Annotated in this window: 56 protein-coding genes and 2 tRNA genes (1 of these 58 only partly in view); 21 read left to right on the forward strand and 37 right to left on the reverse strand. The window is 50.0% G+C overall.

What is annotated here, in order from left to right:
• Positions 1-158 precede the first annotated feature (158 nt).
• From K384_RS09875 to K384_RS09915, 10 genes are all read right to left on the reverse strand, one after another.
• Complete coding sequence (locus K384_RS09875; RefSeq protein WP_038031906.1) at positions 159-1,487, reverse strand: NAD(P)/FAD-dependent oxidoreductase; 1,329 nt, start codon at positions 1,485-1,487, stop codon at positions 159-161.
• Positions 1,488-1,498: 11 nt separating this feature from the next.
• Complete coding sequence (locus K384_RS09880) at positions 1,499-1,960, reverse strand: heme-binding domain-containing protein (protein WP_038031907.1); 462 nt, start codon at positions 1,958-1,960, stop codon at positions 1,499-1,501.
• Positions 1,957-2,535 (reverse strand): DUF3347 domain-containing protein, encoded by a 579-nt coding sequence (locus K384_RS09885; protein WP_051633309.1) that lies wholly within the window; start codon positions 2,533-2,535, stop codon positions 1,957-1,959. Before K384_RS09885 ends, K384_RS09880 begins: the two co-directional genes overlap by 4 nt.
• Positions 2,536-2,624: 89 nt before the next feature.
• Complete coding sequence (locus K384_RS09890) at positions 2,625-2,963, reverse strand: hypothetical protein (protein ID WP_157630127.1); 339 nt, start codon at positions 2,961-2,963, stop codon at positions 2,625-2,627.
• A 13-nt stretch (positions 2,964-2,976) separates the two neighbouring features.
• Positions 2,977-3,114 carry a hypothetical protein gene (locus tag K384_RS13760; protein ID WP_157630128.1) on the reverse strand — a complete coding sequence of 46 codons (138 nt, stop codon included), beginning with the start codon at positions 3,112-3,114 and terminating at the stop codon, positions 2,977-2,979.
• 21 nt (positions 3,115-3,135) lie between these two features.
• A complete protein-coding gene (locus K384_RS09895; protein WP_038031910.1) occupies positions 3,136-4,926 on the reverse strand; it encodes an efflux RND transporter periplasmic adaptor subunit in 1,791 nt (596 codons plus the stop codon).
• Positions 4,923-6,968 carry a copper-translocating P-type ATPase gene (locus K384_RS09900; RefSeq protein WP_038031911.1) on the reverse strand — a complete coding sequence of 682 codons (2,046 nt, stop codon included), beginning with the start codon at positions 6,966-6,968 and terminating at the stop codon, positions 4,923-4,925. The genes K384_RS09895 and K384_RS09900 overlap by 4 nt, the downstream gene beginning before the upstream one ends.
• Positions 6,969-6,972: 4 nt before the next feature.
• On the reverse strand, positions 6,973-8,217 hold the full coding sequence (locus K384_RS09905) for a TolC family protein (protein ID WP_084147198.1): 1,245 nt from the start codon (positions 8,215-8,217) through the stop codon (positions 6,973-6,975).
• Positions 8,195-12,028, reverse strand: a complete 3,834-nt coding sequence (locus K384_RS09910; RefSeq protein ID WP_038031913.1) for an efflux RND transporter permease subunit — start codon at positions 12,026-12,028, stop codon at positions 8,195-8,197. The genes K384_RS09905 and K384_RS09910 overlap by 23 nt, the downstream gene beginning before the upstream one ends.
• Before the next feature lie 89 nt (positions 12,029-12,117).
• Positions 12,118-12,540 (reverse strand): HYC_CC_PP family protein, encoded by a 423-nt coding sequence (locus tag K384_RS09915; protein ID WP_038031914.1) that lies wholly within the window; start codon positions 12,538-12,540, stop codon positions 12,118-12,120.
• 211 nt (positions 12,541-12,751) lie between these two features.
• Here K384_RS09915 and K384_RS09920 point away from each other — a divergent pair, with 211 nt between their 5' ends.
• Together K384_RS09920 and K384_RS09925 are read left to right on the forward strand one after the other, a co-directional pair.
• Entirely contained in the window at positions 12,752-13,618 is an 867-nt protein-coding gene (locus tag K384_RS09920) for a substrate-binding periplasmic protein (RefSeq protein WP_038031916.1), read from the forward strand.
• 14 nt (positions 13,619-13,632) lie between these two features.
• Positions 13,633-14,145 carry an NUDIX domain-containing protein gene (locus tag K384_RS09925; RefSeq protein ID WP_071837489.1) on the forward strand — a complete coding sequence of 171 codons (513 nt, stop codon included), beginning with the start codon at positions 13,633-13,635 and terminating at the stop codon, positions 14,143-14,145.
• 46 nt (positions 14,146-14,191) lie between these two features.
• On the opposite strand, the gene K384_RS09930 is transcribed toward K384_RS09925, so the two are convergent.
• Positions 14,192-14,264 (reverse strand) — tRNA-Phe (locus K384_RS09930).
• 100 nt (positions 14,265-14,364) lie between these two features.
• On the opposite strand from K384_RS09930, the gene K384_RS09935 reads away from it, so the two are divergent.
• Positions 14,365-15,687 carry a (Fe-S)-binding protein gene (locus K384_RS09935; RefSeq protein ID WP_038031918.1) on the forward strand — a complete coding sequence of 441 codons (1,323 nt, stop codon included), beginning with the start codon at positions 14,365-14,367 and terminating at the stop codon, positions 15,685-15,687.
• Between the two features lie 70 nt (positions 15,688-15,757).
• Positions 15,758-16,549: a (Fe-S)-binding protein gene (locus K384_RS09940; protein ID WP_038031920.1), complete on the forward strand. Its 792-nt coding sequence runs from the start codon at positions 15,758-15,760 to the stop codon at positions 16,547-16,549.
• Between the two features lie 67 nt (positions 16,550-16,616).
• Here K384_RS09940 and K384_RS09945 read toward each other — a convergent pair whose 3' ends face one another.
• Positions 16,617-17,420 carry a cysteine hydrolase family protein gene (locus K384_RS09945; RefSeq protein ID WP_038031922.1) on the reverse strand — a complete coding sequence of 268 codons (804 nt, stop codon included), beginning with the start codon at positions 17,418-17,420 and terminating at the stop codon, positions 16,617-16,619.
• Positions 17,421-17,453: 33 nt separating this feature from the next.
• Entirely contained in the window at positions 17,454-18,818 is a 1,365-nt protein-coding gene (locus tag K384_RS09950) for a DUF4403 family protein (protein ID WP_169737644.1), read from the reverse strand.
• 113 nt (positions 18,819-18,931) lie between these two features.
• Here K384_RS09950 and K384_RS09955 point away from each other — a divergent pair, with 113 nt between their 5' ends.
• The gene (locus K384_RS09955) at positions 18,932-21,481 is read left to right on the forward strand and encodes a DUF5686 and carboxypeptidase-like regulatory domain-containing protein (RefSeq protein ID WP_169737645.1); all 2,550 of its coding nucleotides are present in this window, start codon (positions 18,932-18,934) and stop codon (positions 21,479-21,481) included.
• A gap of 62 nt (positions 21,482-21,543) precedes the next feature.
• Entirely contained in the window at positions 21,544-22,137 is a 594-nt protein-coding gene (hisH, locus tag K384_RS09960) for an imidazole glycerol phosphate synthase subunit HisH (protein ID WP_038031929.1), read from the forward strand.
• A 9-nt stretch (positions 22,138-22,146) separates the two neighbouring features.
• On the opposite strand, the gene K384_RS09965 is transcribed toward hisH, so the two are convergent.
• Complete coding sequence (locus K384_RS09965) at positions 22,147-22,764, reverse strand: RNA polymerase sigma factor (RefSeq protein WP_038031931.1); 618 nt, start codon at positions 22,762-22,764, stop codon at positions 22,147-22,149.
• A complete protein-coding gene (locus K384_RS09970; RefSeq protein ID WP_051633310.1) occupies positions 22,755-23,888 on the reverse strand; it encodes a glycosyltransferase in 1,134 nt (377 codons plus the stop codon). The genes K384_RS09965 and K384_RS09970 overlap by 10 nt, the downstream gene beginning before the upstream one ends.
• Before the next feature lie 167 nt (positions 23,889-24,055).
• Here K384_RS09970 and tgt point away from each other — a divergent pair, with 167 nt between their 5' ends.
• From tgt to K384_RS09985, 3 genes are read left to right on the forward strand one after another with little or no spacing between them, the layout of a single operon-like run.
• Positions 24,056-25,186 carry a tRNA guanosine(34) transglycosylase Tgt gene (gene tgt, locus K384_RS09975; RefSeq protein WP_038031935.1) on the forward strand — a complete coding sequence of 377 codons (1,131 nt, stop codon included), beginning with the start codon at positions 24,056-24,058 and terminating at the stop codon, positions 25,184-25,186.
• A 21-nt stretch (positions 25,187-25,207) separates the two neighbouring features.
• Complete coding sequence (gene rsmG, locus K384_RS09980; protein ID WP_038031936.1) at positions 25,208-25,834, forward strand: 16S rRNA (guanine(527)-N(7))-methyltransferase RsmG; 627 nt, start codon at positions 25,208-25,210, stop codon at positions 25,832-25,834.
• A 1-nt stretch (position 25,835) separates the two neighbouring features.
• Positions 25,836-26,972 carry a lycopene cyclase family protein gene (locus tag K384_RS09985; RefSeq protein WP_038031939.1) on the forward strand — a complete coding sequence of 379 codons (1,137 nt, stop codon included), beginning with the start codon at positions 25,836-25,838 and terminating at the stop codon, positions 26,970-26,972.
• Between the two features lie 485 nt (positions 26,973-27,457).
• On the opposite strand, the gene K384_RS13980 is transcribed toward K384_RS09985, so the two are convergent.
• Together K384_RS13980 and K384_RS13985 are read right to left on the reverse strand one after the other, a co-directional pair.
• On the reverse strand, positions 27,458-27,841 hold the full coding sequence (locus K384_RS13980) for a DNA/RNA non-specific endonuclease (RefSeq protein WP_262509244.1): 384 nt from the start codon (positions 27,839-27,841) through the stop codon (positions 27,458-27,460).
• Positions 27,842-27,857: 16 nt separating this feature from the next.
• Positions 27,858-28,343 (reverse strand): DNA/RNA non-specific endonuclease, encoded by a 486-nt coding sequence (locus K384_RS13985; protein WP_262509245.1) that lies wholly within the window; start codon positions 28,341-28,343, stop codon positions 27,858-27,860.
• 202 nt (positions 28,344-28,545) lie between these two features.
• Here K384_RS13985 and K384_RS09995 point away from each other — a divergent pair, with 202 nt between their 5' ends.
• Positions 28,546-28,989, forward strand: a complete 444-nt coding sequence (locus K384_RS09995; RefSeq protein ID WP_038032027.1) for an FKBP-type peptidyl-prolyl cis-trans isomerase — start codon at positions 28,546-28,548, stop codon at positions 28,987-28,989.
• Between the two features lie 105 nt (positions 28,990-29,094).
• The gene (locus tag K384_RS10000) at positions 29,095-29,721 is read left to right on the forward strand and encodes a DUF4230 domain-containing protein (RefSeq protein WP_051633311.1); all 627 of its coding nucleotides are present in this window, start codon (positions 29,095-29,097) and stop codon (positions 29,719-29,721) included.
• Between the two features lie 6 nt (positions 29,722-29,727).
• On the opposite strand, the gene cdaA is transcribed toward K384_RS10000, so the two are convergent.
• Positions 29,728-30,573, reverse strand: coding sequence for a diadenylate cyclase CdaA (cdaA, locus tag K384_RS10005; protein WP_038031941.1), 846 nt, complete (start codon positions 30,571-30,573; stop codon positions 29,728-29,730).
• 24 nt (positions 30,574-30,597) lie between these two features.
• On the reverse strand, positions 30,598-31,446 hold the full coding sequence (gene folP, locus K384_RS10010) for a dihydropteroate synthase (RefSeq protein WP_038031944.1): 849 nt from the start codon (positions 31,444-31,446) through the stop codon (positions 30,598-30,600).
• A 57-nt stretch (positions 31,447-31,503) separates the two neighbouring features.
• Here folP and K384_RS10015 point away from each other — a divergent pair, with 57 nt between their 5' ends.
• Genes K384_RS10015 through K384_RS10025 form a run of 3 tightly spaced genes read left to right on the forward strand, consistent with a single transcriptional unit; the run spans position 31,504 to position 34,340 of the window.
• A complete protein-coding gene (locus tag K384_RS10015) occupies positions 31,504-32,076 on the forward strand; it encodes a DUF1599 domain-containing protein (protein WP_038031947.1) in 573 nt (190 codons plus the stop codon).
• Entirely contained in the window at positions 32,063-33,190 is a 1,128-nt protein-coding gene (locus K384_RS10020) for a BT_3928 family protein (RefSeq protein ID WP_038031949.1), read from the forward strand. The genes K384_RS10015 and K384_RS10020 overlap by 14 nt, the downstream gene beginning before the upstream one ends.
• A 28-nt stretch (positions 33,191-33,218) precedes the next feature.
• Complete coding sequence (locus K384_RS10025; RefSeq protein ID WP_084147199.1) at positions 33,219-34,340, forward strand: ABC transporter permease; 1,122 nt, start codon at positions 33,219-33,221, stop codon at positions 34,338-34,340.
• Positions 34,341-34,446: 106 nt separating this feature from the next.
• Here K384_RS10025 and floA read toward each other — a convergent pair whose 3' ends face one another.
• The 8 genes from floA to K384_RS10065 all read right to left on the reverse strand — a co-directional run bounded on the left by floA (position 34,447) and on the right by K384_RS10065 (position 42,266).
• Positions 34,447-35,433, reverse strand: a complete 987-nt coding sequence (gene floA, locus K384_RS10030; RefSeq protein ID WP_038031951.1) for a flotillin-like protein FloA — start codon at positions 35,431-35,433, stop codon at positions 34,447-34,449.
• 31 nt (positions 35,434-35,464) lie between these two features.
• Complete coding sequence (locus K384_RS10035) at positions 35,465-35,944, reverse strand: NfeD family protein (protein WP_038031953.1); 480 nt, start codon at positions 35,942-35,944, stop codon at positions 35,465-35,467.
• Between the two features lie 89 nt (positions 35,945-36,033).
• Entirely contained in the window at positions 36,034-36,561 is a 528-nt protein-coding gene (locus tag K384_RS10040) for an OmpH family outer membrane protein (protein WP_051633312.1), read from the reverse strand.
• A gap of 61 nt (positions 36,562-36,622) precedes the next feature.
• Positions 36,623-37,168, reverse strand: coding sequence for an OmpH family outer membrane protein (locus K384_RS10045; RefSeq protein ID WP_038031955.1), 546 nt, complete (start codon positions 37,166-37,168; stop codon positions 36,623-36,625).
• A gap of 3 nt (positions 37,169-37,171) precedes the next feature.
• On the reverse strand, positions 37,172-39,655 hold the full coding sequence (bamA, locus tag K384_RS10050) for an outer membrane protein assembly factor BamA (protein ID WP_038031957.1): 2,484 nt from the start codon (positions 39,653-39,655) through the stop codon (positions 37,172-37,174).
• A gap of 4 nt (positions 39,656-39,659) precedes the next feature.
• Positions 39,660-40,406 (reverse strand): isoprenyl transferase, encoded by a 747-nt coding sequence (locus K384_RS10055; RefSeq protein ID WP_038031960.1) that lies wholly within the window; start codon positions 40,404-40,406, stop codon positions 39,660-39,662.
• 89 nt (positions 40,407-40,495) lie between these two features.
• Positions 40,496-41,194 (reverse strand): type IX secretion system protein PorG, encoded by a 699-nt coding sequence (gene porG, locus K384_RS10060; RefSeq protein ID WP_051633313.1) that lies wholly within the window; start codon positions 41,192-41,194, stop codon positions 40,496-40,498.
• Between the two features lie 76 nt (positions 41,195-41,270).
• Positions 41,271-42,266: an outer membrane beta-barrel protein gene (locus tag K384_RS10065; RefSeq protein ID WP_051633314.1), complete on the reverse strand. Its 996-nt coding sequence runs from the start codon at positions 42,264-42,266 to the stop codon at positions 41,271-41,273.
• A 183-nt stretch (positions 42,267-42,449) separates the two neighbouring features.
• On the opposite strand from K384_RS10065, the gene K384_RS10070 reads away from it, so the two are divergent.
• Positions 42,450-43,301 (forward strand): dienelactone hydrolase family protein, encoded by an 852-nt coding sequence (locus tag K384_RS10070; protein ID WP_038031962.1) that lies wholly within the window; start codon positions 42,450-42,452, stop codon positions 43,299-43,301.
• 62 nt (positions 43,302-43,363) lie between these two features.
• Here K384_RS10070 and K384_RS10075 read toward each other — a convergent pair whose 3' ends face one another.
• The 10 genes from K384_RS10075 to K384_RS10120 form a co-directional block, all read right to left on the reverse strand.
• Positions 43,364-43,834, reverse strand: coding sequence for an ExbD/TolR family protein (locus K384_RS10075; protein ID WP_038031965.1), 471 nt, complete (start codon positions 43,832-43,834; stop codon positions 43,364-43,366).
• Between the two features lie 2 nt (positions 43,835-43,836).
• Positions 43,837-44,400, reverse strand: coding sequence for an ExbD/TolR family protein (locus K384_RS10080; protein WP_038031966.1), 564 nt, complete (start codon positions 44,398-44,400; stop codon positions 43,837-43,839).
• An 8-nt stretch (positions 44,401-44,408) separates the two neighbouring features.
• A complete protein-coding gene (locus K384_RS10085; RefSeq protein ID WP_051633315.1) occupies positions 44,409-44,816 on the reverse strand; it encodes a hypothetical protein in 408 nt (135 codons plus the stop codon).
• 41 nt (positions 44,817-44,857) lie between these two features.
• Positions 44,858-45,706 carry a MotA/TolQ/ExbB proton channel family protein gene (locus tag K384_RS10090; protein WP_038031968.1) on the reverse strand — a complete coding sequence of 283 codons (849 nt, stop codon included), beginning with the start codon at positions 45,704-45,706 and terminating at the stop codon, positions 44,858-44,860.
• Between the two features lie 64 nt (positions 45,707-45,770).
• Positions 45,771-45,859, reverse strand: a tRNA-Ser gene (locus tag K384_RS10095).
• A gap of 121 nt (positions 45,860-45,980) precedes the next feature.
• Positions 45,981-47,057 (reverse strand): asparaginase, encoded by a 1,077-nt coding sequence (locus K384_RS10100; protein ID WP_038031970.1) that lies wholly within the window; start codon positions 47,055-47,057, stop codon positions 45,981-45,983.
• Between the two features lie 3 nt (positions 47,058-47,060).
• On the reverse strand, positions 47,061-47,837 hold the full coding sequence (locus K384_RS10105; protein WP_038031971.1) for a TatD family hydrolase: 777 nt from the start codon (positions 47,835-47,837) through the stop codon (positions 47,061-47,063).
• Between the two features lie 85 nt (positions 47,838-47,922).
• On the reverse strand, positions 47,923-48,696 hold the full coding sequence (locus tag K384_RS10110) for an AMP nucleosidase (RefSeq protein WP_038031972.1): 774 nt from the start codon (positions 48,694-48,696) through the stop codon (positions 47,923-47,925).
• Between the two features lie 103 nt (positions 48,697-48,799).
• Entirely contained in the window at positions 48,800-49,603 is an 804-nt protein-coding gene (lgt, locus tag K384_RS10115; protein ID WP_038031974.1) for a prolipoprotein diacylglyceryl transferase, read from the reverse strand.
• Between the two features lie 82 nt (positions 49,604-49,685).
• Positions 49,686-51,425 (reverse strand): AMP-dependent synthetase/ligase, encoded by a 1,740-nt coding sequence (locus tag K384_RS10120; RefSeq protein WP_051633316.1) that lies wholly within the window; start codon positions 51,423-51,425, stop codon positions 49,686-49,688.
• A gap of 83 nt (positions 51,426-51,508) precedes the next feature.
• On the opposite strand from K384_RS10120, the gene K384_RS10125 reads away from it, so the two are divergent.
• The 6 genes from K384_RS10125 to K384_RS10150 all read left to right on the forward strand — a co-directional run.
• Positions 51,509-52,837 (forward strand): MFS transporter, encoded by a 1,329-nt coding sequence (locus tag K384_RS10125; RefSeq protein ID WP_051633317.1) that lies wholly within the window; start codon positions 51,509-51,511, stop codon positions 52,835-52,837.
• A gap of 99 nt (positions 52,838-52,936) precedes the next feature.
• Positions 52,937-53,284, forward strand: a complete 348-nt coding sequence (locus K384_RS10130; RefSeq protein ID WP_038031976.1) for a 4Fe-4S dicluster domain-containing protein — start codon at positions 52,937-52,939, stop codon at positions 53,282-53,284.
• A gap of 139 nt (positions 53,285-53,423) precedes the next feature.
• Entirely contained in the window at positions 53,424-54,044 is a 621-nt protein-coding gene (locus K384_RS10135) for a fumarylacetoacetate hydrolase family protein (protein ID WP_038031977.1), read from the forward strand.
• Between the two features lie 11 nt (positions 54,045-54,055).
• Positions 54,056-55,942: a M23 family metallopeptidase gene (locus tag K384_RS10140; protein ID WP_038031979.1), complete on the forward strand. Its 1,887-nt coding sequence runs from the start codon at positions 54,056-54,058 to the stop codon at positions 55,940-55,942.
• A 75-nt stretch (positions 55,943-56,017) separates the two neighbouring features.
• Positions 56,018-56,512 carry a hypothetical protein gene (locus tag K384_RS10145; RefSeq protein WP_038031982.1) on the forward strand — a complete coding sequence of 165 codons (495 nt, stop codon included), beginning with the start codon at positions 56,018-56,020 and terminating at the stop codon, positions 56,510-56,512.
• Between the two features lie 66 nt (positions 56,513-56,578).
• On the forward strand, positions 56,579-56,886 hold the 5' portion of the coding sequence (locus K384_RS10150; RefSeq protein WP_157630130.1) for a hypothetical protein. The gene runs 214 nt beyond the window's last position; only the first 308 of its 522 coding nucleotides appear in the window; the start codon lies at positions 56,579-56,581; its stop codon lies beyond the right edge, outside the window.

The raw sequence follows: 56,886 nt of genomic DNA on the forward strand, positions 1-56,886 counted from the left end.
CCCTGTCATTTCGAGCGCAGCGAGAAATCTCTTTGCTTCTTGTGGCTTGGTTTGATGAGATTTCTCACCTCACTGCGTGAGATTCGAAATGACAAACTACGCTTGTGCTTCGCCCGGGATGGCAAAGGGAAAGCTCGGTTGGGCGGGGTGCCGGGGGTTTATGTCTCCGGCTGTCCGGCAGGTTTTTGCTGTTGCGCCCGGGGTTTATAGCGCCGAATAATGAGGCGGTTGCCTTTTTCATAGGTAAAATAACTCCACATCCAGTTGAGCATGACCAGTAGTTTATTGCGGAAACCACTGATGGCCAGCAAGTGCACCACAGACCACAGCCACCAAGCCAGACGCCCGGCCAAACGGCGCTTGCCTATGTCGGCAACGGCTTTGCGCTTGCCTACGGTCGCCATGCTGCCTTTGTCATGATACACAAAAGGACGCAGGGGCTGCCCTTCCAACAAACGCAACAGGTTGCCTGCCAGATGCCTGCCCTGTTGAATGGCGGGCTGTGCCACCATAGGGTGCCCTTTGGGGTAGGCATCGCTTACCATAGCAGCCACATCGCCAATGGCAAAGATGCGCTCAAAGCCTTTCACACGGTTGTATTCATCGACCAACAAGCGATTGCCGGCGCCCACCACTTCCCGTGGAATCCCGCCCGGATGGCTGCCCTTCACGCCGGCGGTCCAGATGACGGTGCGTGCCCGCAATGGTTCGCGGTCTTTGATGCGCACCGTTTCGCCGTCGTAGGATTGCACCATGGCGCCCAAGTCCACATGCACGCCCAAATCTTGCAGGTATTTCAGCGCCTTCTGCCCGGCTTTTTCCGACATGCCTGCCAACAGGCGGTTGCCGGCTTCCAGCAGGTAAATTTGCATGTCTTCTTGGTGCAATTCGGGATAGTCGGCAGGCAGGATATAACGCTTGAATTCGGCAAGTGCGCCTGCCATTTCCACGCCGGCGGGTCCACCGCCTACTACCACAAAGGTGGTGCAGGCTTGTTGTTCTTGTTTATCGCAGGTATAAACCGCCTGCTCCAGATTTTGCAGAATTAGGCTGCGCATATTCAGGGCGTCCCGGATACTTTTCATGCCGATAGCATTTGCCTGCACGTCGTGCAAGCCGAAGTAGTTGGTTTCACTACCGGTAGCTATCACCAAGTAATCGTATGCAATCCACCCTATGTCGGTGATGAGGCGGCGCCTCACGGCGTCTATTTCCAAGACTTCGGCCATACGGAAATAAAAACCGGGATAGCCCTTGAAGCGCTTGCGCAGGGGCATAGCAATGCTGTCGGGTTCTATGCCCGCCGATGCCACCTGATAGAGCAAGGGTTGGAATTGATGGAAGTTGTTTTTATCGATAAGCACCACCTGAAAACGCCCTTTGGGCAGGTGTTTGATAAGATTCATGCCGGCAAAACCGCCGCCGACTACTACCAGACGGGGCAGATTGGTGTCGGGCAGGCAAACGGGTTGAGTGGGGTAAGACATAGCTGCGTTTGTTATGGTTGTGACATCAGAGATTCAAAGTAGCGAATTAAACGCTGCCGTTCAAAGGAGGTGAGACGGGCTTCCGGATGCAGAGGGGTGTAGTAGGCAGGGGGCATGCTCCGGTCTTTGATTTGCGACACAATGGAATTCAGTTTGTTGCGACGCCGCCGGCTGCTGTAATCGCTCCATAAAGAGAAGTTCAGCTCTTCACGTCCCTCATGTATATGTTTGCGCACCCAGTATTTGCCCGGCTGCAGGTGGGCATACCAAGGCAAGCGCCCTTCATAGCTGTGACAATCATAGCAGGCAGCTCGAATCAAAGCAGCAAGTTCTGCCGGTGGCTTCACTTGGCGTATGAAATCTTTGTGACGCCACTCATGCGGCGGGGGTGCCTCAACAGCAGGGGCAGGCAGCAGCTGCATGAGAAAAACGATGCCTACTGCCCCTATTATCCATTGAAGTCTACGGCTCATGGTTTGTTTATTTCTGACTCTATCCGCCCACAGGCAGGCATTTTAGCGCCCATGTAGGGATTAGCAATCTCTTCTGTGGCACTTATCCAGTAGGCTCCTTTGTTGTTGAAAGCCATGGGGCAATGTGCCCAGTAGAGTTTTTGTTCTACCCCTTGTTTTTGCAACAGGTCCTTGATGTCTTGGCTCAAGATACTCAAATGCTCCCTTTGGTGATGGATTTCATCGATGCTTTCTTGTATATGACGTGCATGCTCCATGGCACTCTCCAGAATTTCTTTTATTTCTGCTTGTCCGGCAGCCGGCTGTTGTGCATGCTCTTTCAAGGCAGCTTCCAGCTGCTTGGCGGCTTCGCCCGCCTTTTCTGCGTCGTCGGCAGCAAGTGCCCGGCTCAATGCAAGGTAGCTATCCACGATGGCTTTCGTCGATACCGGCGATGCCTTCGCTTCGTCCGTGGTAGTTTCGGTGGATTGCTTGTGTTCTTTTTCTTTTTGCTTTGTGTTGCTCTCTGCTTCCGGCTTGCATGCCGCAAACAGCAACAATCCTAACATATAAATGAATAAGTGTTTTGCTTTCATGACTTTTAGAAGTTTGGTTAATTTTTTTAATACTCGCAATCAAGCAAGAGGCGGCAGGGAGCGAAGCCCCCTGCCATACTGAGACTGTCTTATTCGGTTTTTTGACCTTCAGTTTTTGCCTCTACTTTCTCAAGCGGCATATGACACACCGGGCATTCGCCTTCTTTGTCATACATCTTGTCTTTTTCGCACTTCATGGGGCATTGATACATCACCCCGGCTTGCTGCATGTGCTCTTCATGCATGCCTTCATGGCTTTCTTCTTTGTGCATGTCTTCGTGCATGCCTTCGTGCCCTTCTTCATGCATGGGCATTTGTTCGCTTTGCTGCTCCTGTTTTTCTTCTTGTTTTTCTTGTTTCTCGCCGGAGCAGGCGGTCAGGCTCATGGCAAAAGCCACGGCAAGAGCTACTACGATTTTTTTCATCATAACTTTTTTGTTTTTAAGGTTTAAAGATTTGAAAAAGAAGTATACTCAACACCAGCAAGCCCAGCAGGATGCTGATGATTTGATTGAGCCATTGTTTCCACTGTCTGGGCGGTCGATGGTTCTGAAAGGCATCTTTGCAACAATCTTTCATAGCGAATCCATGTTTTAAGCTTTACTGACGGGGTGTAAGCATTTGTTTCACCGAACCACAGCGCAGCATTTTGCTTCCAAAATAGGGATTCCGTATGTCTTTTTCACGGCTCAACCAATAGGCGCCCTCATTATTATCTGCCATGGGGCAGTGCTGCACATATAAAGTATCTTCAGCCACGGGCAGACGGCTTGCCCAAGCAATAAAGGCTTCGGAAAGAGGCAAGAAAGCACGACGCATGCTTTCTATGTCTTGGGTTTGGGCGATAGTTGCCGCTGCCGGTTGAATGCGCTCTGTCTGTTGCATCCAGAAGCCATGCATTTCGCCCTTCCATGCTTTCATGGGTATCTGTTTTAGATGGCGCAGCATGCTTTGTGCTGCCTTGCGGGCTGCCTCCCCGTCGTCATTGACCAAAGCGTTTTTCAGGCGGTCGTAGTCGTCAAGCAAAAGGCGCAAAGAGGGTAACAGGCTTGCAGGCACTGCATCCGCCTTCGTTTTGGAAGGGGAGGCCTCCGCATGCATGCCGCCATGATGATGCCCGGTGAAAGCTGCTCCCCCCTGCCGATTCATCATGCTTGGTTTTCCGGCAAGCTGGGCTGCCGCATCGATGGCAAAGGTGCCGTAAACGGCTATCTCTTCGCCTTCTTGCAAACCGCTTTCTATTTCGTAGAAGTCACCCAAAGAAGGACCCAGCACTACCTCCCGCATTTCGAAGTAAATGCCGCTGTCATGCCGGCTCATCACATATACCACCGAGCGCTTGCCCGTCCACATCACAGCCGTTTTGGGCACCAGCAGGGCTTGTGCCGCTTGCCGGCGGGCGGCTTGCACCTCTGCCACCACCAGCATACCGGGTTTCAACTGCCCGCCGGGGTTGGCTTGCACCACCCGGGCACGTGCCACGCGGCTTTGGGGATCCACTACCGGATCGATGTAATCGACGATGCCTTCGAAAGTTTTTCCCGGCAATGCTTGCAAATGATAGCTTACCCGCATGCCGCGCTGTATCCAGGGGAAGTCTTCTTCGTACACATCCAGCAGTACCCACACGGTAGAGAGATCGGCAATTTCAAAAAGGCTTTGCCCGGTGCTTACGTAATCGCCTACATTCACTTGCTTTCGCACCACATAGCCCGACACATTGGCAAGCACCGGAAATACCCGTTGCACGCTGCCTCCGGTTATGATGTGTTCTATCTGACGGTCGGTGAACTTCCAGCTGCGCAGTTTTTCCTTGGCGGCCTCCACCAGTGGCGAAGTGGTGCCTTGAAGGCGCACTGCCTGCAGCAATTCCTCTTGGGCGCTAATCAACTCGGGCGAATAGATATAAGCCATCACCTGCCCACGTTGCACATACTGCCCGGTAAAGTTTATCATCAGGCGCTCGACCCGCCCCGGAATGTGTGCCGGCTGTGTGGCCACGGTCTGCTCATTGACGGCCACCCGCCCATTGAGACGCAGCTGCTTGACCTGCTTCCCTTTTTCTACCTTGAAGGTTTGCACCTGCGCCAGTGCCATGGCCGTGGGTGTCATTTTTACTGCATAAGCAGGCGCTTGCCCACCATCATCAAGCGTATTGGCAGGCACCAAATCCATACCGCAAATAGGACATTTACCCGGTTCGTTTTGGCGTATTTGCGGGTGCATGGAACAAGTCCAAACTTGCGCCTGCGTGTGTGCGCCCTCATCATGGGCAACAGGCGCACGGTCAGGGGCTGAAGGACTGAGCCAATAACCCGCCAACAAACCGGCAGCAAACAACAATAAAGCCAACAGGCGGCGGTCTTTCAAATATCGAAGTATGGTTTTCATGACTGATGCAACTTTACTTGTTTTTTCAATAATTGAGCATTCAAAGCAACGATAATGGTACTTACACTCATCAATACACCACCAATGGCAGGGCTTAACATAATGCCCCAGGGGGCCAGCACACCGGCGGCCAAAGGCAAGGCAAAGAGATTATAGCCGGTAGCCCACCACAGGTTTTGGCGCATCTTGCGATAAGTAGCCCTGCCGAACACAATCAAATGCACAATGTCTTGCGGGTTGCTGTTTACCAAAATGATATCTGCCGTTTCGGCGGCAACGTCTGTGCCGGAACCTACGGCAATCCCCACATCGGCTTGTGCCAAAGCGGGCGCGTCATTTACTCCGTCGCCGGTCATGGCCACAAATTCACCTTGTTGTTGCAATTCCTTTACGATGCGCTGCTTTTCGTCGGGCAATACTTCGGCATAAAAGCCATCCAAGCCCAGCTTCTTGCTTACTGCCTCTGCCACGCGATGGCTGTCGCCGGTGGCCATGAATACTTTGATATGCATGCGATGCAGCTGCTCTACCGCCGGTTTTGACTCTTCACGCAAGGCATCTGCCAAAGCAAGATAACCGATTGGCTTCCCATCGTATATCAGCAACACTACCGTTTCGGTGCCATCGCCTTCTGCCTCTGCAGGCAAGTCGCCGTATTGCTCCTTGTAAAAAGCCGTATTGGTAATCATCAGCTCCTTCCCTTCATACTCTCCTCTAATCCCCTTGCCGGTAATATTTTCCACAGCTGTAACTTCTAAAAGAGACGCTCCCTCCTCTTGGGCTTTTTTCACTATGCCATGAGCAATGGGGTGCTCCGAGTGTTGTTCCAAAGAGGCAGCCAGCTGCAGTACCTTTTCTTTTGTGTAGTCAGGATGCAGGGAGCCACAACGCCGTACGCCAAAGTTGCCTTGGGTGAGCGTGCCGGTTTTGTCAAAAACCATCACACTGATTTTGCGGGCATTTTCAAAGGCAGTGCGGTTGCGAATAAGCAAGCCGTTTTGCGCTGAAATAGTAGTAGAAATAGCCACAACCAAAGGAACTGCCAAGCCCAATGCATGCGGACAGGCAATAATCATGACAGTAACGGCACGTTCCAAAGCAAAATCGAGCGGACTGCCGCTGCTCCACCAAATAATGAAGGTGAGCGCCCCCACTCCCAGCGCTATGTAGAAAAGCCATGCCGCGGCTTTGTCTGCCAAGTTTTGGGTTTTCGACTTGCTTTTTTGTGCCTCTTGTACCATGGCTATGACTTTGTTCAGGTAGGTGTCGTTGCCTACATGGGTAACGCGTACCACCAAAACGGCATGGTCGTTGACCGAACCCGCCGCCACCCGGTCACCCGCTTTCTTGGCTACCGGCACCGACTCTCCCGTAAGCATCGATTCGTTGACATAGCTCTCGCCTTCTATGACTTCGCCATCGGCAGGGATGCGCTCGCCGGGGCGTATCACTACTTCATCGCCCGCTTGCAAATGCTCTACTTTAACTTCTTCAAAGCTGCCATCCGGCTTGCGCCGCCGGGCAGTAGCCGGCAACAACTGGCTGAGTGCTTCCAGCGCCCGCGAAGCCCCCATGACAGACTTCATTTCGAACCAGTGTCCCAGTAGCATAATGTCAATGAGCGATGCCAATTCCCAAAAGAAAGGCTTACCTTCAACAAGTTGTAAAGCTACTGCGGTGCTGTAGAAATAAGCTACCGAAATAGCCAAAGCAACCAGGGTCATCATAGCGGGTTGACGGCGCCCCAGTTCCTGCTTCATACCTTTCAGAAAAGGAAGCCCTCCGTAAAAGAAAAGAGCCGTAGCCAAGGCGAGCTGTACATAAGCAGCCGGTGCCCACTGCCAAGAGATGCCCACCCATGACTGTAGCATGGGCGACAACAAAAGGATGGGCAAGGTAAGTATCAAAGAAATCCAGAAGCGGCGCCGGAAATCGGATACCATATGGGCGTGATGGTCATGCCCGTGGTTGTGCTCCTGCGCATGTCCATGATGATGGGCATGCTGTGTGTGGTTATCGTGTTTAGAGGCGTGTTGATTCATGATATTAGTAGGTTTGTGTGTTCAGATATTCCCAGTCGGCTTTGGCTTTTTGAAAGCGCACATAAGCCGATATTTGCTTTTTCTTGTATTCGAACAGCTGCTGCTGCACCCGGAGCACTTCCTCAAAATCGCTTTGACCTTGCCCGTAGGCTGTCAGCAACAACTGCAGGGTTGTGTGTACTTTGTCGATGTTTTCGCCATAAAGCCGGTAGTAACGGTAACTTTCCCACAGTTCAAACTGCACTTGGGCAGCTTGGCTCTGCAACTCATTGAGCGTTTGGCGCATTTCATATTCCACGCTTTGTTGACGGGCAAGGGCTTCGGCTTCGGCTGCCCGGTAGCGCTTGCCCCACAGGGGCAAAGACACCGACAGCATGGGCATGAGTATGTCGCGCCCGTTTTGCTCTACATTCATGTCTTGACGCTTGCTTACCACCACATAATCAAGCCCCAGCCCAAAACGTGGTTTGCGCTGCAGCTTTGCCAAGGTCTGTTGTTCTGCTGCGGCTGCCTGCAGGTGCTCCAGCGCTTGTACCCGCGGGTGGGCATCCGCCATCAGGCTATCGACTGCCAACAAAAGGCTGTCAGGTGGCAGTAAGGTATCGGGCGGCAACAGGCGGGTGCTGTCTGGGCGGTTGAGCATGCGGTTGAGTTGTACCTGCCATGGATAGGCTTTTTGTTTGAGGGCTTCCAAACTAAGGCGCGCTTCCTGCAATTGCACATCCAGGCGCAGGTAGTCTGCCATGGAAGCCTTTCCCGATGCCAGGCGGCTGCGTAAAATAGGCTCATATTGCTCCAGCCACTGTACATTTTCCAATTCAATGGCATACCAAGCCTGCCACTCAAACCACGCCCAGTAGGTCTTGCTGAAAAGCATCCACTCACGAGCTGCCCCGGCTTGCCAGTATAAGGCTTGCGCCCGGGCTTCGGCAGCGGCCGCACGCCGCCCGGCTTTCAATGTGCCCCACCAAGGCAACATTTGATTGACAGACAAACGCAGGCGCTGTGCACCCAAACGGGTTTCTACAGGTAACAAAAACCAGCCAACGCTTACAGTGGGTTCAGCCAAATAACCGGCCTGCAGGCTGCGTTGCCGGTAAGCCTCTACCATCTTACGCTGCGCTTGCAAGGCGGGATTTTGCTCTATGAGCTGCCGGCGGTAGAGCTCCGGTATTTGGGCACGGACCACCCCAGCCATCATCACGAACAGCAGTGCCAAACCGTATTTATGCATTGTTTTTGTTTTCATGTCGTTTCATTTTCAGAGATTCACGCCAATATACCAATACAGGCACCAGGAAGTAAGAGCTGATGTCGATGAGCATGCCGCCCATGGTAGGGATAGCCATGGGAATCATGATGTCGGCGCCGCGCCCGGTAGAAGTGAGCACGGGCAGCAAGGCAATGGCAGTGGTGGCCGTGGTCATGGCACATGCCCGTATGCGGCGGGCTCCCCCTTCGATGACTGCCTCCTTGAGGGCTTGCATGCCGTCAGGGCGGTTCTTTTTCAAAGATTCCCGCAAATAAGTGCTCATCAATACACCGTCGTCGGTAGATATGCCAAAGAGCGCAATGAAGCCTACCCAAATGGCTACACTCAGGTTGATGGGGTGCATGCCAAACAGATGGCGAAGATTTTGCCCAAACAGGGTAAAATCGGCAAACCAGGGCTGTCCCCACAACCAAATGAGTACAAAGCCACCACTGAAGGCTATTGCCACCCCGGTGAAGACCATCAGTGCCATGGATACTTCGCGCAGTTGCAAGTAGAGAATCAGGAAAATAAGCACCAAAACCAGCGGCAGAATGACGGCAAGGCGTTTTTCGGCGCGCACTTGGTTTTCATAACTGCCCGAAAATTTGAAACTCACCCCGGCAGGCACTTTCAACTCTCCTGCTGAAATGCGCTGTTCAATAGCCCGGCGGGCTGCTTCCACCACCTCCACTTCGGAAAAGCCATCTCTTTTATCAAACAGCACATAACTCACCAAGAAGGTATCTTCACTCTTGATGGCTTGCGGTCCTTGGGTGTACTCTATTTCTACGACCTGCTCCAAAGGTATTTGTGCGCCTGTGGGTGTGGCAATCAAGGTTTTGGCAATGGCTTCGGGTGTGTCGCGCAATTCCCGCGGGTAACGCACCCGCACCGGGTAGCGCTCGCGTCCTTCGACCGTGGTGCTCAGCGGCATGCCGCCGATGGCCACTTCTATAAACTGCAGGATATCTTCCACCTTCAAACCGAAGCGGGCAGCTTCTTCACGCTTGATGCGCAGTTGCAGGTAAGGCTTGCCTATCACGCGGTCGGCAAACACAGCTTCTGCCTTCACTGAAGGCACCTGTTTGAGTATTTTTTCCAGCTCGAAGCCGAACTGTTCGATGGTTTTCAGGTCGGGACCGTACACTTTGATACCCATGGGCGCACGCATGCCTGTCTGAAGCATCACCAGGCGTGTTTCTATGGGCTGCAATTTGGGTGCGGAAGTGAGTCCCGGTATTTGCGTGCGTGCCGCTATCTCTTGCCATATGTCATCGGGCGACTGAATGTGGGCACGCCAGTTGCGAAAGTACAGCCCCCCGTCGTCGGGGATGAGCTCCTGTGGCGACACCCCGGCCGCCAGGGCTTCTTCGTTGGTGTAGGCCTTGCCCGAACGGGTTACGAAGCGCCCGGCTTCATCTACCTTAAAGCGTACACGGTGCCCCTTATCGTCAACTACATACTCCGGCTTGTAGTTGATGATATTTTCAAACATAGACAAGGGCGCAGGGTCTAAGGCAGACTCTACCCGCCCGGCTTTGCCTACGACCAACTCCACCTCCGGGATGCCGGCCAGCAGCATATCAACTTGTGCAAGCACCTCGCGGTTGTGTTCCACCCCGGCATGCGGCATATTGGTAGGCATCAGCAAGAAGCTGCCTTCATCCAACGAAGGCATAAACTCTTCGCCAATACCGGGAAAAGCATGCACCATGGTACTCCACAGAGCAGTGGTGCGTATGTTCCACCCCACGGCATCGAAACCACGCGCCACCCAACCAAACAAACTTTGAAAGCCCAGCCACACCAGCAATCCCCAAAGCAGCAAGGTCGAGGGAATCGCCAGATAGATGTTTTTGTGTTCCAAACACCACGCAAGCATGGGACGGTAATAGCGCTCCAAAAGGGTAAACAGCAGCAAGACACTGCCCGCCATCAAAGCCACCATCAACATGTTTTGCCAAAAAGGGCGCGCAGCACCCAAAGGCATCCAGTAGTCTGCCAGCAACCACAGCACCGCAAAGACGGCAATCAGAACGGCACCATATTGGCGGTTGAAGGCTGCCACCGCAGGGGGCAGACGCTTCTGCAGGAAGGGCAGTTCCAAAAGAGCGCGAAAAGCAAACAAAGACAGCACCACGGCAGCCCAAGTGCTTGCCACCCACCAGGAAAGCAATGCTACGGGCAGAAGCAGCAGGCGCACCCAACGCAGTTTGCTTTTATCGAAACGTACGCCAAAGAACCAATGAGCAAAAGCCGGCAAGATGAGCAATGCCACCAAAAGGGAGGCCACCAGTGCAAACGTCTTGGTATATGCCAAGGGGTGAAACAATTTGCCCTCGGCGGCTTGCAGTGCAAACACCGGCAAGAAACTGATGACGGTAGTAGCTACGGCCGTCAAGATGGCACCCGACACTTCGGCGGCGCCTTTATACACCGTTTCGCGCATGCTTTGCCCCGGCGGTGCCTGCTCTATTTGCTGAATGATGCTTTCGGAAAGCACGATGCCCAAATCGACCATGGTGCCTATGGCAATGGCAATACCCGACAAAGCCACAATGTTGGCATCGATGCCAAAATAGCGCATGGCAATAAAGCACATCAGCACGGCTATGGGCAGCAAGGAAGAAATCAGCACCGACGCCCGCAAATTCAACACCATTGCTACCACCACCAGTATGGAAATCAGGATTTCGAGCGTCAGAGCTTCTTCCAAAGTGCCGAGGGTTTCGTAAATGAGCGTGGAACGGTCATAAAAAGGCACGATGGTCAGCCGGCTCACGCGCCCGTCTGACAGCTTCTTTTCAGGCAAGCCGGGCGCTATCTCCCGTATCTTTTCTTTTACTTTTTGAATCACCTCCAGCGGATTGGCGCCATAGCGGGCAACAACCACGCCTCCTACCACTTCGGCACCTTCCTTGTCGAGCAGACCGCGGCGGGGAGCCGGACCTACACGCACCCAAGCGATGTCTTTCAGGCGTATGGGCGTGCCTTCACGCAAGGTAACCACCGCCTCTTCCAGGTCTTTTACAGTTTTGACATACCCCAAGCCCCGCACCAGATATTCTGCGCGGTTCACCTCAATGGTGCGGGCGCCGGCGTCACGGTTCGCGCGCCGCACCGCTTCTACCACCTCTTTCAAGGTGATGCCGTACAGTTTCAGGGCATCAGGGTTTACTTCTATTTGATACTCTTTCACAAAACCACCAATAGAAGCTACTTCCGACACGCCCTCCACCGAGTTCAAGGCATAGCGCACGTAGTAATCCTGGACGCTGCGCAGTTCGTGCAGGTCCCAACCACCGGTGGGATGTCCCTGCTCGTCGCGCCCTTCGAGTGTGTACCAGAATACCTGCCCCAAAGCGGTGGCATCGGGTCCCAAGGCAGGCTGCACGCCCGGGGGCAACAAGCCCGCGGGCAGGGCGTTCAGTTTTTCCAAGATGCGTGCCCGCGACCAGTAAAAATCCACATCCTCGTTGAAGATGATGTAAATGCTTGAAAAACCAAACATAGAAGTGCTGCGGATGGTCTTCACCCCCGGCACGCCCAACAAGTAAGTAGTAAGCGGATAGGTGATTTGGTCTTCCACGTCTTGCGGCGAGCGCCCCTCCCATTCCGTGAACACAATTTGCTGGTTCTCACCTATATCAGGAATGGCATCCACGGGCACCGGGTCGCGTGGCAAAGCGCGCAGAAAGTCCCAGTCGAAAGGGGCTGTAAGCAAGCCCCAGCCAACGAAAATCAATAAAACAAGTACGGTAAACAGTTTATTTTCAAGGAAGAAACGAATAATAGCGTTCAGCATACGTCTGTACGTTTTGGTTGAAAGCACAAAAACAAAAGCACAGCCGGCAGGCAACAAACTACCTGCGGCTTACCAAGACGTATGCCGGTCTATATTCTCCATTGACGCAAAAGGCGCAACCACTGCCTGCCCTTTCGCCGCGGGGGCGAAAAAACGGCAAGGGGCACGGGCGCCTGCAAAAGACGGCGAAGAAAAACGGTGGGAACGAAAACAACCAACAACAGCACCCACACGGGCGAAGCCAAAGGCAAGGCGGCCTGTGAAGGTGTGTAATCTTCTTTCAGCTGCAAAAGGTGCCACTCATTGGTGCAACAGGCGGCTTTCGAAAGCGCTTCGCCGGGGCAGGGGCTGCCTTCAGCTTGTATCTGCTCCATGCCGCAGCCTTCGGGCTGCACCACAATGCCCCTCTGCTCTTTTACCAGATGGCTGCCGCAGTAATGACGCCACACGCTCACGCCGGTTTGGCTGAGCAGCATCACCATGGCAAACCATATGGACAAAAAGGCTTTCATGAACAAGTGAGCATGGGGCTTGATTCTTTCGTAAAACTAAAAAATACCGGACTTAGTTCCAAAACAACAACGAAGCCAAAGCTTGCGTGTGTGCGAGTACAGCAACAAAAAAACAAAAGAAAGCTTTGTTCTTTAACAGAAGCCCGGTTCCCTATTCCATTTTTTTCCTAACTTTGATAACGGTTCAATCCTCAAAATCAAAACCATAACTATGCACCGGGTGACTCAATTGATTATACTATGCTGTTGCGCGCTGCTGCTTGCAAACACAACCCAAGCGCAGACCATACGCCTTAGTGGCGACAGCTGGGAAACTACCGAAAAACGCGGGGTAGGACGAATCACCATCACTTACATAGAAACGCCTCTGTTTATCTACAAGAATGAAGCAGGCAAACTCAGCGGTTTATGTGTGGATATTCTCAAAGAGTTTATTCTGTTTCTTGAAAAAGAGAAAGGGGTGCGTGTCATTCTCTCTATTTACAAACCCAACGACGACTTCAATATCTTTCTAAGCAACGTCATCAATGCCGAAGGCGGTGTATTTGGCTTGGCCAACATCACCATCACCGATGCCCGCAAGAAAGTGATGAAATTCACACGCCCTTATATTAAAAACCGGGCGCTGCTTGCTTCGCATGAATCGTTGCCTACCCTGTATAACCTGACCGACATGCCGGAAGTATTTGCCGGTTGCACGGCCTTCACCGTACGCAACTCCACTTTCGAACAAGACCTGCTGGAGTTGAAGCAAAAATACTTCCCCGAAATGTCTATAGAATATATAAGCTCGGCGGCTACTCTGGTATATAGGATAGCCGAAACCCCTCAGTCCTTTGGAAAAATAGACTTCCCCTATTATGTAGAGGCAAACAAACAAAAATTGCCCGTGAAAGTGCACCCGGTAGGCAGCACTTACGAAGACTTTGGATTTATTATGCCTCTTAATTCCGACTGGAAAGGCGTATGGGACGAATTCCTTGAAGGCTTTGTGGGCAGCACACGTTATCGCCAATTGCTGATAAAGCACTTTGGCAAAGCTCCCACCGAACTTTTGCTGGGCACTGACACTCCCTAAAAACCCAAACATCCATGCCTTACACCTACGACTATCCGCGCCCTGCCCTCACCGCCGACATCCTCCTGCTGGGTATCGACCGGGAAGGGAAGCCGCATTTGCTGCTCATCGAGCGGAAACGCCCTCCTTTTGCCGGCTGCTGGGCATTGCCCGGCGGTTTCATGGACGAGCACGAAAGCATAAAACAAGCCGCCGCGCGCGAGCTGCAGGAAGAAACCGGCTTGAAAAACTTGGCGCTGTATCAATGGCGTGTTTACAGCGCTCCCGGGCGTGACCCCCGCGGACGGGTAGTTTCGGTGGTGTTCTTGGGCGTCTGCCAAATGGACGAAGCAAAGGCAGTGGCGCATGATGATGCTGCCGCTTTGCAGTGGTGGGCACTCGACGACCTGCCCCCCCTGGCTTTCGACCACCGGCAAATCGTCACCGATGCGTTCGATTACTTACGAAAGCTGTCGGACAGCAGCCTGCATCATTTGCACCCGGCATTGGCTGCCTGCCGCCGGCAATGGATGCCATGGCTTCCATGAGCAAGAAAAATAAAAAAGGGCATCTCAAACAGATGCCCTTTCGAAGTGGAACGGGGCGGACTCGAACCGCCGACACAAGGATTTTCAGTCCTTTGCTCTACCACCTGAGCTACCGCTCCGTGTTTTGTTCCGATTTGCAATGCAAATTTAGAGCAAACATTCTATATTTACAAACAATTTTATGCAAAAAATTTAACATTAAACCAAAAAACGTTGGCTATGAGTTATTTACCTCAAATTCTTTTTGCGCTCTGTTTAGGTGCAGCCGGCTTCTTTATCGCCAGAAGGGTGAATTTTATCCGGAAAGCCATTCTTCTCGGTAAAAAAAAGCCGGTCAATGACAGAAAAAGCGAGCGCTTCCGTCGCATGCTGCTGTTGGCTTTCGGGCAGAAAAAAATGTTTGACAAACCCTTGGTAGGCATCATGCACTTTATCGTGTATGCCGGCTTTTTGATTATCAACATCGAAGTGCTGGAAATCATACTGGACGGCATCACCGGTGCACACCGTCTGTTTGCCCCCTATTTGGGCAGTGCATACAGCTGGCTCATTAACCTGTTCGAGCTGTTTGCCGTGGGCGTGATTGTTACCTGTGCCATTTTCCTCATCCGCCGCAATGTATTGAAAGTACCCCGTTTCTGGTCGGCCGAAATGAAAAAATGGCCCCGCTTGGATGCCAACCTCATTCTCATCTTCGAAATTACCCTCATGTGGTTTTTCCTTAGTATGAATGCAGCGGATTCCATTCTGCAAAGCCGTGGCGTAGAGCACTATGTGCAAGTAGGCAGCTTCTGGTTCAGCCAATGGCTGCAGCCTCTGTTTGAAAACATGGACACCTCCACCCTCGTATTTTATGAGCGTTTTGCATGGTGGTTCCACATTTTGGGCATCTTTGGCTTTGCCATTTATGTTACCTACTCCAAGCATCTGCACATAGCCCTTGCCTTCCCCAATACTTATTTTGCTTCGCTGGAGCCGAAGGGTAAAATGCCCAACATGGACGAGGTAACCAAAGAAGTGAAAATTGCCTTGGGACTGGCACAAGCAGACAACAGCCCGGCACCCGAGCGCTTCGGTGCCAAAGACGTGACCGACCTCAACTGGATTCAGCTGATGAGTGCCTTCAGCTGTACCGAGTGCGGGCGATGCACGGCCAACTGCCCCGCCAACATTACCGGCAAGAAGCTCTCGCCCCGCAAAATCATGATGGATACGCGCGACCGTGCCGAAGAGGTAGTGCGCCAATTGCAAGAAGGCAAGTCGCTTGAAAAGATTAAGGAAGAAAAAAGCTTGTACGGTGACTATATCACCAAAGAAGAAATCATGGCCTGCACCACCTGCAACGCTTGTGTGGAAGCCTGTCCGGTGAGCATCAACCCGCTGTCCATCATCTTGGATATCCGCCGCTATGTGGCCATGGAAGAAGGCGATACCCCCAACGAATGGAACATGATGTTCAATAACTTGGAAACCAGCATGTCGCCTTGGAAGTTCCCCCCCACCGACCGCTTCAACTGGGTGGAACTGGTCAATAAAGACTAAAGCGGGCGTTTTACAGTCCTTTCTTCTCATTTTCAACTTCATCAAAAACTGAACTTAAAAGATTTGAATCATGAGTGAACAAATAAAAGTACCGACCTTAGCCGAATTGCAAGCACAAGGCGAAAGCCCCGAAATCGTCTTTTGGGTAGGCTGCGCCGGCTCTTTTGATGAGCGATACAAAAAAGTAACGGCCACCATCTGCAAAATACTGCACAAGGTGGGCATTAAGTTTGCCGTGCTGGGCACCGAAGAGAACTGCACGGGCGACCCTGCACGCCGCGCGGGCAATGAATTTCTGTTTCAAATGCAAGCCATCAGCAATGTGGAAACGCTGAACATGTACGGGGTGAAGAAAATCGTGACGGCTTGCCCCCACTGTTTCAACACACTGAAAAATGAGTATCCCGACTTGGGCGGTAATTATGAGGTGATTCACCACACGCAGCTGCTGCAAGAACTGATTGACAGCGGCAAGTTGCGCATCAAAGAAGGTGGTCCCTTCAAAGGCAAACGCCTGACTTACCACGACTCGTGCTACTTGGGGCGTGCCAATGATGTGTATGAAGCCCCACGCGAGGTCATTGAAAGCCTGGACGCCAACCTTGTAGAGATGAAGCGCTCGCGCCGTTTCGGTCTGTGTTGTGGTGCCGGTGGTGCACAGATGTTTAAAGAACCGGAAGAAGGCAAAAAGGATATCAACATAGAGCGTATAGAAGAAGCACTTGACACACAGCCCGAAGCAGTGGTTGCCAACTGCCCCTTCTGCCTGGTGATGCTGACCGACGGGGTAAAGAACAAAGAAAAAGAAGACAGCATCAAAGTGTATGATTTGGCAGAACTGGTTTGGATGTCACAAGAATAGCCCTCCTGCTTGCCAAACATACGAAGTCCGGGCATGTGCATGGCTTGCCCGGACTTTTTTGTGCTCTTTACACAGCCTTCAAATGCAGTTCGCTGCTCTTTACAAAATGAGCGCCTTGTTGCTTCAAAGCCTCGTAGATGGGTTGTGCCAAATGCCCCAAGCCTTCTACATCGGACATGCAGTCTTCTATGATATGCAGTTTTTTGACCATCGCGGGGCGGTAATTCATGATTTGCTTGAGGCTGGTTGCTACACAGTGCGATTTGGCTTCGCCGGCTACCCATATGTGAGCATAGGCGTCTAAGGCATCCAAAAAAGCTTCGTTCAGTTGGGTCTCGGGGGCATCCAGGCGGGGCACTTGTGCCTGAAACACGCCAAAGTGTTCGGTAAGCGGGTGCGTCCCCTTCACCACTACTTCATAGTTTTTGCCGTGATGCCGCGCCCAAGTGGTGCAAGCCTGCGCTACGGACGGATACAAAGCATTGCCTTTGGTGCCCCACAAGCAGTGTTCGGGCCAAATAAAATGTGGATATTCGCCTTGTGCTTCCAGCTGCTCGAGGTATGCCAAAGCCTCTTCGGGCGCAAAGCGGGCTTTCCATTTTCCCGCCTTCACTTCGGCCGCCGTAATTTGGGTAAAGGGCTTGGGGGGATTGCCGTGGGCATCTACCCAGAAAGAGGGGTGTGCAATATCATTCACATGGTGCGTATCCAAGGTAATGTAGAGGGCATCGATGTGCTCAATCTCATGCAATATCAAGTTGGCAAGCCGGTTCATGTCTTTGTCGGCACCGGGCACATAAAGGGCGCCTTCGGGCGAGCAAAAGTCTTGTTGTGCATCGATGATCAAAAATGCATGCTCTTTAGGTTTCATAGGGTTGTTTGTTTTTTTGAATACTGTTTGAATTTACAAATTCAATTGAATGTTGAGCACGCCTTTGGCCAGAAAAGTAACCAATAAATTATCCGGTGCGATATTTACTTCATGTGGCAGCAAGTCGTGCACTTCGCCATTGACCAGCAGCATTTCGTGGGGGCGGTAGTTGCTGAGCATGGTGTTTATTTGCCGGCGGGCTTCGGTCAGCTCTGCCTCCAAAGGAAAGCGGCAATAAGCCTCTATCTTTTTACGAAAGCTGCCATGCAGCAACCAGTTGGCCGATTTTATTAAAAAGCTTTTCGTTTGCAGGTCGAAATCCACCTCATCCAAAAATACTTCTTGGCGCTGTGGGTCATAAGCCGGTTTGCCCTGCAAATACAGCTTGCCGGTATAGCTCCCCTCCATGTCCAAAGCGATAATCAGGGACTCGTTGCTGCCGTAGAGGGCTATGTCGCGTATGGTTACCGACTTTCGCCCGCTGCTGAAGGAGTCACCTATGTAGCGGGTGCGCAAAAGGTCCGTTGCCTTGGCTAAGGAAATCCCTACGGGCAGGTATATTTCAAAGTGGTTGTCCGGGTTGTTCAAGTTCAAAAGGGGCGGCAAAGGCTTGCGGGCGGGCGTTGCCGGCTTCTCGCCTATGACCGTTCGCGACACAAAACGGAAACTCAGAGCGGAAGTTAAACCATAAGGCCGCGCTTCGATGGGCGCCATGGCTACTGCCCGGGGTTCCACCACCAACCAAGTGTGGTATTCGGGCGACAGTTCAAACACGCCGGTCATGGCGTCCCATGCCGGCTGAATGTATTCTTTAAGTTGTATGTTCTTTTCTATTTCTTCATCCAGCACTTTGCTTAAAGCTGCTTGCTGTTCTTTGATGAGCTTCCCGATGGGTTCTTCGAGTGAGAAATTCAAGCCAGCTATGGAAAAAGAGGGCTTTTCTACCCATCGAAAACCATGGGGGCGCGTTTGGGCATCGGTAGCCCACCCCGAAGTAAAAGAGAGGCGGGTAGCAAAGGAAAGGTCTAAGGCGAAATTCAGGCTGCGGGCAACAGTCCACGCACTCACCTCCGCATGAATGCGCAAAGGCACGGTGGTGATGAGCTCCTCCCCCCTGCCGTAAAAAGAGATGGGGGCGCGTTTATACACCCGCAAATAGATGGTTTCAATCCCCGTCTGTGAAAAACGGTCTTCGTAAAGCAAGGCGGGCAGCTGTGCATTGACAAAACCGGACAATGAACGGAAAGGAAGCTCAAGACGGGCACTTGCCGTAGAAACCAAGGGCTCCACAACAGGCGTATGGTAGTAAGGGGCAGGCGGCGGGGGCGACAACAACTGTTTCTTTGAGCGACACTGTGTCATGCACAGTATGACACACAACAGCAAGACCCGAACCATACCGTGCTTTGGCATAAAAGTAGCTGCAGGCATAAAAGTGCTTTTTTGCTTTACAATTTCTTACATTTAGGTATTAAAACCAAACCCCATAGGGAGGCTAACGGATGACGGCTATGAATAAACCTTTACTTGGATACTCTCTGCGGTTGTATCTACTTGTGCTGCTGTGCCACCTCCCTCTCTTTCAACTTGCGGCACAGCAAATTACGCTGCAGGGGAAGGTCATAGATGGCGAAAGCGGTTTGCCCATGCCTGCCTGCAATGTGTATTTAAAAAACCACCCCCATATAGGCACAGCCACCGACGAGAACGGCACTTTTGTGCTTACTTTTGACTTTGTGCGCGACACCTTGCTCATTGAATTCATTAGTTACCAAACCATAGAATATCCCCTGCTGAAGGCGCAGTCGCAAACGGGATTGTCTTTCACCCTGAAACCCGACGCACTGAGTCTTGAGGCAGTGGTGGTAACCCCCGGCGAAAACCCGGCTTACCGCATCATACGCGAAGCCATCAAGCGCAAAGATGAGCACGACAAACGCCGCCTGGAAGCTTACGACTACGAAGCCTACAACCGCATTGAAGGATATGTAAAAAGCAGCGACAAAGGCATCAGCAAACTGCGTTTCGTGAGAGATATGCGCCAAGTGGCCGCCGGCTATGACATGCTGCGCACCGCCGAGGGCGATACGCTCATTCCCGTTATTGTCAATGAGGTAGTAAGCCGGGTATATGTCAAACACAGCCCCTACAAACGCCGCGAAGACGTCGAAGCTCAGCAGCTCACCGGCATAGGCATAGAAGACGCCCCCGCTCTGCAAGATATTCTTTCCAACACCTATCTTACCGATTATAATTTCTACCGCAACCAAATCAATATTTTGGGCAAGTACTTCCCCTCACCTTTAGCCAACGGGTGGTGGCTGGTCTATGATTACGAGTTGGAAGACAGCCTCGAAGTAGGCGGCTTCATGTGTTATCAGCTCAAGGTGATTCCCTTGCGTGAAGAAGACATTGCCTTTACCGGCAGGATATGGATTACCAAAGAAGATTATGCCCTGCGAAAGGTGCAACTTCACATTACCCCCAATGCCAACATTAACTTTGTGCGCTCGCTTGCCGTAGAGCAGGTGCTGGCGCCCACGCAAAGCGGCGTATGGTTACCCGAAAGCATGTTTTTCGAAACCGAAATATCGGAATTTACCGACTTGATACCCGCCATTGTAGCCCGCACCTACTCTTACTACAAAAACTACCACATCAACCAAGCGTATCCCAACAGCTTTTATGAAATCAGGGAAAAGAAACTGCCTTCCGAAAAGGTACAGCTCGAGAAGCTGAGGGTGTACCGTGCCATAGACGGCGACAGTACAGACTTCCGCCCGCAGATTCACCGCCTCATCGATACGCTGAATCAAGTGCCTTCGGTAAAACGCTATACGGGCATTATCAAGGTGCTTTCCACGGGCTATTTGCGCAAAGGTGTGATTGACTTCGGGCATTATGCCCGCTATTACGCATGGAACAACATAGAAGGGCACCGCCTGGGGTTTGGCTTGCGCACCAACTACCACCTTAGCGACAAGTGGATGTTCAAAGGTTATGTGGCTTACGGCACACAAGACGAGCGCTGGAAATATGACCTGCGTCTTTATCATGTGCTGAGCAGGAAACGCTTTACGCTCATAGGTGCGCGCCATCTGGCAGATATAGAACCACTGATTCAATTGGACCAAAGAGACGACCTGCCGGAGCTGTTCATCGCCTCGAACCGCTTTCTTGATTTGGCTTCCCGCCGCCCCTTCTTTCGCACCATGAACAGCGTATGGATAGATAGCCGCCTGTCGCAGCTGGTGCGCGCCCAGCTCACCTTGCAACAAAGCACCTTGGACCCGCTTTATCCTTTTGCTTATTACCCTGCGCCCTCCGACACCCAAACACGCAACAGCAGCATCCACACCACCGAAGTCATAGGCATGCTGCGCCTGCAACGTGCCGTGCGCCTCACGCGCGATGCCAATCTCGATGAGGTGGACATAGCCAACCGTAACCCACGCCTGACACTTTGGACCATCCTCGGTTTCAAAGGATTGCTCGATGGCGATTTCCAATATCAAAAAGTATATCTGGAACTGGCACAAAAAAACGCCAATGTGTTCGGCATAGGGCACGCCAACTACAGCATTACGGCCGGCTATATCTTTTCGGATATTCCCTATCCGCTGCTGCGCACCCACTTGGGCAACAATACGCCCATTCTCATGGAAAGGGCATTCAACCAAATGAATGGCTTTGAGTTTGTAAGCGACCACTTCGTGGCGGTGCATTATGCGCACTATTTCGAAGGTTTCATTTTGAACAAGCTGCCACTCATCCGGCGTGTGAACGACAAGCTCGAATGGCGTCTGGTGGGTTCGGTCAATGCCGTATGGGGCGGGCTCCGGGCAAGCAACAAAGCGCTGCTGGCGCAGCAAACAGCCGACGGGCAGCTGGTCGAGGGCTTTTCTGAGCTGTCTTTCCAAAAACCCTATGTGGAAGTAGGCTATGGCATTGACAATATCTTCAAGTTCTTCCGGGTGGACTTCTTTCACCGCCTGACTTATCTCGACAGCCTGCAAGCTAAGCCCTTCGGTATCAAGTTTTCTGCCGAAATCAAATTTTAAAGTGGCGTTGCAAGTGCCAAAAAGAATGCTTTTCTTTGCTTAAAGCAGACAGAGAGTAAAACATGCAAGTAGCCATCGTAAAATACAACGCCGGCAACATTCAATCGGTAGTGTTTGCCTTGCAACGTTTGGGAGTGGAGCCGGTCATCACTGACAATGCCGAGTTATTACGCAGTGCCGACAGGGTTATTTTTCCGGGCGTGGGCGAAGCATCCAGCGCCATGCAATACCTCAAAAATAAAGGCTTGGACAAGGTCATCCGCTCCTTGCACCAGCCGGTGTTGGGCATATGTCTCGGCCTTCAATTGATGTGCCGCCATTCGGAAGAAGGCAATACCGATTGCTTGGGCATTTTCGATGTGGATGTAAAGGCTTTTGACCGCAATGGTGCATTAAAGGTGCCCCATGTGGGTTGGAACACCGTCGATGAGCTGCACAGCCCTTTGATGATAGGCATAGATGCACCCGCCTACATGTATTTTGTGCATTCTTACTATGCCGAGTGGACTTCTCGCTATGCTATTGCCCGCTGTGAATATGGCGTGCCTTTCAGCGCCGGGCTACATAAAGACAATTTTTATGCGGTGCAGTTTCACCCGGAAAAGAGCGCCGATGCCGGCAGCCGCTTGCTCGAGAACTTCTTGAAGATGTTTTAGGAGACGGGCTCAGATGTGCTCTTTTTTGTCTTTAATCATATCAAAAAGCAGCTCGCGCGCACGGTGCAATTGTGCCTTCACCGTACCCAGCGGCAAGTCAAGCTCTTCTGCTATCTCTTGATATGCCAGCTCTTCGAAGTAACGCAGGCGCACCAAACGGCGGTACTTTGAAGGCAGCTTGCTTACGACTTCCTGAATGATTTCTATTTTTTGTGCTTTGATGGCTTCTTCTTGTGGATCCAAACCATCATCTCTGATATCCAGACTGGCAGTTTCTCCGTCTTTGTCGGTATAAAAATCTTCGATACTGGTGGTTTGCAGGCGCTTTTTACGGATAAAGTCAATACAGTTGTTTGTGGCAATACGGAAAAGCCAGGTGCTGAAGGTAAAGTCTTTTTTGAATTTATCTAAGTTTTTGAACGCCTTGGCAAAAGCTTCCATGGTCAAATCCTCGGCGTCGTCCACATTGCGCACCATTTTCAAAAGCATATGAAACAGCGAGCGGTTATAGCGCTCCATCAGTTCGGCAAAGGCGCTTTGGTCGCCTTCCAACGCCCTGTCCACCAGGGCGAAGTCGTGCAATGCCTTGTCGGAAAACTCTTTTGAACCAAACTTATCTAATTCCATTTTTCCACTTTAGTGAGTAGTGCCCATAATCCTATTATGCCAATATACAACAGATAGGACAATTCTAAAAATGGCAACAATAAAATTGGAATGGAAGCACGCAGTTTTTTAGCCAGCAAGAACATACATAACGGATGCAACACAAGAAGCAAAGCCACTTCGGCCGCTATCCATTGCAATATACCAAACGAAACAATGCCCTGTATGTGTCCGGCCACCCACCCCAAAGCCACGTAGAATGCCAACTGCGACAAGAAAAGCAAAGCCAAGAGCAGGCGATGGCCGGCTTTGTAATACTTGCCTACACTCAAATGACGCCGCTTCTGTCGCCACCATTCACGCCAACGCACCTTGGGGCGGCTCACGGTAATGGCTTTGGCATGCACACACAAGGCGGTATTTTTTGCGGTTGCCAAACGGTTCACGAAAAGGTCATCGTCGCCGCTTACCAAACGTTGGTGTGGACCAAAGCCTCTGTGTTTTAAAAAGAAGCTGCGGCGGTAAGCCAAGTTGCGCCCAACCCCCATATAGGGCAGCCCTATCAAGGCCGCCGTAGCATACTGCCACAAGGTGTAAAGTGTCTCGTAACGAATCAAAGCATTGAGAAAACCCGGGCGCTGTTCATACAGAGAGGCGCCCAATACTATTTGCGTTTGTTCTTTGGCTATAAAAGGCGCAGCCATATAACGAATCCACTGCTTCGATAGCGGACGGCAGTCGGCATCGGTCAGCAAAACAATATCGTAGCGGGCAGCTTTGACGCCCATGGTAATAGCAAACTTTTTATGTGTAATATGCTCCGGCGTTTGCTCTATCCGCACAATATGCAGTTGGGGATGGCGGGCGCGCAGATGATAGAGGAACTCATAGGAATCATCCCACGAGCGGTCGTCCACGATGATGACCTCGAAGAGCGGGTAGTCTTGCTCCAGCAACAAAGGCAGCAGTTCGCGCAGGTTGAGCAGCTCGTTATGGGCAGCCACCACCACCGACACCCCGGGCAAGTCATGCCCTTCGGCGGGGCGCGGCGCATGCCGCCATAACAACAAACTCAACAGATGCCATAAGATGCGTATGCCAAGCAAGATGACCAAGGCATACATAAAGAAAAAAGTCCAATGCATAGTGATGCGGCTTGTGGTTCGATGCACAAAAATAGAAATTTAAACAAAGGGAAAAGCATTGACAAAAAACTTCCTAAATTGCATGCCCATTTCAGGCTTTACGGTATTTCAAGCAAACAAGCCTTTTCCTTTTTTCATCAGTGCTCAAAACCAAGAATTCTGAAAGCATGCAGTTTGAACTTATTGCACAGGACCCGAAAAGCAAAGCAAGAGCCGGCAAGATAACCACCGCCCATGGTGAGATTGTAACCCCTATCTTCATGCCGGTAGGCACTGCCGGCACCGTCAAGGCAGTACACCAACGCGAACTGGAAAACGACATCAAAGCGCAAATCATTTTAGGGAATACTTATCATCTGTATTTACGCCCGGGCATTGAACTGCTCAAAAAAGCAGGGGGCTTGCACCGCTTCAACGGCTGGCAACGCCCCATCCTCACCGACAGCGGCGGCTATCAGGTCTATTCACTGGCTGACAACCGTCAAATCACCGAAGAAGGCGTGGCTTTCAAATCGCATATCGACGGCAGCAAGCATTTCTTCACTCCCGAAACAGTTATGGATATAGAGCGGGCTATAGGCGCCGACATCATCATGGCGTTTGACGAGTGCACCCCCTACCCCTGCGATTATGACTATGCCAAGCAGTCGATGGAAATGACCCACCGCTGGCTCAAGCGCTGCATCCGGCGTATAGAAGAGACCGAACCGCTCTATGGCTACGAGCAAACGCTTTTCCCCATAGTGCAGGGCAGTGTGTATAAAGACCTGCGCCGGGCCTCTGCCGAGTTTGTGGCTTCGTGTGGCTGCGACGGCAATGCCATCGGGGGCTTGTCGGTAGGCGAGCCCGCTGAGATGATGTATGAAATGACCGAGCTGGTGTGCGACATTCTGCCCAAAGACAAACCCCGCTATTTGATGGGCGTAGGCACCCCCGCCAATATTTTAGAGTGCATTGCACTGGGCGTCGATATGTTCGACTGTGTGATGCCTACCCGCAATGCCCGCAACGGCATGCTGTTCACGACACAAGGCATCATCAACATACGCAACAAAAAATGGCAGGAAGACTTCAGCCCCATCGATGAGCAGCTGGGCGGCTATGTCAGCACTTTCTACAGCAAAGCCTACTTGCGCCACCTTATCATGAATAAAGAAATTTTGGGCGCACAAATTGCAAGTGTTCACAATCTTACTTTTTATCTTTGGTTGGTTACACAAGCCCGCCAGCATATTATTGCCGGCGACTTCTATGAGTGGAAGAAGCAAATATTGCCTGTCGTTTCGCAACGGCTCTAAACCCTAAACGCAAAAAACAACATGGAATTGATTACAAAATATTTTCCCGAAATAGACAGCCTGCAGCGCAGCCGCTTCGAAGCACTTGAGCCACTTTATCGCGAGTGGAATGCCAAAATCAATTTGGTTTCGCGCAAAGATATTGACCACCTGTATGAGCGCCATATCTTGCACTCTCTGGCCATTGCCCGTGTCATTCAATTCAAATCGATGACCGCCATCATGGACGTAGGCACCGGCGGCGGCTTTCCCGGCATTCCGCTGGCCATCATGTTTCCCAAGGTAGAGTTTCACCTGGTAGATTCCATTGGCAAGAAAATCAATGCCGTGCAGCACATAGCCGAAGCTTTGCAGCTGGACAACGTAACCACTCACCACAACCGCGCCGAAAAAGTAGATGTGGAAGTGGACTTTGTGGTGAGCCGTGCAGTAGCCCCCGCCAAAAAAATATACAACTGGACACAAAGTAAAATTCTGCCCAACAGTTTCAACAAATTCAAGAACGGTTGGTTTTTATTGAAAGGGGGCGACCTGAGCGAAGAGCTTCAAGAACTCAGACGCAAGCGCTACAAGGTTTTCGAGTTGTCGGAATTCTTCGAAGAGGAATTCTTCGAAACGAAAAAAATACTCTACTTCCCCAAAGGGTAAAATGGCTAAAAGCTACGACTATATCATCATTGGTGCCGGAGCGGCAGGTTTAAGCCTTGCCTATGAGCTGTCGCGGCATCCTGCCTTGTGCCAAAAGCGCGTTTTGCTTATAGACAACCAAAAAAAAGAGCAGAACGACCGTACCTGGTGCTTCTGGACCACCGGCACCCCCCCATTTCAGGAAATCGTTTACCGCCAATGGCAACAGCTTGCCTTTCACAGCCAATATGGCAGCCGTAGTTTTTCCATTGCCCCTTTCCGCTACTACATGATTCGGGGTATCGACTTTTACCGTTATTGCTTTGAGCATTTGGCACCTGCCGTAGAGTTCTGTGTGGGCGAGGTGGCAGAAGCAACACCTGCCGGTGAGGTCCGCCTGAGCGACGGCAGGGGGTTTCAGGCTCAATGGATTTTCGATAGCCGCTACCGTCTACCACAAAAGCCCGCAGAACTGCCCTACCCTTTTCTGCTACAGCATTTCAAAGGTTATGTACTGCGCAGTAAGCGTCCCTGCTTCGACGCAAGCACCGCCACCTTGATGGACTTTCGTATTGAACAAGCCGGCGAAAGCCGTTTTATGTACATACTGCCTTTTTCGCCCACCGAAGCGCTCGTGGAATTCACGGTCTTTGGCAAGGCGTTGCTTCCGCCCGCTGCTTATGACCACCAACTAAAGCAATACATAGAGCAACACTACGGGGAACTGTCGGGCTTCGAAATCAAAGAAGAAGAGTTTGGCGTGATTCCCATGGCGGCTCAAGGCTTCCGGCACACGAAGGGGGGGCTTGTGCCCATAGGTACGGCTGCCGGTTGTGCCAAAGGAAGCAGTGGCTATGCCTTCCTGTTTATTCAAAAACACTGCAAGCAAATCATTGCGGCACTTGCCCGCGGGCAAACCCCGCCCGATTACCGCCCGCCATGGCGCTTCCACCGCTATGACCGCATATTTCTGGATGTTCTTTTCCATAAGCGTATGGAAGGCGATGCACTCTTCAGTAAGCTTTTTTTACAACTGCCGCCACAGCAGATTTTGCGTTTCCTGATAGAAGAAAGCAGCCTTATGGACGAGCTTAGCGTCATTTATGCGCTGCGTTCCGGTGCTTTTGTGCGTGCGGCACTTCATGATGCGCTGTCTTAGTGTCAACTGCCTGCCCATGGGCTGCCAAATAAAGCAAGTCGCTTTTTCTTAAGTTTCATAACGCTTGTTTTGGCTCAATACAATTAACGCTTACAACGCTCAAACAGCTGTTTTAGTGCTTTTTAGGCGAAAAGTAAAAAGGTATTGTTAACAAAGTATAGACAAAGCAGCATTCTACTTTAGCATTAAAAGCTTTATTGAATAAACAAGCATAAAAAACAAACCACAGAGGGCACAGAGAAACACAGAGAATATATAATGATTTCCCTCCGGGCCGCTCCGTGTGCTCTGTGGTAAAAAATAGCGATGGTAATCTTTGCTTGTTTTTTACCATTCCGTCCTTACAAAGCTCACCGGATTTGCATTACTGAATACCCAAAAAGAAAGTAAGCCCCTTCGCAATGCAAAGGGGCTTAGCTTTTAACCTATGATGAGATGTCGTGCGAGCGAATCAAGGTTAATATATTTTTAAAAGAAGGGGCATTTTAGAAAGTGGGGGCATATTCTTCCGGTGCCACATATTGGTTATCTACCCGTGTTTCTATTACATCTTGAATCCACTGCGGCACATTCGACAGGAAGTTGTAGCCGGTCAGCTGTTCCACTTCGCGAATAGAAACGCGGTAATCTGTCCATGGTTTTTGGTTTACATCTTGCGTGTTGGGCATAATCACGGCAATGGTGCGCGTGGAAGTATTGATGCGGCTCAGGTCATTGGTTCCCTCAGGCAAAACCACAATCACCTTCCACAGGTAAGCAGGCACCGTAATATTGCCATTGGCAATGGTGCGTGCATAACCATTGCTGCCTTCGCCCCCGGTTCCGCGGTTGCCGGCAATGATATACAGCTCATAGCCATCATCTACCAAGCGACGGCAATAACTTTCAAGCTGTTCCCAGGTCTGACGGTTGTTGTTTGGGGGCTTGCGGCACCATGTTGCTCATCAAAAAGGTGGCTGAGTTGTCTTCCACACTGGCCGTGCGGTCGCCCGAAGGACACAAGTGCCCCCGGTCGAAGCCGGTATATTTGTAATCATTGGGGCTGACACGATACCAGTAAGACGGCAAAGAGGTATCGGTGCGGAAGTCGTTCTGCCGCGGTGTACTGCCCAACCATGCTTTGTTCAGGTGCCAACTCACCCAGTTGGGCGTAGCTCTGTACCGGTGATATGACATGGCGTACTGCGGGCGCTTGATCAGGTAGTTGTGATGGGCGGTGCCGGCACCACTGGGATTGCCCAAGGCCATGTTGTCTTCGCGTTTGGGCGTGCTGTAGGCAGTCTCTTGTCCCGGTATGGGAGCAACCGGACCGGTGCAGGCAGATACAAGCCCTATCAAGAGTGCAGACAAATAAAGTGTAAAAAGTCGCATAAGCATTTGTTTTTTAGGTATTACAAATGCTGCAAAACTACAGACTTCATTTGCCTGCATCTTCAACAAAGCATTAATGTTATGTTAAAAAATTGTTAGTACAACAAAGCAACTGCATTGCATGTGCATATTGCATGCGATTGCTATTTTTTTGTATATTTGTAATTCTAATTCAATTATCTATTCAAATTTTCATTTGATTATGCGTACAGCACAAAATGGCGATGTAGTGAAAGTACACTACACAGGCAAACTAACTAATGGCGAAGTATTCGACAGTTCAGAAGGACGCGAGCCCCTCGAGTTCAAATTGGGCGAAGGACAAATGATTCCCGGCTTTGAAGCCGGCGTATTGGGCATGCAAGTAGGCGAAAAGAAAGTAATCAACATACCTAAAGACGAAGCTTATGGCGATCCTCTTCCGCAGTTGATTGCTGACTTCCCGAAAGCAGACCTTCCGGAGGGCTTTCCTATGGAAGCAGGCGCTCAAATAGGCGTTACCTTGGCTGACGGGCGTCAAATACCCGCAGTAATCACCGCTATAAATGAAGATAGCGTAACCATCGATGCCAACCACCCCTTGGCAGGCAAAGACCTTATCTTTGAAGTAGAATTGGTTGAGATAGGTAGCTCTTTGATTGTATAAATCTTCTTTAAAAAGAGTTTTTACAAGAAAGAAAAGAAAAGCGGCACTGTTGATGTGCCGCTTTTTTCTTTATATTCACATAAAAGCAACCCAAGTATAGCAAACATGCGACAAGTCATCATTATTGTGCTTTCCATGATTACCGCCATTGCCCTGTATGAACTGGTGCGCCGGCAATGGCAAAGCTCCGGCGACGTTCCGCTCACGGCTCAGCACGACTTGATTGTAGAGAAAGTAAGCCGCATGGGAAAGCTTGAATTGGTGCGCTATCAACTCAAAGATATTGTAGAGATAGCCCCTTCGGAAGTGAGTGTGCTCGAAAGTATTTTGCTTAGCCAGGGCCTATATGAGCACAGCCGTGCACTACTCATCATAACCGGCGAAGCCGTAGGCTGCATAGATCTCCGCAAAATCAAAATAGAAAACGATAGCACCATCATCATGCATCTGCCCAAACCCGAAATTTGCTATGTCAAAGTAGATCACCGGCGCTCGCGCGTGTATGACGTGAATGTGGGATGGCTTTCCTCCGTGGAAAAAACCAAGCTGATAGAAGCCGGTTACCGCAGTGCCGAAGAAAAGATAGAAGAAGCAGCCCGCGAAAGCCGCCTGCTTGAACAAACCAAAGAAAGTGCAGAAATTGTATTACGTCCTTTTTTAGAGCAGCTCACCCACAAGCGAGTGGTGTTTACTTTCGAGGACTTGGAAGGCAGCACGATCCCCGACCGCTAATCCAACTCATGCCGACACGGCATTTTTTTCTTCACCCAACAACTCCTCTACCGAGCGTTCTATCCAATTGCCGCTACTTAGCAAGCCTTTCAACACTTTACGCATCTCTTGCAAAGTGATGTCACGGTATATTTTTCCATCTACAACCAGTGATATTTGCCCGGTTTCTTCCGAAACCACCAACACTACCGCATCACTCACTTCGCTAAGCCCTATTGCCGAACGATGGCGCAAGCCCAACTGCGCAGGCACCTGGTCATTTTCCGTGACGGGCAAAATGCAACGTGCCGCCACAATGCGCCCGTTGCGCCCTATAATTACGGCACCATCATGCAAGGGGCTGTATTTATTAAAGATAGCCAACAACAAACGCTTCGAGAGCAGGGCATCCAGACGGTCGCCCGTATCGGCATAAAATTTCAAGTCATTGCTGCGGCTCAGCACTATCAATGCGCCTGTGTTGGTAGCCGACATGGCTTTGGCCGCATCCAGTATGGCGCTTAAATCCACCCCTACCTCCTGCTTGGGGCGCCACCATACCCATGGACGCTCCTTATTGAAAGTGCTGCGCCCGATAAAAAGCAAGAACTTGCGAATTTCCGGCTGAAAGATGACGATGGCTGCCAACACCCCCACGCCCAAGAACTGGCCCAAGATGCTGCTGAGCAACTCCAAGCCCAAAGCATCGACAATCAGATAAACGATATACAAAGAAAAAACGCCCAGCAAAATAGGCACGGCAATACTTCCTTTCACCAGTTTGTAAAGGCGAAAGATAAGGAAGCCCACCAACAGAATGTCGAGAATATGGACAAACTTTATTTCTAAAAAACCAACAGCCAGTAAAAGCATATATTTTCTTCGGAAATTCTGAATTTAAGACGACTTCAAATGCTCTAATAAGGTAACAATTTCTTTGGCTTCTTTTACGTCATGTACCCGCAAAATTGATGCCCCGGCATAGAGTGCCATGCAGTTGAGTGCAGTGGTTCCGTTGAGTGCCTCTGCGGGCGTTACCCCCAGCGCTTTGTATATCATAGATTTACGGGAAACACCTACCAAAATGGGCGCATTGAACTGACCAAGCCATGATAAATTACGCAACAGCTCATAGTTTTGTTGTAGTGTTTTGGCAAAACCAAAACCGGGATCCAGTATCACATCATGCACTCCGCACGCTCTGCACTGCGCAATGCGTTCTGAAAAGAAACGCGCTACCTCAAGAGTCACTCCTTCGGGATAGTCAGTCAGCTGTTGCATGTTTTGTGGCGTGCCGCGCATATGCATCATCACATAGGGCACCCGGTGCCGGGCCACCAGGCGCCACATGGCTTCGTTCCCCCCGCTGATGTCGTTAATCATATCGGCACCTGCTTCCAATGCGGCACCTGCCACCTCTACGCGAAAAGTATCTACCGAAAGACATATTGCCTCGCCATACTCTTTTTTCAGTGCTTCCACCACAGGCAGCACCCGCCGCATTTCCTCCGGCACTTCGATATCTGCGGCACCGGGGCGCGAAGAGTATCCGCCCACGTCTATCCAGTCAGCCCCCTCGTGTAGCGCGCGTTCAGCCCGCCGCAGCGCCTCCTCAATGCGGTTATAGCGCCCCCCGTCGAAGAAAGAGTCGGGCGTTACGTTCAAGATAGCCATAATCTGGGGGCGCTCAAAAGTTTTTAGACGTCCACGTATCGAAACAGCGCCAAGCGTTTTTGAAAAATTCATATCTTTGACAATCGTAGAAATCATGCTTTAAGAACAATGACCGGGAACCTTAGGTGTATGTCCAAGGATGAAAACACTTCTTTCCGGCACACGGAAAGCGAATATAAAGAGATCATCAAAGAATGTAAAAAACTCTTTGAAAAGAAGTATCATGATTATGGTACGGCATGGCGCATTTTGCGCCCCAGCTCTCTGACCGACCAAATTTTTATCAAAGCCAAACGCATCCGTTCCATTCAAGAAAAAGGCACACAGGCCATTGACGAAGATATCAGCCAAGAGTTTATCGGTATTGTCAACTACTGCGTGATGGCGCTTATTCAGTTGTCACTACCTGCCGATGCGCCCTTGCATTTGGACTACGAAACAGTCAGTCGTTTATATGACGAACAAGTGGCAGCCACTTTGGATTTGCTGCGCCGCAAAAACCACGATTACGGCGAAGCATGGCGGCAAATGCGTGTCAGCTCCATGACCGACCTCATTTTAATGAAGATTTTACGCATCAAACAAATAGAAGACAAACAGGGACAAACACTGGTATCGGAAGGCGTGGAAGCCAATTATCAAGATATATTGAATTATGCGGTATTTTGCTTAATAAAACTCAAGGCAAATGAAAAACATTGACCGGCTGGCAATTATTCTGGTAGGGGGCTTGTTTATATTCTCGGGGCTTATCAAGCTCAATGACCCGGTAGGCACCCAAATCAAGTTGGAAGAGTATTTCGAAGTGTTTGCACAAGATGTGCGCCCCCACACCGGCAACGAAAACTGGGCAAGTCATTTCTTCGAAGCACTGATTCCTTATGCACTCTTTTTCTCGGTGCTGCTTAGCTCTTTGGAAGTAGTGCTGGGCGTGATGCTTCTTAGTGGTTACCGGCGGCGCCAAGCCATCGGTGCGCTGTTGGCTATGATAGTGTTTTTCACCTTTCTCACTTTCTACTCGTGGCATTTCAACAAAGTAACGGACTGTGGTTGTTTTGGCGATGCCATCAAGCTTACCCCCAAAGAGTCGTTCATAAAAGACGTAGTGCTGCTGCTGTTGATTGCCTATCTCTTTTTACGCAGAAAGCAGCTGGGCAGCTCTACCGCCAAGCGCGGACTGGTTATCACCCTCACAGCGGCTGCATTGAGTGTGGGATTGGCATGGTATGCCATCGCTTACCTGCCTCCATTGGACTTCCGCCCCTATCGCGTAGGCAACCATATTCCTTCCCTGATGAAACCCTCCGCAGCTTTTCAATATGAGTATATCATGGAAAAGGAAGGCAAGCAATACGTCTTCCAAGAGTATCCCACCGATACCACCTATACATTTGTGGACATGAAGCTGCTGAACCCTGAAGCGCTTCCCAAAATCACAGATTTCCGTGCATACCAAGGGGATACGGACATTACGGACAGCCTTTTTCAAGGCACTTGCTTCCTGGTAGTCATCCATGATGTAAACGATAATGAAAAGCTGCTCCAGAGACTTTCGAAAGCGAAACCGGTCATAGAAGAGTTGATAAACTCCGGCGTGAAAGTAAGTGTATTGAGCGCTGCCTCGCCCGATGCACTGGAAGTGCTGTTGGCACAGGCCGGCTGGCATCATGTGGTTGTTGCATCCATAGACCACACGGTAGCCAAAACCATGGTGCGCAGCAATCCCGGTTACCTTCTATTGCAAGACGGATACGTGCGCGGAAAATGGTCATACAGAGCCCTTCCGGCTTCGCTTCGCTACATATTAAATCAATAACTTGTGCAGACAGAATTATATTGAGTGTATGAAATTGATAAGTAATTTATTACGAAAAGGCTATGGCTTAAGCTACAATTTGGTGAACCCGGTGCTCTGGCGTTATGTGGTCAGGCACTTGGCAGAAGGCATACTTGTTGTGTTTGGGGTGGTCATTGTGGTATTTCTGCTTTATTATGCACTCCCGGGTGACCCTGTAAGCATGATTGCCGGGCAACGCACCGATATCATGACAAAAGAAGCCATCAAAGCCGAACTGGGCCTAGACAAACCACTCCCCACCCAACTATATCTTTATTTGCGGGACCTGTCCCCCGTATCTATGCACCACGACACACCGGAAGAGCGCAAAAAATACAATTATACCCCGCTGTTTAGCGTAGGTGAACAGGTGGTAGTGGTCAAAATGCCCTATATGCGCCGCTCTTTCCAAACCAAGCGCTTGGTAAGTGAGCTTATATTGGACAAACTGATGCTCACCCTCATTTTGGCGTTGGCAGCCATGGCGTTTGCCACGGTGGTGGGCATTTTTTTAGGCGTATGGGCAGCCACCCGTGCCAACTCGTGGATTGACAACGTGATTATCGGGGGCTCGGTAGCCGGTATCTCCATGCCTTCCTTCGTATCGGCAAGCTTGATTTCTTTATATCTGGGCTATAAGCTCGGACCCTACATCGGCTTGAACGGAACCGGAAGCCTCTGGGTAGAAACCATCTATTACGGGCGCCAACTGCAACTCCAAAATTTGATATTGCCGGCGTTGACCTTGGGGATTCGCCCCCTGTCTATCATTGTACAGCTTACACGTAGTTCCATGTTGGATGCCTTGTCGCAAGATTATATCCGCACGGCTTATGCCAAAGGGTTGTCGCGCCGCCGCGTGATTTGGCGCCATGCCCTTCCCAATGCATTGAACCCGGTGATTACGGCCGTTTCGAACTGGTTGGCCTCTTTAATGTCAGGTGCCTTCTTCGTAGAACTTATTTTCGACTGGAAGGGGCTGGGATATGAAACCATACAAGCCGTACGCACCTTGGATTTACCCGTACTCATGGGGGCTACAATTGTGATTGCGGCTACTTTCGTTGTCATCAATTTTCTTGCCGACATACTCTATGCCCTTATCGACCCGCGCGTGCGCTTACAATAGGCCCCAACAGGCATGTAAAAGTTTTTTGGTGTATCAAAAATAAAAGAAGAGAGCGCAACTGTACGGCTGCGCTCTCACTGTTTTCTTATTAAGGCTACAGGGAATTTTAGTTATAAGGGTTATTGTCATTATCACGTGGCGTATCGCTGCCACCGATGCTTTTACGCATGCTGGTATCGGCTTGAATGTTTTGCATGCGTAAATAATCCATAACACCTATGTTGCCATTGCGCAGTGCCTCGGCAATGGCTTTCGGGATTTCGGCTTCGGCTGCTATCACCTGCGCACGTGCCTCTTGCGCTTTGGCTTTCATTTCTTGCTCTAAGGCTATAGCCATGGCACGACGTTCTTCGGCTTTGGCTTCTGCTACTTTCAAATCGGCTTCAGCCTGATCTTCTTGTAGCTTAGCCCCTATGTTTTCGCCCACATCAATATCGGCAATGTCTATAGAAAGAATTTCGAAAGCTGTGCCTTCATCCAACCCCTTGGAAAGCACCAGCTTAGAAATCTTATCGGGGTTTTCCAGTACTTCCTTATGGCTTTGAGAAGAACCGATGGAAGTAACGATGCCTTCGCCCACACGCGCCAGGATGGTGTCTTCTCCGGCGCCCCCAATCAACCGGCGAATGTTGGCGCGCACGGTCACCCGCGCAACGGCTATCACTTGAATGCCGTCTTGGGCTATGGCTGCCACCTTGGGTGTGGTAATCACCTTGGGGTTCACCGATATTTGCACTGCCTCGAACACATCGCGGCCTGCCAAATCGATGGCTGCAGCCTGCTCAAAAGAAAGCTCTATATTGGCTTTATCGGCAGAAATCAAAGCACTGATTACCTTTTGCACATTGCCACCTGCCAAATAGTGCGATTCCAAAGCATCGGCAGTAATACCCCTCAGACCGGCTTTCTCGGCAGTAATCAAGGCATCGACAATCACGCGTGGCGGCACCCGCCGGATACGCATGAAGGTCATATTCAAAAGCCCGACGTTTACTCCGGAAAACTGTGCCGTAATCCATAAACTAATAGGGAAATAGGACATGAAAATGAAAAACAGGACGATAGCAACAGCTGCAATAATAAGGGTTCCCATATGAATACTCGTTTTGGTTTATAGTTGACAATCAATTAAGCTGAGGATTATCAGGTGCTACTTTTCTCACAATGAAGTACTGCTTTTCGGCTTTGACTACCTCCACCTCGCTACCGGTAGGTATGAAGCCACTTAACGAGCGGGCGTCATGCTGTTCGCCATTGGGCAACTCAATACGTCCATATGGTTTCAGGTCGGAAATGGCCCGGGCAGCACCGGTATAAGATGGCACTTCGGCAGGGGTGTCTTTTCCGCTGGGCAGCGAAGCTTTTAAACTAAAACGCTTAAAAATACGTGAAGCAGGGAAATAGCGAATACCCAGCCCGCCTAACAGCAGACTGGCAGCTGTTAAGGCAGCCCCCCATTCCGGCGATTCCATGAACGCCAGTGTGATGGCGCTTCCCCAGCTAATCAATGCCAAAAAAGCAGCAATACTGGTGCCCGGAATCACGAATATTTCCAGCAGAAACAGCAACAGAGCCACAAGCAGTAAGATAAAGACAAATGTCATAAAAGTTTTAATTGTTTTTTGTCTTTGTGAATATAAAAAAAAGAGGGCATAAAGCCCTCTTTTAAATAAAAAACTACATTGTATGTTCTTTATTTTGACTCTACGGAAGTTACGCCCAGCTTTTTCAATACCAAATCCGAAATGTCGCCGGTGCCATCTTCCGGCTCGTAAAGCAGCGCTTCGCGGCGCAAAATATAGGTATAACCGTTTTCTTTAGCTACTGCCACGATGGCCTCTTCTATTTTTTTGTAAATAGGTGCCAACAAAGCGTTCTCTTTCTTTTGAATAGATTCAGCCGCACTGTTTTGAAACTCCTGCAGCTGCTCTTGCAACGAGCCTATTTCTTTTTCCAGCGCTTGGCGCGTAGGGTCAGGCATAGATGCCCCTTCGTTCAAGTACTTTTGGTATTTGGTTTGCAGCTCTTGTTGTTTGGCTTTGAAATCTTCTTCCAACTTGCTTTGATAGGCTTGCAACTCCGATTGCGCCACTTTAAAGTCGGGCAACTGAGGCAATACATAGTTCAGATCGAAATAGCCAATTTTTTGCTGCGCAAAGGCTGTCGAGATACCAAGCATCATAAAGCATAAAGCACTCAATGCAACAATCTTCTTCATCATAAATTTTCCTTTTTTATTCATGGTTAAAACAGATTCCAATAACTGTACCAAATATACAAAATTAACGATTGGCATTTTCTTTAGGGTTGTCTTCCGGGTCGCCTAAGCCCAACTCTTCCAACACGTAGTCGGTGTAATCATGACGGGGGTCTAAATAAACCACCACAAAATCACCGGACTTATCATAGATAACCTGTAGTTGATGCTGGCGCGCCACACGTTCCAATGCTTTGTTCAATTTTTCACGTAGGGGTGTGAGCAACTCTTGTTTTTTCAAGAAAATAAGCCCCTCATAGCCAAAAGTTTTTTGCTGCAGCTCGCGCGCTTCTTTTTCTTTTTGTGCAATTTCCTCGAGGCGCTCGCGCTTCATGTCTTCGGTGAGCAGAAGCTCTTCGCTGTTGTATTTGCGCTTCAGCTTTTCTACCTCTTGAAACTTGGCTTCTATTTCTTGTGTAGCCCTCTGCACAAAACGGTCGAAGTCCTGCTGTACCTGTTGGTACTCGGGCATTTTACGCAAGACGAAATTCACATCTACAAAACCAAATTTTTGTGCATGTGCCGAATGTAAACAAGCAAAGAAGAGCAAGAAGCAAAATAAACGAACCATACTTTATCGTATTTGTTGACCTATGGTAAAGTGGAACTGACCGCCATTGGCGCCCGGGTTCCCCGGCACATCATCAAAGCCAACGGCATAATCGATACCGATCATGCCGAAAGCAGGCATCAGGACACGTGCTCCAAAGCCTGCCGAGCGGTACATGTTGAAAGGATTGAAGCGTCCGAAATCTGCCCAGTTGTTGCCGGCTTCTACAAACGACAGTACGTAAATGGTAGCGGCGGGGTTCAATGAAAGCGGATAACGCAACTCCATCACATACTTAGAGAATACAGTTCCACCTGTGCCGGCATTCACACCCGTAGAAAACGGAATAATAGAGTTGTCTTTGTAGCCACGCAAGCCGATGATGTCGGAACCTAACAAGAAATTGAAGCCCGACAAACCGCTTCCCCCTAAGATGAAACGCTCGAACGGTCCCACGCCATTGTCTTTGCTATAGGTCTGCAGAAAACCAAAGTGGGCACGCGTGTTCAATACCAGCTTACCGGCAATAGGCGTAAAGAACGAGGCATCTATCATCCATTTGTGGTATTCTATCCACTTGAAGCGCTCCTGCGGGCTAAGAGCCTCGTAGTTTTTCCTGCCTTCGATGTCATCGAACAAAGAAAAAGGCGGTGTCATGGTTACGTTCAGTGAAATATTCGAACCGGTGCGGGGGAAGGTGGGGTTATCGATGCTGTTGCGTGCCAGCGTAGTACTCAGCGTGATGCTACGCGAAACCCCGTTGTTATATCCCAAACCGGTATTGTAATTGTCGATGGTGTATTGCCGGAAGCTCAAGGCATTACTCAAAACAAAGTAGTCATCGGGGAAATTAAGACGCCGCCCCAAGCTTACGGTAGCACTGGTTACTTGCAAGCCCCCCAACACACGATTGTTAATCACACTGCGCTGCACCGAGTGGCTGAAGTTTACCGAAAAGGCATTGGGCTTTTTCCCGCCCAACCATGGCTCGGTGAAGGTCAAGGAGTAGGTTTGAAAGGCACGTCCGTTGGCTTGAATCCGTAAAGCAAGCTGCTGCCCGTCGCCGGCAGGCACCGGATGCCAGTTGCTCAGCTTACCGGCTTTGCGCAAAGAGAAGTTATTAAAAATCACGCCCACAGTACCTACAAAGCCGATGCCACCACCCCAGCCACCGGACAACTCCAGCTGGTCACTGGGTTTTTCTTCTACGGTATATTTAATATCCACAGTTCCTGTTTCCAAGTGAGGTATGGGTTCTATCTGTATCTTTTCGGGGTCGAAGTATCCCAACTGGCTCAGCGCCTGGTTTGTACGTATAATATCGCGGCGGCTGAATTTACGCCCCGGTATGGTACGTATCTCACGCAAAATCACGTGATCACTGGTGCGGGTATTACCACTGATGAAAATACTATTGATGGTAGCCTGCGGACCTTCATAAATACGCATTTCAATATCGATGGAGTCGCCTTCCGCTTTGATTTCCACAGGGGTAATGCGGAAGAAGAGATAGCCGTTATCCATATACAAAGAGCTGATGTCTTGCTCTGTCAGGCTGAAGTTCAGGCGCTTGTCCAGCTCTTCACGGTCGTAAATATCGCCTTTCTTGATGCCCAACACCTGCGAAAGGTATTCATCGGAATATACAAAGTTGCCTTTCCAAGTGATGTTGCGGTAATGATATTGAGGACCTTCATGTATTTTCATGTAAATATTTACGCGGTTGGGCTTCACAAAATATACGCAGTCTTGCAGTATCTGTGCATCGCGATAACCTTCTTTGCCGTATAGTTTAATAATCCGCTTTTTGTCTTCTTCATATTTTTTAGGCACAAACTTAGACGAGGTAAAAATACGGGGGAAACGTTTCTCTTTAATCTTCATGCGGCGATGCAAACGCTTGTCCGATACTGCTTCGTTGCCCTCAAAAATAATTTCGTCTGCTTTGACCTTCTTGCCCCTGTTTACTTTCAGTTTCAATATCACGCTATTGGAAAGCAAAGTATCTTTCTGCTGAACGGCATCTACCTTCACGGCATAAAAGCCTTTGTCTTTATAGTATTTTTCTACCGTAATCAAAGCGTTTTTTATCAAGGGGTCAGAAATAATCTTCCCTTTAATTGCTTTGATTTTGTCTTGCAGTTTATCGGCATCGCCCCGCTTTACACCTTCAAATTGGATGCGCGATACTCTGGGGCGTTCCTGCAGATAAAGATTCAGATAAACCTTATTGCCTTCGAACTTGGTGGCGGTAATTTCAATATCGCCGAAAAGCCCCGTATCCCATAATTTTTTAATTGCGGTAGCCGTGCGTGTGCCGGGAATTTCCAAGGTATCGCCTACTTTCAAGCCTGCCATGTTGAGTAGGGCGTTGCTATCGAGAAACTTGACGCCACTGATATTGATGCCTGCAATGACGTACTCGCCGGATTGATTCTGTGCATTCGCCAAGTTTGTCAGCAACAATAGGCACACAAGTACCCGGAAACTCTTCAAAAAACGCTGCATTGTATTATTCTGATTTTATTTGTTCACTGATTTTTCCAAAACGCCGTTCTCTTTGCTGAAAAGAACGAATGGCTTCAAACAAATGTTGTTTGCGGAAGTCGGGCCATAAGATAGGTGTAAAATACAACTCTGTGTAAGCCAGCTCCCAAAGCATGAAGTTGCTGATACGCATTTCGCCACTGGTGCGAATGAGTAGCTCGGGCTCGGGCATGAAAGAAGTAGAAAGGTAGCGGCTGATGGTCTGTGCATCGACTGCGGCGGGCTCCAGACGGCCATAACGCACATCTTCGGCCATGCGACGCATGGCTTGTGTAAGGTCCCAGCGTCCGCTGTAGCTTAGAGCCAGGGTCAGCGTCAATCCGCTGTTTTGAGCCGTCAGAGCCATGGCATCTTGCAGTTCTTGTTGCGCTGTTTGCGGCAAATCGCTCAACTGCCCAATGGCCTTCAGGCGCACATTGTTCTCATTGAGTTTTTTTACCTCTTTGCGAATGGTGGATACCAACAAGCTCATGAGGGCATTTACCTCCTGCCGGGGGCGTGCCCAATTCTCGGTAGAAAAAGCGTAAAGAGTAAGGAATTCCACACCGGCTTCGCCACATCCTTCCACCACGGCACGCACTGCCTCCACTGCGTTTTGATGACCAAACACACGGGCTGCCCCTCGTTGTTTTGCCCACCGCCCGTTGCCATCCATAATGATGGCGATATGCTTAGGAACCGCCTGTTTTTTAATATCGTCTAATGAAACCATTCGTGTTGTTCTTTGGAATAAGCCTGCACTCAGACTCTTGCTTTAGAGGCTGCAATTTAGCAAGAATCTTGCATTTATTCTCTTAGCTCTTAAAACTTGTAAAAAGAGGGGCAAGGCTTGGCATAAAAAGTGTAGGTCAGGTGAATTGCCGAAAAGAAATACCAGTCTTTATCGTAGGTGTTGCCGGTATAGTACTTCGCCGGGCGGGCCGGCAACAGGCGGTCGTTGGTGTAGAGGTCGTCCAAATAGTCTGTAAAGGTCTTACGTGCCCCCACTTCTGCGTTTAGATTCCAGTGCTCGCCCAAAACCACCTTCATCCCTACGCCCATAGGTATCGACATCTGGTAAAGGCTATAATCGGGCGACAAGTTTTGCTGGGGGTTCATACGAAAAGCAGCTACGCCCATCATCAGATAGGGACTCCATCCCTGAAAACGGCCGGGGTTGCGATAGTAGAAAAAGTTATACTCAAAAATAGCTGCCACTTCGGTCAACTCCGTGCGAAAGCTGTATTGCCGACGGCGTGCCAGAGGGGTATTCAAATCGCTGTCATGTGCCTCGATGCTCCCATGACTAACGCTAAGGCGGGTAGAGACAGCCTCATTCCAGTTTTGCCGCCACAACACAGAGAAACCCAAACGGGGCGATTGATAGTTGATATAGGGCGCCAGTTCGCCTTTGTAGTTCCAAACTCCCACACCGGCACCTAACTCATGACGCTGCCCATAAGAAAGAGCAGCGCCAAACACAAAGAATATCGTAAGAAGCAGAAAAGTTACTTTTTGCATTAGAGCGCATTCATTTTTTTAATACCAAGTCATTCAAAAGCATCAAGCGGGCATGCACCCGCTGAGCGGCACCTTATCATCTAAACTTAGGACAACGCACCTTTCCGGCAAAAATATACGTCAGCTTAAAGCCCACGGTAATGATTTTATCCAACTCCTTGCTGTTGCCCCGCTGGTCACCACCTCGTCCAAAGCCAATCACCGTGGAGTTGCCCAACTCATCGGTGGTGAGCCCTCCTATGGAGTCGGCTACCGGCTGGAAATTACGCGTTTTGCCGGTGATGGGATCCACCGTTTCGGTGGTGCGGTTGGCCATAATCACCGCCAAAGGTCCCACTTGCTCCAAGAGGTCACGCGGATCGGCATAGTTGCCACTTACATCGTCCAGGTAATCGGTAAAGGTATAGTGATATACGAACTCAAAGCTCAAATCCAAGTTATCTGTCAGTTTATAGCGCACACCCGCCCCGAAAGGCACCGAAAATTGAATCAAAGAATACGGTTTATCAGGATACTTCAGGTCAGGATTATAGCGGGGGGTAAGTCCTTGCCCTTCGGTGCGCAGGGGTTGCAGAGCCACCCACTTTCCATCGGGAGTCATCCCTTTGGGGTTATGATAAAAAGCCCCCACCCCAACAAAAGCATAAGGGCGCCACATGGGCCGACGGTAAAAATACCCACGGGAAGGCACCAAATCTACTGCCAAACGCACCGACAACTCAAATACGTCATTGCGGAAGTTGGCATTGCGCAAATAGCGGTATTTATGCTGTTGATCGTTGGGGTCTGCATTACGAAAGTCCGAAGCCATGATGCGCAAGTAATCAAATTCCGCTTCCACTTGCATGCGGCTGTTGAAACGCCGTGCCACGCCCGCCATCACACTGGGGCGTGTATATGAAATGTTCGTACTGGCAGGGTTATCATCCGGCGCCAAGTCGCCAAAGTAGTTAGCAGCCCCTACACCTCCATAAATAGCCCAATAGTTACCACCACTATTGATTTGCTGCGCTTGAGCACTCCAAAGTGCGCTTGCAATGCAAAAAAACATCAAACAGAACGTGCGCATCATCTTGTCTTTAATTTTTAGAACTCTTCAAAAATTGTGCCTTCTTGTACTTTTCCATCAACTACACTAAAACCTCCCCATTCAAAGGTATAAAAAGAATAGAATAAGCTCAAGTATTTTCGTTTAAAAACTTCCACTTTCAGCCAAATCCGTTAAATTGCTTACGTTCAACTAAATAATAAGGTTATGCAGCGAATATTAACAACCCTCTTTTTGAGCTTGCTGAGCAGCTGGCTTTATGCCCAGTCGCACAGCTGCTGTCTGGACGCCACCCGTGCTTTTGCCGCCTTTGCCGCAGACAAAAACTTTAACAGCCGGCACGAAAGCCCGCGCCCTTACCGGCACGTGAGCGACATAGGAAAAGACATCACCTTTCCCGTGGCCGGTGGACAGCCCGCCCACGCCTACGAGCTGCGGGTAAAAGGTCCATCTCATCTATGGCTCTTTGTTTTTCACGAATGGTGGGGCCTCAACGACCATATCAAAAAAGAAGCCGAAAAGCTATACCACGACCTGAACGGGCAAGTGAACGTTCTGGCTTTGGACCTTTACGATCGAAAAGTAGCCGATACACGCGAGGAAGCGGCCCGGCTCATGCAAAACGCTCAAGAGGCACGCATCCGGGCAATCATTCGCGGTGGCGCAGCCTATGCAGGCAAGAAAGCGCGCATAGCCACCATCGGGTGGTGCTTTGGCGGCGGATGGTCTATGCAGGCAGCCTTGATGCTGGGCAAGCAAGCACGCGCTTGCATCATATACTATGGCATGCCGGAGCAAAATGTGGAAAAGCTCAAAGAGCTGCAGGCACCTGTCTTGGGCATCTTTGCCAAGCAAGACCGCTGGATTACCCCCGAAGTGGTAAAAACTTTTGAACAGGCGATGCAGGAGGCCGGCAAGTCCGTAGAGGTGCATTTGTACGATGCCGACCACGCCTTTGCCAATCCAAGCAACCCGCGTTATCAAAGCGAAGCTACGGCACAGGCCTATGAACAAAGCTTGCGCTTTTTGAAAGCACACTTGCTTGAAAAAGGCAAATAAAGCCTCACAAAAAAAGGGAGCCTTATCCGGCTCCCTTTATCCATTTGATAGCAAAGCTGCTCTTATTGCTCAGAAGCACTTGCTTTCACCGCATTGAACAATACCATCCGCAGCTCATTGTCGCGCAGGGTATTGGTCACATCGCTCACTACCCCCATTTTCACGTCTTTATCTATTTTAAGCGATACAATCATCTTTGCACGCTTTTCCAAAGGCAGGGCTGCCTGCTCTTCCAAGAGCAAGGGGGCAATGGCACTGGGTTCAAGCAGTACATCGTTCACCTGTACACGCGGCTCCGAACCATAAGCGGCCTTGTTGATAGGCGGTCCGATGTACACATAGCTCACCACGGTGGGGTCATCTATCGACTGTATCTGGCTTGCATGCGGTAGTTCTTGCTCTACGAGTACCTGCTCAGGTTTGAGCTGAGTGGTCACCATAAAGAAGAACAAGAGCATGAAGATAATGTCGGGTAGCGCCGCCGTGGGTATATCCTGTTTTGCTTTTGTTTTCTTCTTAAAATGCCCTTGCATGATTATTTCTTTTTATTGGGATCAGCAATCGAAATCATCATCGGGATACGCTCTTTCACCTGCTGATACTTTTGTTTCATATCGGGCGGGAGCTTATCCTCTTTGATAGCCAAGTATTGCTCTACGGTAATACCCAAGGCTTCGGCCCGGGCCTCATGATAAGCCTGCTTCACCCGGTCCAACACTTTGATATACATATCGTAGCTGGTGCCACGGTCCACTTTGATGGAAACCACCGCTTTTTGGGGGCTGTCTGAAAGTTTGGGGTCGCGCCCGTTGTTGGTAATATGACGCTTCACCGCATCTTTCAGATTGGCCAAATCCATGATTTCATCCTCTACCAGCAACTCGTCGTTGCGGTTTACCAGTATTTTAAAGAGGTTGCGGTCATTGATTTCCTTTTGCACCTGTTCCTGATTGGGGTCCTTCTTGGCAGGCAAGACCATGGGAATCCCCTCTTCGGCGGGGAACTGGGTCGTTACCAAGAAGAAAATCAGCAACAGGAAAGCAATATCGGCCATGGCTCCTGCACTAATCTCCGGTGCTTGTCTTTCTTTTTTTGCCATGATGCTGATTATCTAAGGATACGTAATACTTCGGTAACAATGATGCTCAGGAAAGCGACCGCCAGCAATATATAGAAGGTAATGATAACGCCTCCATATAATTTGATAGAACCGGCGGTGACGCCGAAACGCTCTGCCAGCTGTGCCGGCACGTCAGAACCGGCTACAGCCCAGCCAATCAGGAAAACAACGCCCAAGGCCAAGATGCCGATGCCGGTCTTGGCTAACTTCTTGGGGTCCGGATTGGTTACGATGGGCAGGAAGATAGCCAGTACTGCTGCCAAGCCAATGGCTATGTAAGCCACAATCACTAAGATGTTGACACTGGCAGGCACCTCCGCTCCTCCTTGCGCATAGGCGAGGTTGGATATATTGGCGATACCCCAAAGGGCAAGTATATTCAAAATTCTTTTCATAACATCTTGAAAATTAAGATTTAGAGAAAGGGAAGAAGGCATTACTTCAACAAGCCAGCTTTATGACGCACCAAGAGGTCAACCAAGCTAATAGAAGCATCTTCCATTTCATTTACCATGCTGTCGATTTTCGACACGCAGTAGTTATAGAAGATTTGAAGAATCACACCTACAATCAAACCACCAATGGTAGTCAAAAGAGCCACCTTGATTTCACCGGCAATCAAAGAAGCATCGAGGTTACCGGCCTGCTGGATTTTGTCGAAAGCGGCTACCATACCCAATACAGTACCCATGAAACCAAGCATAGGTGCAATGGCAATGAAAAGAGAAACCCATACAAGACCACGCTCCAGCTTACCCATGATTACCGAACCGTAAGCCAGTACAGATTTTTCTACCATTTCGATGCCTTCGTCTATGCGCATCAAACCTTGAGCGAACAAAGAGGCTACAGCACCCTTATGGTTTTGAGCTACTTTCAATGCACCGTCGGTACCTTGTGTTTTGAGTGCTTCTTCAATTTCAGTCAAAAGCTTCTTGGTGTTGGTAGAGCTCAGGTTCAAGTAAATGATACGCTCAATAGAGATAGCCAAACCAAGAATCAAGCAGACGAGGATGATAGACATGAACTCTACCCCACCCTCGATAAACTTCTCAAGTACAAACTGATGGAAAGAAGGCTCTTCTGCTTTTGTTTCTTCTTGTGCGGTAGCTTCTTGTGCGGTAGCTTCTGTTTCAACCGGTGCCACTTCTTCGGTGGTAGCCGCAGTGTCCGTACTTACTGCTTCTTCGGTAGCAGCGGTGGTGTCGGTTTCAGTTTGAGCAAACACGGGAGCTTGCACGTACAAAAGACCGGCTAAGGCGAAAATAGAGAATAGCTTTTTCATACTCAACACTTTAGTTGTTTAAACGCTTGAATTTAGAACCATGAATCGATTTAAAAATAAATAGCAGAGAGGACGGGATTCGAACCCGCGATCCCGGTTTTCCGGGATACACGCTTTCCAGGCGTGCGCCTTCGACCACTCGGCCACCTCTCTGTACTTCTTCAAAAGAAGCCGAAACAAAAGCAAATCAAGCCTTGCTTCGAAGCTTCCGATGCAAATATGATTATTTTCCTAATTACATGCAAATTTTGTTTGGTGGTATCTTCATGTACCATCATTTGGTTATTTCACCACGCACATTCTCTTTGATTAGTCTTTTCACTTCTTCTTTAGGGCATTCTTTTCCGAGTAAAAACATCAGCTTCGTGATGGCTGCCTCCACAGTCATGTCTTCAGCGCTTAAAATACCCATTTTTTCCAATGTATGGCTGGTTTCATAGGTTCCCTGCACCACACGCCCCCCATAACACTGCGATACATTCAGCAAAATCTTATCAGCTTGTAAGGCTTTTTCCAAAAGTCTTAAAAAACCGGGATTTGTGGGGGCCGTTCCCGAGCCGTAGGTCTGCAAAACCACTGCTTTGGCGGCAGAATGCAGCAACACAGCCTCCATCAAAGGCAGCGGCATGCCCGGGTATAAACGCAGCAGTGCCACGGATGGGTCAAATTGCTTGTGCACCCGCAGAGAAGCGCCGGCAGGATAGGGCAAAATGTAGCTGTCCTGAAAGCGGATACGGATGCCGGCTTTTGCCAAAAAGGGATAATTGGGCGAATCAAAGGCATCGAAATCCTCGCTTTCCACCTTTTTCACCCGGTTGCCACGCCATAGGTGATAGTCGAAATACACGCACACCTCCGGCACACGCGCACGCCCGTCGGGGTGCTTCATGGCAGCAATTTCCAGGGCAGTAATCAGGTTGGAACGTGCATCGTTGCGCGCCTCGCCAATGGGCAATTGAGCCCCGGTAAAGATGATGGGTTTTTGCAGGTTTTCGAACATAAAGCTAAGTGCCGAAGCACTATATGCCATGGTGTCGGTGCCGTGCAAAATAACGAAGCCGTCATAGGCATGGTAGTACTGCTCGATGATAGCAGCCCACTCTTGCCAATGCGCGGGGGTGATATTGGCTGAGTCGAGCAGTGGTGTGAGTGTAAGCACCGTAATGCGAAAGTCGAAACGACGCAGCTCGGGCAGCCGTTCCAGTATTTGACTAAAATCGAAAGGCACCAGATATTGCCCGGAGGGGTCGTACTGCATGCCTAAGGTACCGCCCGTGTAAAGTACCAAGATATGAGCGCGGGGCGGCTTGGGCAAAGCGGTGTCTATTTCTATGAGCTGATCTACCGGCATAGGCTATTGTTTTTTAGAAAAGAAAAGGCGCTGTACATTCTCTTCGGTCTGTTTGGATAGCTGCTCAAGCGGCATATCCATCAAAGCAGCTACACGTTGCGCAATCAAGGGGATATAGGCGGGCTCGTTTCGCTTGCCCCTGTAAGGAACGGGGCTTAAATAAGGCGCATCGGTTTCCAAGAGGATGCGCTCCGGGTTCAGATACGGCACCACCCGCTCCATACCTGCTTTTTTGAAGGTGGTCACACCGCCCAAGCCCACATAAAAACCGAGTGCTTCGATGCGGGATGCCTGTTCTGCCGTGCCGGTAAAGCAATGAAAGACACCACGCAAAGAACCATCTTGTAATTGCTCCAGCAGTTCAATGGTTTCATCCATAGACTCGCGGCAATGGATAATCAAGGGCAGGTCCAAACTTTTTGCCCAGCTTGCCTGTATTTTAAATGCTTCCAGCTGCTGCTCCCAAAAGGTGGTATCCCAATAGCGGTCGGTGCCCATCTCCCCTATTGCCACAAAAGGGCGACGCTGCAGCCACTCTTCCACCACGCGCAGCTCTTCTTCGAAATCTGCCTTGACCGAACAGGGGTGCAACCCCATGGCGGCAAAGCAATGCCCGGGATAGGCAGCTTCGAGCTGCAACATATCATCTATGGACGTGCGGTCGATGTTTGGCAGAATAATACGGCGGACGCCCTGCTCAAAAGCACGCGTTATGGTTTGCGTCCGGTCTTCGTTGAACTGTTGGAGATACAAGTGGCAATGTGTGTCTGTCCAATGCATGCTTGAATGGTATTTTTTACTTTTCGAGGAGGTAAATAAAACAAGAATTGCCGGTGATTCCTACCGGCAACTGTCCACTTGCCGCTTATTCGAAACGCAAATGCTTCACCGACTCGCCCGAAATTGCCAGTTCTGTGAGCGAATCGATACCTATTTGCAAGTGCACCGGTGCAAATTGGCGCGTTACGTGCTTGTCGCTCTCCGAGGTTTTCACCCCTTCGGGAATCATGGGCACATCGGATACCAGCAGCAAAGCGCCATGCGGTATTTTATTGACAAAACCAACGATAAACAAAGTGGCGGTTTCCATATCGATGCCCATCACCCGGGTTTTGCGCAAATACTCTTTAAAAGCCACATCATGCTCCCACACCCGGCGGTTGGTGGTATATACCGTGCCGGTCCAATAGTCCATGTCGTTTTTTACAATCATGGCAGAGACTGCCTTTTGCAGGCGGAACGAAGGCAAAGCCGGAATTTCAGGGGGCATGTAGTCGTTGCTGGTACCTTCGCCCCGTATGGCAGCAATGGGCAGGATGAGGTCGCCCACGGCAATGTCTTTTTTCAGTCCACCGCATTTTCCCAAAAACAAAACAGCCTTGGGACTCACTGCCGAAAGCAAGTCCATGATAGTAGCCGCCATGGCACTCCCCATGCCAAAGTTCACAATGGTAATCAAGTCGGAAGAAGCTGTTTGCATGGGCTTGTCGAGCCCGCGTATGGGCACATTAAACTTTTCGGCAAACATTTCCACGTAATTGTGGAAATTGGTGAGCAAAATATACTCTCTGAACTCCTCCAAGGGGGTGCCGGTATAACGCGGCAACCAATCTTTCACAATCTCTTCTTTCGTTTTCATGTGGTTTATGTTTTTTTAGGTTGAAAATAAATGAGTAATTATATGCCAAAACCTCCCAAGGACTTCCGGGGAGGTGCTAAAGCATGAATTCCTGAAAGAGGAATTATATTTGTGTGTTTACGTCTTTTTTCCAGGCGCGTGCCATGAGCCACAACCCGCCCAAGACGGCAGGGATACTTAGAATCTGCCCCATATTGAGCGGCAGTTGGTCTTCAAAAGGCACCTGGTTGTCTTTGACAAACTCTACCAAAAAGCGGAAGCCAAAAACCATCACCAGGAACAAGCCCAGCAGTGCCCCTTGCGGCAGCTTACTTTGGTGCTTTTGATAAATGCGCCAGAGTACATAGAACGTAAAGAAATAAAACAGCGACTCATAGATTTGGGTAGGATGCCGGGCAAAGTCTTCGCCATTGCGCACAAAAATAAAACCCCAAGGTAAGTCGGTCGGTTTGCCCACAATTTCCGAGTTCATCAAGTTGCCCAGGCGTACAAACCCGCCACCCAGCGCTACGGGAATCACCACCCGGTCTGTTACCCATAAAAAGGGTTGGTCCGGACGGGAACGGCTATACAGATACAAAGCTGTGAGTATGCCAATGGCTGCCCCATGGCTGGCAAGCCCACCCTCCCATATCTTCAAAATTTCCACAGGATTCGACAAATAATAGTCGGGCTGATAAAACAGACAGTGCCCCAAGCGAGCCCCCACTATGGTGGCTATGATAACATAGACCGTCAACTTATCCAGGTCTTTTTCGGGCTTGCCTTCTATTTTAAATATCTTGGCAAGGATGTTTGACCCCAGCAAGAAAGCAATGGCAAACATGAGTCCATACCAGCGAATCTCCCTGCCGAATATTTCAACGATGGCGGGGTCCACATCCCAACGGATAAAGAGTAAATCCATAAGCAGTTCTTTTGCCCAAAGATAGCAGTTCAAAGGCAAAAAAGAAAAATTATTCGCTACACCTCACAAGCCGCCCTTCTGCTCACTCTGTCTGTTCGTAGAGATAACTCAACTCTTGCTTCGATACAAAAACCACTTTTTCGGGGTGTTTCAACCAGGTAGGAAGCAAGGCAGCATAGCGCGCATGAATTGCCTTCCGGCGCAGTTTCATGGTAGGCGTCAGCAAGCCGTTGTCCACTGTCCACTCTTCGGGCAGAATGATGACTTTTTCTATCTGCTCCACATCGGAAAGCTCGCTATTCACACGGTTCATGGTTACTTCCATACCTACTTTTAACACAATATCCGGCTCTTTCTGCCCTGCCTCCGAGAGGGTAACCAAGGCAACCGGCTGCAACAATCCTTCGCCAACCACGCACACCTGTCCAATATTTTCATTCAGTGCAAAAAGCGGTTCAATATTATTGGGATTCACAAACTCCCCTTTTACCGTCTTGAACTCATCGCTCAGACGTCCTTCCAGCACCAGGTGCCCATCTTCGGTAAGATGCCCCCGGTCGCCTGTATGAAACCATCCTTCGGCATCGATGGCTTGGGCAGTCTTATGGCTGTCGCGATAGTAGCCGATGAACATCCAAGGGGCTTTTACAATAATTTCGCTGCTATCGGGGTCAATGCGCAGTTGCACCATAGGGAAAGGCTTGCCCACCGTACCGGGGCGCACATCGCCCTTTCGGTGCATGCACACAGCCGCTGCCATCTCGGTGATTCCATAGACTTCTTGTATCTCAAGACCCAGCTCACCAAAGAAACGATGCAGGTTTGCCGGCATGGGTGCGGCGCCCGTCATCACCAAGCGCACCTTATGCAAGCCCAGCCCTTGCAGTATTTTTTTCTTTATCAATCGGTTGAGCAGCGGCATTTTCAAAAGCAGCTTCAGACGCCATGCAGGCATCTTACTCATAATGCCTTCATAAAACTTTTGCCATACGGCAGGCACTGCCAAAAAGTGTGTAGGCGCCGTGTTTTGCAGATTGTACAAAAAAGTATCGCGGTTTTCATAGAAAGAAACACTGCCGCCACTTTCAAGACTGAAAGCCTCTACGACAGCCCGTTCGGCAGAGTGCGCCAGCGGTAAGTAGGAAAAGAAACGGCAATCGTCTTCCAGCTCCAACAGCGGGCGGTTCGCTTCCAGACAAATAGAGATGGCAAAATGGGTGAGCTTGCCCCCTTTGGGGTGCCCCGTGGTGCCGGATGTGTAAATGAGTGTAAACAAATCGTCGAAATCGACGTTGGGATAACCCTCTACGGGCAAATAGTTTCCTCGAATATGTTCCCAGCTCTCGAGCCCCATAATATTGGAATCGGGCAGAGCCAAAATATGCTTTACGGCAAATTGCGCATCATAGAAGCGCTTCCAGTTCTCCAGCTTGCCTACCAGCAGCAGCTTGATGTCTGAGTCTTTGATGATATACTCCAGCTGTTTCCGGCTGATGTTGGGATAAATGGGCACCGATACGTAACCGCCCATCATGATTGCCAAGTCGGCAATAATCCAATAGGCATGGTTCTTGGCAAGCAGCCCGATGTGGTTGCCACGTTTCAAGCCCAGAGAAGCGAAGTAGGCAGCCATGCGGCGCGCCTCTTTGCCCACCTCTGCAAAAGTCATTTCTTTCCACTTTTGCCCGTAGGGCTGCCGCAGATAGACTCTATCGGGGCACTCACGCTCCCATCTGTAAAATTTATCCAACAGGGTTTCTTTGGGCTTAATGCCCTCTATAAAATGGGGAACACTACTGCCCGCTTGGGATACCTCTTTCATAGGTCATGCTTTTTTAGATAGGTAAATTCAAGATAAGTTTTTTTCTTAGCTTGTCCAAAAAATACTAAACCAATAGTTTAAACATGAACAAGTTCGACGGGAAGCAACAAAAACGCGCCCAACAGGCATGGGTACTCTATGACTGGGCAAACTCGGTTTTCTCTTTGGTTATCACCTCTACTATTTTTCCTATTTATTACGAAGCCATTGTGCAGGACCGGTTGCTGCATGTTGCCGGTGTGCAAGTGTCGGGCTCGGCTCTTTTTTCTTATACCATTTCTGCTGCCTTTTTATTGGTGGCTGTTCTTTCGCCTTTTTTAACAGCCATTGCGGATTATAGCGGCTGGCGCAAACAATTCATGCAGCTGTTCTGCTATCTGGGCAGCCTTGCCTGCATGGGGCTTTATTTCTTCGAAGACATCGACAGCCTGCCTTGGGGACTGGGTGCTTTTTTGCTGGGCTTGGTGGGCTTTAGCGGCAGCATTGTTTTTTACAATTCCTACTTGCCTCGCATTGCCCCGGAAGAAGATTATGACCGTTTGAGTGCCCGTGGGTTTGCCTGGGGCTATGTGGGCAGTGTATTGCTGCTGGTGATTTGCTTGTTGCCCATCTTGCAGCCGCAGTGGTTTGGCAACATCGACAGTGGCACGGCTTCCCGCCTTGCCTTCGTGCTTACGGGTTTATGGTGGATGGGCTTTGCACAAATCACTTTCCGGGGGCTGCCCAACGACCATAGCCGCCACGACGATACCAAACACTGGATCTTGAACGGCTTGCGTGAGTTGCGCAAAGTCATTCATGAAATCAAATACCAAAAGCTGCTCAAGCGCTTTGTGTTGGCGTTCTTCTTTTTTACCATGGGCTTGCAAACGGTGATGTACGTAGCCACTCTTTTTGGCACCAATGAACTGAAGCTGTCTGCCGACAAGCTCATTATCACCATTCTCATTTTGCAGCTGATTGCGGTGCCCGGCGCGCATTTGTTTTCTTACATTTCCTCCTTATGGGGCAATGTGCGTGCCCTGCAAATAGCACTCATCGTTTGGGTGGGGGTTTGTGTGGCTGCTTACTACACATACACCGAATGGCAATTTTATGGTTTGGCTGCGGTGGTGGGCTTACTCATGGGCGGCACACAGGCACTGGCACGGGCTACCTATGCCAAGCTCATGCCCGACGACACCGACGATACTGCCTCCTATTTCAGTTTTTATGACATTAGTGAGAAGCTGGCCATTGTGTTGGGTACTTTTACTTATGGTTTTATAGACGACCTCACCGGCACCATGCGCAACAGTGTGCTGGCTCTCATGTGCTTTTTCCTGATAGGTTTTCTTTTGCTTTGGCTGGTGCCCTCGCGCAAGGTGTACCGTTTTTCGCTGAAAGAAATAGCAGCCAAAGCATCATCATAAAAAAGCCGCCGGTAAGAAACTTTTTTGTTTGTTCAGGGTTTAGTTACTTTGTACAGACAATGACTTTTTCAACCGATAATCTTAAAATGACCGATTGCTATGGCTATAATGATAACAGATGAGTGCATCAACTGTGGTGCATGCGAACCGGAATGCCCCAACACAGCGATTTATGAAGGTGGTGTGGAATGGCGCTGGGCAGATGGCACCGCTCTCGAGCAAGTAGAACTGGAAGACGGCACCGTGGTGGATGCTCATGAACCGCAGCCCCCTTTGTCGGATGAGTTCTACTACATTGTGTCCGGTAAGTGCACCGAGTGCGTAGGCTTCCATGAAGAACCCCAATGCGCGGCTGTGTGCCCGGTGGACTGCTGCGTGGAAGACCCCGACTACGAAGAAACCGAAGAAGAACTGCTTGCCAAAAAAGCTTGGCTGCACGGTGAATAAATCACCACAAATGCATTCGCGCTATCAAAATAAAGGCTGTTTCCGTAATGAGCAGCCTTTTATTTTTTTGGCTGCCTGCATTTGATTTTCTTTTTCTAAGTTTGTGTATCATCTCTTGCCAAAAACAAACGCAAATTCTATGAAAATACTGGCTGTAGGTAAAAACTATGCGGCGCACATCGAAGAAATGAAAAGCGCCTACGATAAGTTTTCAGGTGAACCGGTGATTTTTCTAAAGCCTGACACTGCACTTCTGCGCAACAATGCCCCCTTCTACTACCCGGATTTCAGCAAAGAAATACACCACGAAGTGGAAGTCATCGTCCGTATATGCAAAGAAGGCAAGCACATAGAAGAACAATTTGCCCACAAATACTATGACGCCGTAGGCTTGGGCATTGACTTCACGGCGCGCGACATACAAGCCAAGCTCAAACAAAACAGTTACCCTTGGGATATAGCCAAAGGATTCGACGGCTCGGCACCTGTTTCGGAATGGATTCCGAAAGAAACGTTTGCCGACCTGCAAAACCTCAACTTTCATTTGGAAGTGAACGGTGAAGTGCGCCAAAAAGGCAACACTTCGATGATGATTTTTAAAATAGACTACCTCATTGCCTACCTCTCGCGCTTTTTCACACTTAAAACCGGCGACATCATTTTCACCGGCACGCCTTCGGGCGTAGGCCCCGTGGCCATCGGCGATCGCCTGACCGCCTATCTGGAAGGGCGTAAAATGTTGGATTTCGAAATTAAATAACCCCTCACCCTATGCTTTTTTCACGGCTTGTGTGGCGTCTGCTGCTCACGGCCTGCCTGCTTGTTCCGGGCAGGCTGCTGCCGGCTCAGCCTTCGGAATACAGAACGGACTGGCTTTATCCGTTGCCCGAAGAGTACCGCTACCTTACAGGCAATATGGGCGAGCTGCGCAACAACCATTTTCACGGTGGTTTAGACATACGGGCCCCCATAGGCACCCCTGTCTATGCTTCTGCCGACGGCTATGTAAGCCGGGTAAAGGTATCGAGCAGTGGATACGGGCAGGTGGTGTATTTGCTTCACCCTCAAAGCCGCCACATGAGCGTATATGCCCATTTGAGCGACTTTGCCCCCAAAATCAAAGCATATGTGCGTAAAGCACAATATGCCCAAAAATCGTTTTTTGTAGAGCTGTTTCCTTTGCCTGAACTGTTGCCTGTCAAAAAAGGGGAAGTAATAGGTTATGTGGGCAACACCGGTTTTTCATTTGGTCCACACCTGCATTATGAAATACGCAATGTCAACGACAACGTATTGGACCCTCAGCGCTTCTTCCCGTGGCTGATGCCCGACCGGCGCCCGCCACATGTGCAGGCAGTGGCCATCATGCCTTTGCGCGCCCACAGCCGCATACAACAAGGCATTGAGCGCCGTGTGTTTGGTGTAGTGCACAAAGGCAATGGGCAATATGAAGTGCCTTACGCCATCAGTGCTTACGGTGCCATAGGCTTGGAAGTAAGCGCATGGGATTACATGACGGCCGCCCAACACCGTTATGCCATACGCAGCCTGCGTTTGGAAGTGAACGGCAAACAGCTGTTTGCCTGGCGACTCGATGATTTCCCCATGGGCGAAACCTTTTCTATCAACCGGCACATCAACTATGATGTATATCTCAAAACAAGAGCGCTGTTTCAACGCTGTTACCTGACCCCTGACAACCGGCTGGGCATCTATCAAGGTGACGGCATTCTGCACATAGAAGCAGGGAAAAACTATGAGGTGCACATCGTATTGCAAGATGCCGGTGGCAATGAAAGCAGCATCCGTTTGCGACTTTACGGGCAAAAGCCGCAGGCCGTCACACCTGTCAAGCTGCCCATCGTAGCCACCCCCCGCCTCGACTGGGATATTGAAGAGCACGGGCGCCTGCACATGAGGCTCAGCGGCATTGGTGAGCCACCCCCTTTTTTGCTGGTCTATCGCAATGGCTTGCCTTTCAAAGTACCACTGGCAGCCATCAGCTACCCCAAGGCTGTTTATCTGTGGGACATCGCCGACGGCATCCCCGACTGGGCTGAAGCCGGTACGGAACGCTTTTACTTTCCATATCATCTTTTACCTGCCGGCAAAGCCGATACACTGCACTTCCCCAAGCTGCGCTTATATGTGCATCCATACAGCTGCTATGCTCCGCTATACGTGAAAGTGGGCGAAACGGCACCGGGACAGCTGCAAATTGGTGAAGCCCGCCAACTGCTGGCACACTCCATCACCGTGGCTTATGCGCCGGGAAGGCCTCTGCGGGCCGGCGAGTGCTTGTATTATGTAAACGGAAGCCGGTTTTCGAAGGTGGAAGCAGTACGCCAAGCAGGCGACAGCCTGTATTTTGAAGCGCAGCGCTTGGGCGAATACCGACTCATAGAAGACCGGCAGCCCCCTGCCGTGCATTTGTTGCGTCGCACCACCCGGCAACTCTTTTTCCGTGTAAGTGATAACCTGGCAGGCATTGAGCGCTTCGAAGCCTACCTCAATGGTCAGTTTCTATTGATGGAATATGAGTCTAAAAACCGCACCCTATGGACTGACCCGGAACGAAAAGAGCCACTACGAGGCCGTTTTGAGCTGCATGTGTGGGACGGCGCCGGCAACCGGCAGACAGTACGCCTGAACCTCTAAAAAAACAGGCATAAAGTTGCCACTTTCATTGTAGATGCGTTTTTTATTTCCTAATATGAAAAAAACAAACGTACCATGACCAGGCAGCCATCTCCTTTCAAAAGCTATTTTGGCAGACTATCGTTTATTCATAAAGCCATCAGCATAAGCGCTACCGGCATAACAGCCGTGCTTTTTTTCTTGACCAATGGTGGTAACACCCCAGCCGGCGCTCCGACCAACAGTCCCATCATGTTGTATATTTTGAGCTTCGCCTTGTTGTCGCCGGCGGTCATTTATATGGTGGTAGTAAGGAAATTGACAGAAAGCGCCAAGGCAGTGGCCTCGCCTGCTGTCAAAGCAAAGCGTTATCAAGTGGCACTGTTAGTGCTTTGGGCAGGCCTCGAAGGGGGCACCATGATTTCTGCTGTCTTAGGCTTTATCAATAAAAACCCTTGGTTCTTCATACCGGCAATTCTTTTGATAGCCGTATTGCTCAGAGCCTTTCCTTCCAAAGCGAAGATGCAAAATGATTTGGCGCTGTCGCAAGAAGAAATGGATGAAATAGAGAAAGAAGCAAATGCCTTGTAACAAAGCATGCTTGCAAGCACTTCCTTGCCGCCCGGTGTGTTACATATAAAAAACCTGTTTCCCGCCATGAAAAAGCAGCTTTTGGTTGACCGTTGTATGCAGCAAATACACCGCACCCACTTGTTGTTGCTCATAGCACAAGTTGTATTTACCGCTTTCTGTTATTTCGAGATTGAAATAGAGCATGTACTGCACCCTCACCCGGCACTCAATATAGCCTTTGGTATATTGGTGCCCCTGCTCACGCTTGCCATGGTAATGGCTGTACGCATGCTGGCACAAACCAAGTTAAAAAGCATACAAAGCACATCTTCAATAGAAAAAAAGGTGAAGCTATACAGCCAAATGCTCATGGTTACCTATGGTGTTGTGAG

Origin of the sequence: Thermonema rossianum DSM 10300, assembly GCF_000426825.1 — a bacterium.
GTDB lineage: Bacteria > Bacteroidota > Bacteroidia > Cytophagales > Thermonemataceae > Thermonema > Thermonema rossianum.

What these genes read in the sequence shown, in the direction of transcription:
- K384_RS09875 (WP_038031906.1), bottom strand. Translation starts at nt 1,487, where the DNA reads ATGTCTTACCCCACTCAACCCGTTTGCCTGCCCGACACCAATCTGCCC.
- K384_RS09880 (WP_038031907.1), bottom strand. Translation starts at nt 1,960, where the DNA reads ATGAGCCGTAGACTTCAATGGATAATAGGGGCAGTAGGCATCGTTTTT.
- K384_RS09885 (WP_051633309.1), bottom strand. Translation starts at nt 2,535, where the DNA reads ATGAAAGCAAAACACTTATTCATTTATATGTTAGGATTGTTGCTGTTT.
- K384_RS09890 (WP_157630127.1), bottom strand. Translation starts at nt 2,963, where the DNA reads ATGATGAAAAAAATCGTAGTAGCTCTTGCCGTGGCTTTTGCCATGAGC.
- K384_RS13760 (WP_157630128.1), bottom strand. Translation starts at nt 3,114, where the DNA reads ATGAAAGATTGTTGCAAAGATGCCTTTCAGAACCATCGACCGCCCAGA.
- K384_RS09895 (WP_038031910.1), bottom strand. Translation starts at nt 4,926, where the DNA reads ATGAAAACCATACTTCGATATTTGAAAGACCGCCGCCTGTTGGCTTTA.
- K384_RS09900 (WP_038031911.1), bottom strand. Translation starts at nt 6,968, where the DNA reads ATGAATCAACACGCCTCTAAACACGATAACCACACACAGCATGCCCAT.
- K384_RS09905 (WP_084147198.1), bottom strand. Translation starts at nt 8,217, where the DNA reads ATGAAAACAAAAACAATGCATAAATACGGTTTGGCACTGCTGTTCGTG.
- K384_RS09910 (WP_038031913.1), bottom strand. Translation starts at nt 12,028, where the DNA reads ATGCTGAACGCTATTATTCGTTTCTTCCTTGAAAATAAACTGTTTACC.
- K384_RS09915 (WP_038031914.1), bottom strand. Translation starts at nt 12,540, where the DNA reads ATGAAAGCCTTTTTGTCCATATGGTTTGCCATGGTGATGCTGCTCAGC.
- K384_RS09920 (WP_038031916.1), top strand. Translation starts at nt 12,752, where the DNA reads ATGCACCGGGTGACTCAATTGATTATACTATGCTGTTGCGCGCTGCTG.
- K384_RS09925 (WP_071837489.1), top strand. Translation starts at nt 13,633, where the DNA reads ATGCCTTACACCTACGACTATCCGCGCCCTGCCCTCACCGCCGACATC.
- K384_RS09935 (WP_038031918.1), top strand. Translation starts at nt 14,365, where the DNA reads ATGAGTTATTTACCTCAAATTCTTTTTGCGCTCTGTTTAGGTGCAGCC.
- K384_RS09940 (WP_038031920.1), top strand. Translation starts at nt 15,758, where the DNA reads ATGAGTGAACAAATAAAAGTACCGACCTTAGCCGAATTGCAAGCACAA.
- K384_RS09945 (WP_038031922.1), bottom strand. Translation starts at nt 17,420, where the DNA reads ATGAAACCTAAAGAGCATGCATTTTTGATCATCGATGCACAACAAGAC.
- K384_RS09950 (WP_169737644.1), bottom strand. Translation starts at nt 18,818, where the DNA reads ATGGTTCGGGTCTTGCTGTTGTGTGTCATACTGTGCATGACACAGTGT.
- K384_RS09955 (WP_169737645.1), top strand. Translation starts at nt 18,932, where the DNA reads ATGAATAAACCTTTACTTGGATACTCTCTGCGGTTGTATCTACTTGTG.
- hisH (WP_038031929.1), top strand. Translation starts at nt 21,544, where the DNA reads ATGCAAGTAGCCATCGTAAAATACAACGCCGGCAACATTCAATCGGTA.
- K384_RS09965 (WP_038031931.1), bottom strand. Translation starts at nt 22,764, where the DNA reads ATGGAATTAGATAAGTTTGGTTCAAAAGAGTTTTCCGACAAGGCATTG.
- K384_RS09970 (WP_051633310.1), bottom strand. Translation starts at nt 23,888, where the DNA reads ATGCATTGGACTTTTTTCTTTATGTATGCCTTGGTCATCTTGCTTGGC.
- tgt (WP_038031935.1), top strand. Translation starts at nt 24,056, where the DNA reads ATGCAGTTTGAACTTATTGCACAGGACCCGAAAAGCAAAGCAAGAGCC.
- rsmG (WP_038031936.1), top strand. Translation starts at nt 25,208, where the DNA reads ATGGAATTGATTACAAAATATTTTCCCGAAATAGACAGCCTGCAGCGC.
- K384_RS09985 (WP_038031939.1), top strand. Translation starts at nt 25,836, where the DNA reads ATGGCTAAAAGCTACGACTATATCATCATTGGTGCCGGAGCGGCAGGT.
- K384_RS13985 (WP_262509245.1), bottom strand. Translation starts at nt 28,343, where the DNA reads ATGCGACTTTTTACACTTTATTTGTCTGCACTCTTGATAGGGCTTGTA.
- K384_RS09995 (WP_038032027.1), top strand. Translation starts at nt 28,546, where the DNA reads ATGCGTACAGCACAAAATGGCGATGTAGTGAAAGTACACTACACAGGC.
- K384_RS10000 (WP_051633311.1), top strand. Translation starts at nt 29,095, where the DNA reads ATGCGACAAGTCATCATTATTGTGCTTTCCATGATTACCGCCATTGCC.
- cdaA (WP_038031941.1), bottom strand. Translation starts at nt 30,573, where the DNA reads ATGCTTTTACTGGCTGTTGGTTTTTTAGAAATAAAGTTTGTCCATATT.
- folP (WP_038031944.1), bottom strand. Translation starts at nt 31,446, where the DNA reads ATGAATTTTTCAAAAACGCTTGGCGCTGTTTCGATACGTGGACGTCTA.
- K384_RS10015 (WP_038031947.1), top strand. Translation starts at nt 31,504, where the DNA reads ATGTCCAAGGATGAAAACACTTCTTTCCGGCACACGGAAAGCGAATAT.
- K384_RS10020 (WP_038031949.1), top strand. Translation starts at nt 32,063, where the DNA reads ATGAAAAACATTGACCGGCTGGCAATTATTCTGGTAGGGGGCTTGTTT.
- K384_RS10025 (WP_084147199.1), top strand. Translation starts at nt 33,219, where the DNA reads ATGAAATTGATAAGTAATTTATTACGAAAAGGCTATGGCTTAAGCTAC.
- floA (WP_038031951.1), bottom strand. Translation starts at nt 35,433, where the DNA reads ATGGGAACCCTTATTATTGCAGCTGTTGCTATCGTCCTGTTTTTCATT.
- K384_RS10035 (WP_038031953.1), bottom strand. Translation starts at nt 35,944, where the DNA reads ATGACATTTGTCTTTATCTTACTGCTTGTGGCTCTGTTGCTGTTTCTG.
- K384_RS10040 (WP_051633312.1), bottom strand. Translation starts at nt 36,561, where the DNA reads ATGATGAAGAAGATTGTTGCATTGAGTGCTTTATGCTTTATGATGCTT.
- K384_RS10045 (WP_038031955.1), bottom strand. Translation starts at nt 37,168, where the DNA reads ATGGTTCGTTTATTTTGCTTCTTGCTCTTCTTTGCTTGTTTACATTCG.
- bamA (WP_038031957.1), bottom strand. Translation starts at nt 39,655, where the DNA reads ATGCAGCGTTTTTTGAAGAGTTTCCGGGTACTTGTGTGCCTATTGTTG.
- K384_RS10055 (WP_038031960.1), bottom strand. Translation starts at nt 40,406, where the DNA reads ATGGTTTCATTAGACGATATTAAAAAACAGGCGGTTCCTAAGCATATC.
- porG (WP_051633313.1), bottom strand. Translation starts at nt 41,194, where the DNA reads ATGCAAAAAGTAACTTTTCTGCTTCTTACGATATTCTTTGTGTTTGGC.
- K384_RS10065 (WP_051633314.1), bottom strand. Translation starts at nt 42,266, where the DNA reads ATGATGCGCACGTTCTGTTTGATGTTTTTTTGCATTGCAAGCGCACTT.
- K384_RS10070 (WP_038031962.1), top strand. Translation starts at nt 42,450, where the DNA reads ATGCAGCGAATATTAACAACCCTCTTTTTGAGCTTGCTGAGCAGCTGG.
- K384_RS10075 (WP_038031965.1), bottom strand. Translation starts at nt 43,834, where the DNA reads ATGCAAGGGCATTTTAAGAAGAAAACAAAAGCAAAACAGGATATACCC.
- K384_RS10080 (WP_038031966.1), bottom strand. Translation starts at nt 44,400, where the DNA reads ATGGCAAAAAAAGAAAGACAAGCACCGGAGATTAGTGCAGGAGCCATG.
- K384_RS10085 (WP_051633315.1), bottom strand. Translation starts at nt 44,816, where the DNA reads ATGAAAAGAATTTTGAATATACTTGCCCTTTGGGGTATCGCCAATATA.
- K384_RS10090 (WP_038031968.1), bottom strand. Translation starts at nt 45,706, where the DNA reads ATGAAAAAGCTATTCTCTATTTTCGCCTTAGCCGGTCTTTTGTACGTG.
- K384_RS10100 (WP_038031970.1), bottom strand. Translation starts at nt 47,057, where the DNA reads ATGCCGGTAGATCAGCTCATAGAAATAGACACCGCTTTGCCCAAGCCG.
- K384_RS10105 (WP_038031971.1), bottom strand. Translation starts at nt 47,837, where the DNA reads ATGCATTGGACAGACACACATTGCCACTTGTATCTCCAACAGTTCAAC.
- K384_RS10110 (WP_038031972.1), bottom strand. Translation starts at nt 48,696, where the DNA reads ATGAAAACGAAAGAAGAGATTGTGAAAGATTGGTTGCCGCGTTATACC.
- lgt (WP_038031974.1), bottom strand. Translation starts at nt 49,603, where the DNA reads ATGGATTTACTCTTTATCCGTTGGGATGTGGACCCCGCCATCGTTGAA.
- K384_RS10120 (WP_051633316.1), bottom strand. Translation starts at nt 51,425, where the DNA reads ATGAAAGAGGTATCCCAAGCGGGCAGTAGTGTTCCCCATTTTATAGAG.
- K384_RS10125 (WP_051633317.1), top strand. Translation starts at nt 51,509, where the DNA reads ATGAACAAGTTCGACGGGAAGCAACAAAAACGCGCCCAACAGGCATGG.
- K384_RS10130 (WP_038031976.1), top strand. Translation starts at nt 52,937, where the DNA reads ATGGCTATAATGATAACAGATGAGTGCATCAACTGTGGTGCATGCGAA.
- K384_RS10135 (WP_038031977.1), top strand. Translation starts at nt 53,424, where the DNA reads ATGAAAATACTGGCTGTAGGTAAAAACTATGCGGCGCACATCGAAGAA.
- K384_RS10140 (WP_038031979.1), top strand. Translation starts at nt 54,056, where the DNA reads ATGCTTTTTTCACGGCTTGTGTGGCGTCTGCTGCTCACGGCCTGCCTG.
- K384_RS10145 (WP_038031982.1), top strand. Translation starts at nt 56,018, where the DNA reads ATGACCAGGCAGCCATCTCCTTTCAAAAGCTATTTTGGCAGACTATCG.